At 63.0% G+C, this 45,085-nt stretch carries 59 protein-coding genes (1 of these 59 cut by a window edge); 8 read left to right on the top strand and 51 right to left on the bottom strand.

The window, feature by feature from the left end; all coding sequences use genetic code 11:
- The 33 genes from J2X09_RS18100 to J2X09_RS17940 form a co-directional block, all read right to left on the bottom strand.
- Nucleotides 1-202 (bottom strand): hypothetical protein (locus tag J2X09_RS18100; protein WP_204731962.1); only part of this gene is annotated, 202 nt, incomplete at its 3' end.
- The gene (drmD, locus tag J2X09_RS18095; protein ID WP_204731963.1) at nt 199-3,339 is read right to left on the bottom strand and encodes a DISARM system SNF2-like helicase DrmD; all 3,141 of its coding nucleotides are present in this window, start codon (nt 3,337-3,339) and stop codon (nt 199-201) included. The genes J2X09_RS18100 and drmD, both read right to left, overlap by 4 nt.
- Before the next feature lie 20 nt (nt 3,340-3,359).
- Complete coding sequence (locus tag J2X09_RS18090; RefSeq protein ID WP_310308944.1) at nt 3,360-3,776, bottom strand: very short patch repair endonuclease; 417 nt, start codon at nt 3,774-3,776, stop codon at nt 3,360-3,362.
- 60 nt (nt 3,777-3,836) lie between these two features.
- Complete coding sequence (locus J2X09_RS18085; protein WP_310308943.1) at nt 3,837-4,880, bottom strand: DNA cytosine methyltransferase; 1,044 nt, start codon at nt 4,878-4,880, stop codon at nt 3,837-3,839.
- A gap of 66 nt (nt 4,881-4,946) precedes the next feature.
- Entirely contained in the window at nt 4,947-5,144 is a 198-nt protein-coding gene (gene mads1 / locus J2X09_RS18080; RefSeq protein ID WP_204731966.1) for a methylation-associated defense system helix-turn-helix domain-containing protein MAD1, read from the bottom strand.
- A 165-nt stretch (nt 5,145-5,309) separates the two neighbouring features.
- On the bottom strand, nt 5,310-5,771 hold the full coding sequence (locus tag J2X09_RS18075; RefSeq protein WP_204731967.1) for a lysozyme: 462 nt from the start codon (nt 5,769-5,771) through the stop codon (nt 5,310-5,312).
- The gene (locus tag J2X09_RS18070) at nt 5,768-6,244 is read right to left on the bottom strand and encodes a hypothetical protein (RefSeq protein WP_204731968.1); all 477 of its coding nucleotides are present in this window, start codon (nt 6,242-6,244) and stop codon (nt 5,768-5,770) included. The genes J2X09_RS18075 and J2X09_RS18070 overlap by 4 nt, the downstream gene beginning before the upstream one ends.
- Nucleotides 6,241-6,546, bottom strand: a complete 306-nt coding sequence (locus J2X09_RS18065; protein WP_070527361.1) for a DUF6127 family protein — start codon at nt 6,544-6,546, stop codon at nt 6,241-6,243. Before J2X09_RS18065 ends, J2X09_RS18070 begins: the two co-directional genes overlap by 4 nt.
- Nucleotides 6,547-6,613: 67 nt before the next feature.
- Nucleotides 6,614-6,964, bottom strand: coding sequence for a DUF2793 domain-containing protein (locus tag J2X09_RS18060; RefSeq protein WP_204731969.1), 351 nt, complete (start codon nt 6,962-6,964; stop codon nt 6,614-6,616).
- Between the two features lie 3 nt (nt 6,965-6,967).
- Nucleotides 6,968-7,564 carry a glycosyltransferase family protein gene (locus tag J2X09_RS18055; protein ID WP_204731970.1) on the bottom strand — a complete coding sequence of 199 codons (597 nt, stop codon included), beginning with the start codon at nt 7,562-7,564 and terminating at the stop codon, nt 6,968-6,970.
- Nucleotides 7,565-7,575: 11 nt separating this feature from the next.
- Nucleotides 7,576-9,846, bottom strand: coding sequence for a phage tail protein (locus tag J2X09_RS18050; RefSeq protein ID WP_204731971.1), 2,271 nt, complete (start codon nt 9,844-9,846; stop codon nt 7,576-7,578).
- The gene (locus tag J2X09_RS18045) at nt 9,846-10,061 is read right to left on the bottom strand and encodes a hypothetical protein (RefSeq protein WP_204731972.1); all 216 of its coding nucleotides are present in this window, start codon (nt 10,059-10,061) and stop codon (nt 9,846-9,848) included. The genes J2X09_RS18050 and J2X09_RS18045 overlap by 1 nt, the downstream gene beginning before the upstream one ends.
- A complete protein-coding gene (locus tag J2X09_RS18040; RefSeq protein ID WP_009521704.1) occupies nt 10,058-10,285 on the bottom strand; it encodes a hypothetical protein in 228 nt (75 codons plus the stop codon). The genes J2X09_RS18045 and J2X09_RS18040 overlap by 4 nt, the downstream gene beginning before the upstream one ends.
- 18 nt (nt 10,286-10,303) lie before the next feature.
- Nucleotides 10,304-11,092 (bottom strand): phage BR0599 family protein, encoded by a 789-nt coding sequence (locus J2X09_RS18035; protein WP_204731973.1) that lies wholly within the window; start codon nt 11,090-11,092, stop codon nt 10,304-10,306.
- A 5-nt stretch (nt 11,093-11,097) separates the two neighbouring features.
- Complete coding sequence (locus J2X09_RS18030; RefSeq protein ID WP_204731974.1) at nt 11,098-12,660, bottom strand: hypothetical protein; 1,563 nt, start codon at nt 12,658-12,660, stop codon at nt 11,098-11,100.
- Complete coding sequence (locus J2X09_RS18025) at nt 12,657-13,715, bottom strand: hypothetical protein (protein WP_204731975.1); 1,059 nt, start codon at nt 13,713-13,715, stop codon at nt 12,657-12,659. Before J2X09_RS18025 ends, J2X09_RS18030 begins: the two co-directional genes overlap by 4 nt.
- 19 nt (nt 13,716-13,734) lie before the next feature.
- Nucleotides 13,735-16,452: a coiled-coil domain-containing protein gene (locus J2X09_RS18020; RefSeq protein ID WP_204731976.1), complete on the bottom strand. Its 2,718-nt coding sequence runs from the start codon at nt 16,450-16,452 to the stop codon at nt 13,735-13,737.
- Nucleotides 16,452-17,093, bottom strand: coding sequence for a DUF6441 family protein (locus tag J2X09_RS18015; protein WP_204731977.1), 642 nt, complete (start codon nt 17,091-17,093; stop codon nt 16,452-16,454). The genes J2X09_RS18020 and J2X09_RS18015 overlap by 1 nt, the downstream gene beginning before the upstream one ends.
- A gap of 5 nt (nt 17,094-17,098) precedes the next feature.
- Nucleotides 17,099-17,254 (bottom strand): hypothetical protein, encoded by a 156-nt coding sequence (locus tag J2X09_RS18010; protein WP_184038985.1) that lies wholly within the window; start codon nt 17,252-17,254, stop codon nt 17,099-17,101.
- Nucleotides 17,255-17,283: 29 nt separating this feature from the next.
- A complete protein-coding gene (locus J2X09_RS18005; protein ID WP_204731978.1) occupies nt 17,284-17,685 on the bottom strand; it encodes a DUF6631 family protein in 402 nt (133 codons plus the stop codon).
- On the bottom strand, nt 17,685-18,437 hold the full coding sequence (locus J2X09_RS18000; RefSeq protein WP_204731979.1) for a phage tail tube protein: 753 nt from the start codon (nt 18,435-18,437) through the stop codon (nt 17,685-17,687). The genes J2X09_RS18005 and J2X09_RS18000 overlap by 1 nt, the downstream gene beginning before the upstream one ends.
- A gap of 2 nt (nt 18,438-18,439) precedes the next feature.
- Nucleotides 18,440-18,655 (bottom strand): DUF7210 family protein, encoded by a 216-nt coding sequence (locus tag J2X09_RS17995; RefSeq protein ID WP_204731980.1) that lies wholly within the window; start codon nt 18,653-18,655, stop codon nt 18,440-18,442.
- 4 nt (nt 18,656-18,659) lie between these two features.
- Complete coding sequence (locus tag J2X09_RS17990; protein WP_204731981.1) at nt 18,660-19,085, bottom strand: hypothetical protein; 426 nt, start codon at nt 19,083-19,085, stop codon at nt 18,660-18,662.
- A 10-nt stretch (nt 19,086-19,095) separates the two neighbouring features.
- On the bottom strand, nt 19,096-19,374 hold the full coding sequence (locus J2X09_RS17985) for a head-tail joining protein (RefSeq protein WP_204731982.1): 279 nt from the start codon (nt 19,372-19,374) through the stop codon (nt 19,096-19,098).
- Nucleotides 19,374-20,378, bottom strand: a complete 1,005-nt coding sequence (locus J2X09_RS17980; protein ID WP_204731983.1) for a major capsid protein — start codon at nt 20,376-20,378, stop codon at nt 19,374-19,376. The genes J2X09_RS17985 and J2X09_RS17980 overlap by 1 nt, the downstream gene beginning before the upstream one ends.
- A 75-nt stretch (nt 20,379-20,453) precedes the next feature.
- Complete coding sequence (locus tag J2X09_RS17975) at nt 20,454-20,831, bottom strand: head decoration protein (RefSeq protein ID WP_204731984.1); 378 nt, start codon at nt 20,829-20,831, stop codon at nt 20,454-20,456.
- 3 nt (nt 20,832-20,834) lie between these two features.
- The gene (locus J2X09_RS17970) at nt 20,835-22,151 is read right to left on the bottom strand and encodes a S49 family peptidase (RefSeq protein WP_204731985.1); all 1,317 of its coding nucleotides are present in this window, start codon (nt 22,149-22,151) and stop codon (nt 20,835-20,837) included.
- Nucleotide 22,152: 1 nt separating this feature from the next.
- Nucleotides 22,153-23,640: a phage portal protein gene (locus tag J2X09_RS17965; RefSeq protein WP_374726516.1), complete on the bottom strand. Its 1,488-nt coding sequence runs from the start codon at nt 23,638-23,640 to the stop codon at nt 22,153-22,155.
- A gap of 8 nt (nt 23,641-23,648) precedes the next feature.
- Nucleotides 23,649-23,870, bottom strand: a complete 222-nt coding sequence (locus tag J2X09_RS17960; RefSeq protein ID WP_204731987.1) for a phage head-tail joining protein — start codon at nt 23,868-23,870, stop codon at nt 23,649-23,651.
- Nucleotides 23,870-24,262, bottom strand: coding sequence for a hypothetical protein (locus J2X09_RS17955; RefSeq protein WP_204731988.1), 393 nt, complete (start codon nt 24,260-24,262; stop codon nt 23,870-23,872). The genes J2X09_RS17960 and J2X09_RS17955 overlap by 1 nt, the downstream gene beginning before the upstream one ends.
- A complete protein-coding gene (locus J2X09_RS17950) occupies nt 24,262-24,753 on the bottom strand; it encodes a hypothetical protein (protein WP_204731989.1) in 492 nt (163 codons plus the stop codon). Before J2X09_RS17950 ends, J2X09_RS17955 begins: the two co-directional genes overlap by 1 nt.
- A gap of 17 nt (nt 24,754-24,770) precedes the next feature.
- Nucleotides 24,771-26,732, bottom strand: coding sequence for a phage terminase large subunit family protein (locus tag J2X09_RS17945; RefSeq protein ID WP_204731990.1), 1,962 nt, complete (start codon nt 26,730-26,732; stop codon nt 24,771-24,773).
- Entirely contained in the window at nt 26,732-27,268 is a 537-nt protein-coding gene (locus J2X09_RS17940; protein WP_204731991.1) for an elements of external origin, read from the bottom strand. The genes J2X09_RS17945 and J2X09_RS17940 overlap by 1 nt, the downstream gene beginning before the upstream one ends.
- Nucleotides 27,269-27,385: 117 nt before the next feature.
- On the opposite strand from J2X09_RS17940, the gene J2X09_RS17935 reads away from it, so the two are divergent.
- From J2X09_RS17935 to J2X09_RS17910, 6 genes are all read left to right on the top strand, one after another.
- Complete coding sequence (locus J2X09_RS17935; protein ID WP_204731992.1) at nt 27,386-27,592, top strand: DUF6900 domain-containing protein; 207 nt, start codon at nt 27,386-27,388, stop codon at nt 27,590-27,592.
- 94 nt (nt 27,593-27,686) lie between these two features.
- Nucleotides 27,687-28,208: a DUF3489 domain-containing protein gene (locus J2X09_RS17930; protein ID WP_204731993.1), complete on the top strand. Its 522-nt coding sequence runs from the start codon at nt 27,687-27,689 to the stop codon at nt 28,206-28,208.
- Between the two features lie 92 nt (nt 28,209-28,300).
- Nucleotides 28,301-28,519: a hypothetical protein gene (locus tag J2X09_RS17925; protein WP_204731994.1), complete on the top strand. Its 219-nt coding sequence runs from the start codon at nt 28,301-28,303 to the stop codon at nt 28,517-28,519.
- A 93-nt stretch (nt 28,520-28,612) separates the two neighbouring features.
- The gene (locus tag J2X09_RS17920) at nt 28,613-28,972 is read left to right on the top strand and encodes a hypothetical protein (protein ID WP_204731995.1); all 360 of its coding nucleotides are present in this window, start codon (nt 28,613-28,615) and stop codon (nt 28,970-28,972) included.
- 100 nt (nt 28,973-29,072) lie between these two features.
- Nucleotides 29,073-29,435 (top strand): hypothetical protein, encoded by a 363-nt coding sequence (locus J2X09_RS17915; RefSeq protein WP_204731996.1) that lies wholly within the window; start codon nt 29,073-29,075, stop codon nt 29,433-29,435.
- Nucleotides 29,435-29,659 (top strand): hypothetical protein, encoded by a 225-nt coding sequence (locus J2X09_RS17910; RefSeq protein WP_204731997.1) that lies wholly within the window; start codon nt 29,435-29,437, stop codon nt 29,657-29,659. The genes J2X09_RS17915 and J2X09_RS17910 overlap by 1 nt, the downstream gene beginning before the upstream one ends.
- Here the strand turns inward: J2X09_RS17910 and J2X09_RS17905 are convergent.
- The 18 genes from J2X09_RS17905 to J2X09_RS17820 all read right to left on the bottom strand — a co-directional run bounded on the left by J2X09_RS17905 (nt 29,619) and on the right by J2X09_RS17820 (nt 44,285).
- Nucleotides 29,619-30,860, bottom strand: coding sequence for a site-specific DNA-methyltransferase (locus tag J2X09_RS17905; protein ID WP_204731998.1), 1,242 nt, complete (start codon nt 30,858-30,860; stop codon nt 29,619-29,621). The two genes, J2X09_RS17910 and J2X09_RS17905, sit on opposite strands and share 41 nt — an antisense overlap.
- A complete protein-coding gene (locus tag J2X09_RS17900; RefSeq protein WP_204731999.1) occupies nt 30,857-32,275 on the bottom strand; it encodes a site-specific DNA-methyltransferase in 1,419 nt (472 codons plus the stop codon). The genes J2X09_RS17905 and J2X09_RS17900 overlap by 4 nt, the downstream gene beginning before the upstream one ends.
- A gap of 378 nt (nt 32,276-32,653) precedes the next feature.
- Nucleotides 32,654-33,067: a DUF6362 family protein gene (locus tag J2X09_RS17895; RefSeq protein WP_204732000.1), complete on the bottom strand. Its 414-nt coding sequence runs from the start codon at nt 33,065-33,067 to the stop codon at nt 32,654-32,656.
- Nucleotides 33,060-33,269: a hypothetical protein gene (locus tag J2X09_RS17890; protein WP_204732001.1), complete on the bottom strand. Its 210-nt coding sequence runs from the start codon at nt 33,267-33,269 to the stop codon at nt 33,060-33,062. The genes J2X09_RS17895 and J2X09_RS17890 overlap by 8 nt, the downstream gene beginning before the upstream one ends.
- A gap of 1 nt (nt 33,270) precedes the next feature.
- On the bottom strand, nt 33,271-33,735 hold the full coding sequence (locus J2X09_RS17885) for a crossover junction endodeoxyribonuclease RuvC (protein ID WP_204732002.1): 465 nt from the start codon (nt 33,733-33,735) through the stop codon (nt 33,271-33,273).
- A gap of 126 nt (nt 33,736-33,861) precedes the next feature.
- Nucleotides 33,862-36,153 (bottom strand): phage/plasmid primase, P4 family, encoded by a 2,292-nt coding sequence (locus J2X09_RS17880; RefSeq protein WP_204732003.1) that lies wholly within the window; start codon nt 36,151-36,153, stop codon nt 33,862-33,864.
- Nucleotides 36,150-36,404: a hypothetical protein gene (locus J2X09_RS17875; RefSeq protein WP_204732004.1), complete on the bottom strand. Its 255-nt coding sequence runs from the start codon at nt 36,402-36,404 to the stop codon at nt 36,150-36,152. Before J2X09_RS17875 ends, J2X09_RS17880 begins: the two co-directional genes overlap by 4 nt.
- On the bottom strand, nt 36,401-37,138 hold the full coding sequence (locus J2X09_RS17870; RefSeq protein WP_204732005.1) for a hypothetical protein: 738 nt from the start codon (nt 37,136-37,138) through the stop codon (nt 36,401-36,403). The genes J2X09_RS17875 and J2X09_RS17870 overlap by 4 nt, the downstream gene beginning before the upstream one ends.
- Nucleotides 37,135-37,635, bottom strand: coding sequence for a DUF6511 domain-containing protein (locus J2X09_RS17865; protein WP_204732006.1), 501 nt, complete (start codon nt 37,633-37,635; stop codon nt 37,135-37,137). The genes J2X09_RS17870 and J2X09_RS17865 overlap by 4 nt, the downstream gene beginning before the upstream one ends.
- A 9-nt stretch (nt 37,636-37,644) precedes the next feature.
- The gene (locus tag J2X09_RS17860) at nt 37,645-38,277 is read right to left on the bottom strand and encodes a hypothetical protein (protein WP_204732007.1); all 633 of its coding nucleotides are present in this window, start codon (nt 38,275-38,277) and stop codon (nt 37,645-37,647) included.
- Nucleotides 38,278-38,282: 5 nt separating this feature from the next.
- Nucleotides 38,283-39,122 (bottom strand): ATP-binding protein, encoded by an 840-nt coding sequence (locus J2X09_RS17855; protein WP_070527255.1) that lies wholly within the window; start codon nt 39,120-39,122, stop codon nt 38,283-38,285.
- A complete protein-coding gene (locus J2X09_RS17850; RefSeq protein WP_204732008.1) occupies nt 39,122-39,883 on the bottom strand; it encodes a BRO-N domain-containing protein in 762 nt (253 codons plus the stop codon). Before J2X09_RS17850 ends, J2X09_RS17855 begins: the two co-directional genes overlap by 1 nt.
- 5 nt (nt 39,884-39,888) lie before the next feature.
- A complete protein-coding gene (locus J2X09_RS17845) occupies nt 39,889-40,365 on the bottom strand; it encodes a hypothetical protein (protein ID WP_204732009.1) in 477 nt (158 codons plus the stop codon).
- Nucleotides 40,366-40,376: 11 nt separating this feature from the next.
- Nucleotides 40,377-40,640 (bottom strand): helix-turn-helix transcriptional regulator, encoded by a 264-nt coding sequence (locus J2X09_RS17840; protein ID WP_012479850.1) that lies wholly within the window; start codon nt 40,638-40,640, stop codon nt 40,377-40,379.
- An 85-nt stretch (nt 40,641-40,725) separates the two neighbouring features.
- Nucleotides 40,726-41,655, bottom strand: coding sequence for a hypothetical protein (locus J2X09_RS17835; RefSeq protein WP_204732010.1), 930 nt, complete (start codon nt 41,653-41,655; stop codon nt 40,726-40,728).
- 14 nt (nt 41,656-41,669) lie between these two features.
- Nucleotides 41,670-43,094, bottom strand: coding sequence for a hypothetical protein (locus J2X09_RS17830; protein WP_204732011.1), 1,425 nt, complete (start codon nt 43,092-43,094; stop codon nt 41,670-41,672).
- 99 nt (nt 43,095-43,193) lie between these two features.
- Nucleotides 43,194-44,006: a hypothetical protein gene (locus tag J2X09_RS17825; protein ID WP_204732012.1), complete on the bottom strand. Its 813-nt coding sequence runs from the start codon at nt 44,004-44,006 to the stop codon at nt 43,194-43,196.
- Nucleotides 44,007-44,285: a helix-turn-helix domain-containing protein gene (locus tag J2X09_RS17820; protein WP_204732013.1), complete on the bottom strand. Its 279-nt coding sequence runs from the start codon at nt 44,283-44,285 to the stop codon at nt 44,007-44,009. It abuts the gene before it with no gap.
- 166 nt (nt 44,286-44,451) lie between these two features.
- Between J2X09_RS17820 and J2X09_RS17815 the strand changes: the two genes are divergently transcribed.
- Both J2X09_RS17815 and J2X09_RS17810 read left to right on the top strand, forming a co-directional pair.
- On the top strand, nt 44,452-44,643 hold the full coding sequence (locus J2X09_RS17815; protein WP_204732014.1) for a hypothetical protein: 192 nt from the start codon (nt 44,452-44,454) through the stop codon (nt 44,641-44,643).
- Nucleotides 44,643-45,085, top strand: partial view of a DUF2924 domain-containing protein gene (locus J2X09_RS17810; protein WP_204732015.1) — the 5' portion only. 10 nt of this gene lie beyond the right edge of the window; only the first 443 of its 453 coding nucleotides appear in the window; the start codon lies at nt 44,643-44,645; its stop codon lies beyond the right edge, outside the window. Before J2X09_RS17815 ends, J2X09_RS17810 begins: the two co-directional genes overlap by 1 nt.

The raw sequence follows: 45,085 nt of genomic DNA, 5'->3' as shown, positions 1-45,085 counted from the left end.
TGCTCAATGGTGGCGAATTGTGCGGGTGTGATCTCCATGCCGGAGATTTTCCAACGCAATCTCCATGATCGCCATTAGTGTTAACACGCCCTAGTTCTTCCAGCCCTTGCGGAAAGGCCTCCTTCAGAACGGGAACGGCGAGGAAAGGGCCGGAGATCTCGATCAGCGACAGCCAATCATCATGCACGCTGGGAGCACTCATGCGGCACCTCCTTGAACGGCAGATGCAGGCACAAGAAAGATGACGGCGACCGGAAAGGTGCGGTCGTTGAGTTTGGCGTAGCGGGTTTCGATGGCCTCGGCCTCCTGCTGGCGCTCGGCTGGAAGGCGGGCGAGACGCGCCTCCAGTGCGGCGGTGTCGCGCCTGAGCTGTGTTCGTTCGTCTTCAGTGAAGAGCGATAACTGCGCCGGTTGTTGATCTTTCTTCAGCTCGAGTTGGATGGCTTTTTCCAGCTCATCGAGCACGGTGCCGATGTCGGCCACTTCCTGCTGCTTACGGGATTGAAGGGTGTTGGTCAGGAACTTGAGCCGGTCTTTCGAGCGGACGTCGACCGACTGCAGGATGGCGCTCTGCGCTCGGTCGAAACGCACGCGGATGGCATCGAACAGCGAATCTGTGGCCGTCAGTGGCTTGGCCTGATCCAGCCATTGCTGGACTTTGGTGACGCCGTCCTCACGGCGGAAGGATTTATCCCCCAGATAGCCCCCGGCCACCGTCAGCTCTTCATGGAGGCGGTGATGGTTGCCGCCAGTGACGACCAGCCGCGAGATGACGACCACGGCAGGGCCGTCGATCAGTGCATCAGGCACCGAACGCACGGTGACGCGATGCAGCTTCTTCACATCGTCTTGCGCCCAGACTTCGGCGCGCAGCAAGCGCAGGCACATCTGCACCAGTCGGTGGTTGAGGTGAACCAGCACCACGTCGTCACGCCCGGTTGCGACGGCGTGATCGAAGGTGATGGGTCGAATCTGCAGTGTGTGGGGGTGGCGCAAGCCTTCGAGGCAGCGCGCCCACGAGCCCGACAGCGCAGGCATCTTGAATACGGTGCCCACCGGAGCATCAGTCAAGTTGAAAGGCTCGAGCGGCGGGCGGCCTGCCAACTCGAGGCCGGTCTTGACCGCCATGAGGATGTGCTCTGGCGTGAGGTGGAAATCCTGCTGCGTGGTCAAGAGCCGTTCGTGCAGCTTGGTAACGCGGTCTTTGAGTTCGCGCTCGGCACGCACGAAGCGTCTGGCCTTGGCGATCTTGGCCTCAGCGAGGCGGGTGTCGAGGTCTTTGAGCGAGCCTTCGATCAGCCCCGACATCTGCGGCGCGATGACTGGGTTGACGCTGCCCATGTCCGCCCGCATGGATTCGAGCTTGCGCAATGCCCGAATGATGTCATCGCCGTGGCCACCGATGGTTGCTTTGCCCTGTTCGCCGCCGTCGACGGGGTGCCAGATCAATACTTCCTTCTGGCGCTGACCGTGCCGGTCGACACGGCCGTTGCGCTGCTCCATCACATTGGGGTTGTAAGGGATCTCCAGATGGATGAGGCAATTACAGTGGTTTTGCAAGTCGATACCTTCCGACGCCGCATCGGTGGCCAGCAGGATGCGCACCGCTGAGTCCTTTGGCGAAGTCTGGAAGGCCGCTTTGACTTTCTCACGTTCATCCTGCGCCATGCCGCCATGAAGGATGGCCAGTCGATCGCCACCGAAATCGTAGCTGGCGAGGATCTCGTGCATCCACTGGTGGGTGGTGCGGTATTCGGTGAACAAGATGACCCGGCGCTCGTTCCACTGACCGTCGGTCTTGAGGTTGGCCGTGAGCCAGTCGAGGATCGCTCTGGCTTTGGCGTCGACCTGGTTCTTGGCGGTCTGCGCCCACGATCGCAGTTCGTTCAGCATCTGTTGCTGGTCTGCTGTCAGCGGTTGTGCGCGACGTGAGGCTTCCTCGACGGCCTCGGACTGGGCGTTTTCGACCTCCTGGTCGTTGGCGTAGTCTTCTTCGACCCGCAGGATGGCTTTGCGCAAGATGCGGTCGGCCATCGCATCTTTGTCCTTGCGTTGGCTGCCATTGGTCAGACTGGCAATGTGCTTCTCGAGCGTGGATGCAAACGCAGCGGGAGAGGAGAAGAGCCGCTTCTTGAGCAGCTGATTGACGAATGACGTGCCGAACGCATTGCCGACCTTTTCGGCGTCCTGCTCGCGGCTCGCGCAGTAATCATTCAGCTTTTGGTGAATGGCGCGCTCTTGTGTGGAGTACGAGGCCAGCAGCGCTTGCAGCTTGCGCTGCGCATAGAGTGGCTTGCCTTCCGCATCGACCAGATCGCTCTTGAGGCGACGAATCATCACCTGACTCAGCTGCTTTTCATCTGGCAGGATGTTTCGAGCGAAGCGTTGGTCGTCGAGCAATTCGAGCAACGATGTGAAGGACTCGGTGTAACCGTTGTGCGGTGTGGCGGTCAGAAACAGCCGATGCTGGAAGTGTGGGCTGATGGAGCGAATGAGGCGCGTCCGCTGGCTCTCCAGCGCGTAGTTCGTACCAGCAGCGGGGGCGATGTTGTGTGCTTCGTCGACGACGAGCATGTCGAATTTGCGCGGGTAGCTGGTGTGCGCTGGAAGAACATCGCGCATGGCACGTAGCCCTTCGCCGCTCTTGACCCAGTCCATGGAGGCGATCAGGCGCGGATGCGACGTCCACGGGTTGGCGTGGATGCCGCGATCCCGTCGCAACTGCTTGATGTAGGCCGTGTCGACGATGCGGAAATCAAGGCCGAATTTTTCCAGCATCTCCACACGCCACTTTTCTTGCAGCGATGCGGGGCAGATGATCAGGACGGTGCGGGCACGGTGCCGCAGCAACATTTCCTGGATGACGAGACCGGCCTCGATGGTCTTGCCCAAGCCGACGTCGTCAGCGATGAGCAGATTGACGCGGGCCATGTCGATGGCACGCACCAGTGGGTCGAGCTGGAAGTCCTCGATGCTGACGCCACTGCGGAAAGGTGCTTGCAGAAAGCCCCTGTCAGCATTGGTCGCTGCCCCCCAACGAACAGCGTCGAGAAAGGCTTCAAGGGTGTCGGAGTCATCCTGTCCGGTGATCGATGGCAGGCCCGCACGTTCGATGACTTGCGCCCCGGGTTCGACCTCCCAGATGACTTCGAGCTCTTCACCCAGACCGTCTTCGTCGATGGATGAGAGAGTGACTGAATTCTGTTGTGCCGACATCGATGTCAGCTTGGATGAGACGACTTCGGCAACGACCCACTGGCGTCGCCTGACCTCGACCAGTTGCCCCGGCTCTGGACGAGTGCGATAGGTCTGATTCTGTTGCTCGGTTGCGATTTCCATGAGGTCTGCCGTCTTCCCGTTCAGTTTTTCTTGTGTGAGCTGGCTGACGAAGCACAGCGCTTCGATCTGCCCATGGCGACCGTCTGGACGACGATTTCGGCTGCCTCGGTCGGCGGCTCGTGTTCCCAGAATCGCAGTACCGTCCACCCGATACTCCGAAGCCGTTCGTTCGTGTCTGTATCCCTGGCACGGTTCGTTTCGATCTTTTGTCGCCAGAACTCCGCGTTCTGCTTCGGCCATGTGGCGTGTTCGGGGCACCCGTGCCAGAAGCAGCCATCGACGAATATGGCGATCCTCAGCCCCGGAAAAGCGATATCTGCGACCCGACGAGGTTTCCTCAGTACCTCGAAGTCGACTCGGTAGCGCAGACCTCTCCGGTACAGATCTCGACGCAATGCAATCTCAGCGCCGGTTCCCTTTTGCCGGACTTTCGCCATTCGGCGACTGGCTTCTGGAGATGAGGGCTGAACGCGTGGCATCGATCGAGTCTCGTCAGATCATCGGGACTTGGTCGATGCCAAGTGCTCGTTGATGCTGCGGGCGATCGCTCGACCCAAATCAACGGGAACGGCATTGCCGATGAGGCGCCCCAGTACCTTGAAGCTCACATCACCGTCATCAGGAATGAACGCGTAGTCACGCGGGAAGCTCTGAATGATTGCCGCTTCCCTCAATGTGATCGCGCGATCCTGTTCAGGGTGCCCGAACCGGCCATTCCCGAACCCATAGCACTGCGTGGTCATGGTGGGGGCAGGCTTGTCCCACTCCATGCGGCCATAGACGCCCGGGTAAGTCCTGCCGCTTTCTGCACGATGGCAATCGGCGACGAGATGCTCCGGCCAGTCGCGCCACGTACCACCAGGCTTCGATACTTTGATGCGCTTGAGATTCTTCTCCGACAGCGTGGATGAAACGTGCAGCTTGTCTCTAGGGGCTGCCTCGCCAGCGCTCAATGCACGTAGGCGGCCAATGGCTTGCCTCACGGTTTTTGGCTTTTCGAGCGTAGGTTTGATCATCGTGATCTCGCCATGCCGGGATGCCAGCAGCACCATGCGGCGGCGGGTCTGTGGCACGCCGTATTGAGAGCTATCGACGACATCGAACCACACGTTGTAACCGAGTCGCTTCAGCGTATCGACGAAGTCGTGAAACACCTCGTGCTTGGCAACGGTTGGGACGTTCTCCATCGTGATGACGTCTGGCCGGGAGCCCTTGGCTAGACGAGCGAACTCGTACAAGAGCCCCCATTTCCCATCCTTGCCGTCGAGCTCGTAGCGTTGTGCATAGGTGGAAAATGGCTGGCAAGGTGCGCACCCTGCAAGGATCTTCAAGTCGGCATCACCGAACAGTGCATTCAGCTCGGCGGTGGTGACCTTGCTGATGTCTCGCTCTACAAACTTGGCGCTGTTGTTCGCCTCATAGGGAAAGCGACAAGCGGGGTCCATGTCGATGCCAGCAACGACCGGTACGCCTTCGAGCACGAAGCCATGCGTCAGCCCGCCCGCCCCGCAGAACAAATCAACACAAGAAATTTTCGTCATTTCAACAATCCTCATTTCGTTTCGACCACAGGATGAGGCGATCGAAACCCATCGATAGCAAGTCAATCATTCTTTGCCTCGACCTTCGCTTTCTGCTGCGCCACCAGAGCGCACCCACTCATCGACTTCCTCTGACTTGAACTTCCAAAGTCGACCGATTCGGTGAGCAGGCATGTTCCGTTTGCTGATCCAGGCATAAACGGTGTCCTTGCTCACGCCGAGGTACTCGGCGATCTCTTCGACCGACAACCAGCGATCTGACATGACATGGGGTTCCATCAAAAGTCGTAATTAGGGCAGCTTGACAATGATCGCACGGATTATGCTCGTAGTAAATCTGAATAAGTCTGGTTTGGCATGATTTGGCGTGGTTTGATGCGATTGACTGCTAAGTCTTGGTGGCGATCCGACATCGCGCCAAGCCGAATGTCAGCCGAACAACGACGTGATCTCTGCTTCGCGCCGTGCCGCCAATCCCGGCAGCACCTTCCCGCCGCCATAGACCCAGCGCCGCAGCTCCGTTGCGGCGACAGCCCAGTCCCGCTGGTTGATCCGTCGCCGCAGCGTTGAGGTCTGCAACCGCCCAGCGCCAAGGTTGAAGGTGAAATCCACGATTGCGGCGAGCCGCCCTTCGGGCTCGGTGGCCAGCACCGGGCAGTAGCGCAGCGTGGCGGCAAGTGCCGATTGGAGATCGCGCGCCAGATAGACATCGGCTTCGGCCTCGGTGATCGGTGGGTGCTTGGGATCGCAGAGATGGCCGTACCCAATCGTCCAGAAGCCTGCTGGGCAGATGTAGGGAACGGCGGTGATCTCGACTCCGCGCTTGACCTTGCGTTCGAACCCCTCGAAGCGCTTGGCTAGCTCGATGGCTGTTTGCGGTACTGCGATCACGGTCGCACCCGGTCGAACACGCGCCCGAGGAACCAGAAGTTCAGCACCCCGGCCCAAAGGGCCTGATCAGCCTCCGTCCAGGCATACAGGATGGCAACGCCCCAGCCTGCACCACCTGTCACGGCGGCTGCGACTGTTGCCGTCTTGGTGGCGCAGTACAGAGCCATGAACCAGTAGGTGATGACCGGGCGGACGCTGGAGCTCAATGCGTCGACCCAGCGCACACCGGTCTTCTCACCCTGAGTGCGGACGGCTTCGCGCAGGGTTTCGATGGCCCCGACATTCCACGCGGCGTCGGCTCCCGCGCCGATTTCCGACATCCGTTGCGCGCCGCGAATCTTCTCGAACTCCAGCGCTTTGTCCTGCATTGCCAGTTCGTGGCCGCGTTCGCCCTTGCGGTCGAGCCATTTGAGGATTTCAGGCGCAAGACGGAAGGCCCCGCCAAGGAGGCCGCCAAGTAGTGTCTCGATCATTGCGGGCCTCCCATCAGTTTGAGCTTGATGGCAGCACCAACCAGCAGTGCGGCCAGGATGCCGGTGGTGATGACCTTGACGGTGGTCTGCCACGCGGTGCGCCGGGCGTCACGCCAGGCTTCCAGCAGGTCGCGCAGTTCGCGGATGTCACGGGCTGCGTGGCCGTTTTCCAGCCCGAGGTGGGCCAGAACCCGTTCGGCTCCACGCTCAGCGGCGTGGGCCAGCAGTTCGTCGAAATCCTCGCGGCGCAAGAGCAGCATGTTCTCCACGTGCGCGGGCTGTTGTTGTTCAGGTTCGGTCATTGGCGTTCTCCAGAAATGCGAAACCCGCCTCGGGGGCGGGTTTCTGGTGGGGGCGAAGGAAGGGAAATCAGATGGCGAGGCCTGCGCTCCAGCCGGTGGACTTGAAGGCCGAGAGCTTGGCCTCGTCCTCGATGTAGCAAAGCCAGCCGATCTTGGGCGTGTGGTACTCCCAGGCATCGGCGATGCGCACGGCGATCTGGTTGGTCTTGCCTGCCCACACGCCCGTGGCGGCGGCAGGAATGAGGTAGCGGTCGCCGTTGGCAGGGCTGGCCGGTGGCGTGGTCAGGTCACGGTCTTTCACGGACAGGCCGACCACCGCGCCGAGGCGTTTGAGGTTGGCATCCATGCCGGTGTCCCAGCCGCTCTCTCCGAGCGTCCAGCCATAGTTGAGTCCAAGGTTCGGGTCGATTGATGACATGGTCTATCTCCAGAGATTCGATGCTTGGCGAATGCGCAGGACTGCTTCCGGATCGCCGGTGCGGTGACTTTGCTGCGGGTGCTGCCGCCAGTGACGCCCAACGATGGGCAGGTACAGCACGCCACCACGCTTGGCCACGAGCAGGGTCAGCAGCCAGTCGGCAAAGTTGTTGAGGTCGGCGGTTTCCTTGAGTACGGCTTCCACGGCGGAGCGCCGCATCACGATCAGGCCGTGAACGTGGCTGGCGCTGTTGGCGTGCTGCCAGCGGCTGTAGGCCAGACGCCGCACGGCGATATCCCGGCCAGCCTCGTCCGTCAATGCCTCATCGGTGTAGGCCATCACTGCCTGCGGGCAGGCATTCAGCGCATCGGCCAGTTGCGTGAAGGCGCTCGCTTCGTACAGATCATCGGGATCGACGAAGGACACCAGCGGCAGCGTGCCTTGTGCGTAGCCAGCGGTGCGTGCTTCACCGATTCGCCCGGGGATACCGGGCAGAACGCGCAACTGGATCGGCGCGCCGTCGAGGCTGGCGATACAGGCCTCACGCCATTCGGCAGGTTCGTTCAGGGTGAGCAGATGAACATCGATGCGTGGTTCCATTGGTGCTTCCATCACACACCTCCCCAATACTGGCCCCAGCGCAGGCCGTAGCCCGTCCGATCCATGGCTCGCACCTGCGGTTGCCAGCTGCTCAGACCATCACGCTCGGCGCTGATCTCCACGGTAATTCGGTCGCCCAGCGCACCGGCCTCGGGCGCAGCGACTGCGGCGCTCCAGACAAATGTCGTTCCGGTCAGACCAGATGTGGTGTGCGCCAGAACGCCGTTGCGATTACGGATGCGCACCGTGTAGGTCACACCCAGTTCCGGCCCGATGTCGCCCTCGTCTTGCTGAACGAGGTAGGCGGTCTGCTGCGTGCGGTCGCGGTGTGCCCACGCGACGGTCAGGTCACCGGCCACCACGGCAGGTTCGGTCTGGCCATTGAGCCGGATACGACCGGGCGCATACGGCAGCGCCTGCCGACCGGCCAGCACGATTGGCTGGGCATTGATGGCCAGTGCCGGATCGCCTTGGTCGGTCGATGTGCGCGGAATTGCGCCAACGAACACTGATTCACCCGGTGCGCGCTCAGCGCCCTCCGAGGCCAGCCATTCACCCACGCCGATCAGCCGTGTGCCCAGAGCATGGGATTGCGGCGTGGTGTCGAGCACGCCGCGCGCAAGGTCGATGGTTGCATTGGCCGTGTCGACGGCCAGAATCGCGACCACTTCCCGAATGGCCCCTCCGGCGTCCACCAGATAGGCGTAATCGTCCACGGCCAATCTTTCCGGCTGACTGACGGCTGTCACCGACACCGCCAGCGCATCATGCTCGGTGACAGGCAAGGCGGCATCGAGCGTGAGCAGCGGCGCATAGTCCTCGCCGACGACGGAAGCGAGATCGCCGCTCGAAGTACCGGTGGCCAGTTGCCAGTTCAGTTGACCGGTACCGCCTGCGGCCGCCAGCGCGCCGAGATAGGTGTCCGTGTCGGTCAGGTACGCGAGATCGGCACGCGACAAGCGTCGGGCCAGTTCCCAATACGGCACCTCGACGGCCAGCACCAGTGATGGCGGTAGCGGCTCGATGGTCGGTTCATCGACGCGTGGCGGTGGGGGTGAGAGCACGGTATTGCTCATGCCGAATACATCCTCCATGGCTTCGATGCGCCATTCGGCTGCGCCCAAGGTTCCGGTATCGATGCCAGTGACGCGCACCACCATCTGATCGACACCCAAGCGCGGCCAGTTCAGCAGGAACACATCACCCGGCAGCGGCGCGCGTTCCAACGTGTCGCGTGCGACCGTCAGACTCATTCTCGCCAGCGGCGAACCCAAGGCTCGCAGATCACGCAGCGCCAGCCGGGCGGCTAGCGACCCATGGTTGACGCCGGGATAGTCACGACGCTGGTTGATCACGCCACCCTGCAACTGGATGGCGGCGAGGTTTTCTACGGTGACGGTGGTGTCGCCGCCGGTTTGCCAGTCGGTGTAGACCACGGTCAGTTCGTTGGGCAGTTCGCCCCACTGGGCTCGTTCGAAGCGTTCTAGCCGCACGATCTCGTCGGGGCCCAACTGCGGCAGGCTGTCGATCCAGTAGTCGTCGCGCAGCAGCTTGAGCTCGAAGGTACCTTGCTCGGGGTCGGTGTAGAGAATCCCGCCGATGTGGTCGATCACCTGACCGATGAAACTCTCGATGGGCTGCTGGCGCGTCCAGATCAGATTGAGGCCGAAGCCTTCGCTGGACAGCGCCCACGCGGCATTCCAGAAACTCCAGCCGATGGTGTCCTGCGGATAGCCCATGCCCCAGTGCGGATCGGTGAGGCATTGCACCAGGATGTGGGCCGGGTTCATGCCCACGCTGATCTCGCGACCCTCGTCGTTATCCCAAGTGCGGATTTCGGAATCTCCCATCCATGCGTGATCATGCCAACCGGCATTGAAGCGGCGAACACGCACCGCCCACGGCTTGATGTAAGGGTTGTTGGCCGCGAACAAGATCTTCCGGGCCACCAACGACAGCACGCCCCGGAAGGCCGGAATGGCGCTGCCGAGGCGGCTCATCAGATAGTCGTTACGGCCTTGACCGGCATGGCCAGACAGCACATCGATGGTGCCGACCACACCGCCTTCGCGCGAGTCGCCGCCGAACAAATCGGGCTTGTTGATGCTGATGCTGGTCAAACCATGCCCGGAGGACAGCGGCGCGCGGTCGGCATCGCCCCACGCGGTGCGGTCGCCCATCTGGATCTCCTGCACGGCATCGACGGGCCCTTGGCATAGAGCCAGATGCAGTCCCATCCGGTAGCGGTAGCCGACGGTTTGCTTCTTGCTGCTGCCACCCATCAGTTTTGCTCCGGCGTGGTGGATCGATTGCGGGCGTGTTCGACCACGCGCTGGGCCATTGCATCGCCCGTGGCCAGCAAGGTTTCGGCATCACAGCCATCGCGCAGGAAGGTGCGGAAATCCAGATCGTGACGGGCGAACCATGTGCGTGTGCCGTTCACGCACAGGCCAACGGCGCGCACATGATCGATGGTGATGACAGTCGATGTGCTCACTTCTTGCCACCTTTCTTCTTGATCGGATCGGCTTCGAGATCGCCGTACCAGACGACGTTGGAGCCGCGCAGCAGCACCGTGCCGAACACGACGGGAATCGGTCGGCCTTCTTCTGCGGTGGGTGCATCGACATCTGAGAGCGACGCAGGTTTGGGCTCGGGCGGTTTCGGGGCAAGCGCAACCGAAACCAGCGCCGCCACCACGATGACGACGAGGTACCACATGGCAATTTCTCCGGGGATTCAAAACACGCCCGTCGAAAACGGGTTCTTGCTCGGGATGGCGGGAAAGCCGCCGTAGTTATCGAGGTTGCCGAAGCGGGACGCGCACGTTTCCGTGCTGTGGTCGCAGCCGACCGTCAGTTGCACCTCTGTGCCGGGCTCGATGGCGACGGGATAGAGCAACTCCACGCCGCTGCCGTAGTCGCTGACGATCATGTGGCGAGCTCCTTCGGGTGTTTGCAGCCAGCCACCGGCAACGCCGCCACTCACGCTGCCTGGCACGCCGCCATCAAGCTCCACGTTGCGGCCGGAGCTGTTGCTCACGAAGGCGCTGGCGGTGATGGGTGATGCACCGCAGGCGCTCGAATACAGGACGTGCGAACACTTGCGGCTGTAGAGGCGACGCAGGCCGATACGCTTCAAACTGACTTGCGCGCTTTCGCAGCGAACGCGAGCTACGTCGTCGGCAATCTCGACGCCCAGCACCCGGCCCATCCAGCGCGTGCCCGACAGCCACCAGTAGTCGCCCCAGGTGTCGCGCCGCGCGATGCGCAGCGTGATCGCGGTGGTTTCCCCGGTGAGCGACGTGGCCAACAGATGGCGCACGAGATCGCCGTCGGGTGGCAGCTTGAGATCCAGCGCTGATTTGGCTGCCTCGGCACCCAGTGCCAGTTCGTTGCGCTCGATGGAAAGGCTTGTGTACAGATTGCCGTCGAGGTCGACGTCGAACTCGTGAGGCGTCAGCAGGAACTCTCCGCTGGCGCTAGTGAAGGCGTATAACTCGACTTCCATCAGAGGGTTTTGACTCATGGGCGTCACTCTCCCTCGTAGGTTTGGCGGTCGTTGCCACGCGGTTCGGGCAACTGCCGCGCCGTCAGCGTGATCTCAACCAGCGCTGGGCTGTGCCAGTACAGCTCGACAGCGTCGTGGTCGAGGCGGCAACGAGAGAGTCGGATCACCCGGCTACCTTCAGGCACCCATTCATCGAGGCCCGAGCGCAGCACCAGCACACCGCCCTGATCCAGATGGCAGGTCGCCGTCAGGACGTATTGCCGGGTGCCGTCCGGATGCACGATCAGGCACGCTGCGGGGCGATGCCAGAAAGCAGAGACGTCATCTCCCGTCACACGTAGGAAACCGTCCTCGGGATCGGCCTCGGCAGTCACCCACAGCACTGGAGCCAAACCATCCGGCAGCCAGAAGGCTTCCAGTCGCCCCTGTGTGCGCCACAGTCGCGCCCGCCAGATCTCGATTTCCTCGGGTGTGCTGGCCAGATAGCGGCGCTGGAAGGTGGTGGCAGGCCACGGATCGTCGCGGCGTACCCAAGGATCGGCAGGCGAGAAATCCTGGCGCGTGATGACCCCGGCCACCGCAGCGGCAGGATCGTCACGCCAGTTGCCATCGGGCCAGACCGGAATCTCGTCGAGCCACGGATCGTCGAGGACATCCATGTCCGGCGTTTGCGCGGGGGTGATGGTCGCCGTGGCACTGCCACCGACCATCCCCGGCACCCACTGGGTCAAATCCGCCGGATCGACTGCACAGCCCCACATCAATGGCATCACGCTGCTACCGGCTCCGGCAGCACGCGCCAAGGGCTCGGCCAGCCACAACAGATCGCTTTCCACGTCGCTGAGTTGGGCGACTTGCCAGCCATCAGCCGCGATGATCAGCACCCAGCGTTCATCGCTCTGCCAGCCTTGCACGCCATCGTTGGTCAGCCGCAGTGCGGCTGCTGGCGGGCCAAAATGCCGCCAGTCCGCATCCGACACATCGAGCGCCAGCGCGCCACGTTCGGCGGATTGGGTGAGGTGAACGGCGTACTGCGGCAGCGGCCACCATGCCGTTTTGCCCAGATGGTCGGCCAGCCAGTCGGCGACCAGCGCATCGGATTGGCGCGCGTTGCCGACCTTGTAGGTGAGCAAACGCCCGGGAACGCGTCGCCGGGCCTGTCGCGATTCGTTGCCGCTGGCCAGCCTCACCACACTGGTCTGCCACTCCAGCCGTTCGACGAGGGGCTCGGCCCAGTCGTGGCGGAAGGCAAACACGCCGCGTTGCGCATCCGGCCACGGCTGGTCGCCAAAGGCGTCCATACCTGTCGCAACGATGGCGCTGGATGCCGTGTCCCGGCGCAGCACTTCTATCAGGAACGCCGGAGCGTCGATGGGCGGCCACGGGTACGCCAGAGACTCGGCAAGCCAGTTCGCCGCCAAGTTGGGCGGAACCGGAGCAATGGCGGTTTCGGGAGTGAAGGTGGCCGCGCTGGCTCCGAACGATGCGCGCGACAGCACTTCGCCCTGAAATTCCGGCAGTTCACTTCCGGGCGTCGGCTTGCTGGAAGTCTCCGCGATGTCCTGAACGACGACGCGGTCGGTCATGCCGACTCAGCTCCGAACTCAGCGGCATTGAAGGCTGCTTCCGTCCACTGCACGTTGCCGTTCGGATTGCGCTCGAACAGCGTGCTCTGCCACGCCAGTTGCTCCTGCAGGATGATGTCGGTGCTGACGGCGCTCTGCGCACCACTGACCACGAGTCCTTTGACCTTGCCCAGCCCCGCGTCGGTCTTGCGCGCCAGCATGGTCAGTTGCACACCGTAGATGGCGGGCGTGGCCATTACAGGCAGCGGCTCGACATCGAAGGACTGGCGCAGCCCCACGTTGGGCGCACTGATCGCTGTGGCTTCGTCCTCGTCGCTGACGGCTTCCCAGGCAGCAGTGCCGACCGGACTGGGAGTCCACTGGTTCAAACTGCCATCGGCCTGAGCCTGCAAGGCATCGACGCGCACATCACCGAGGAGGGTGTTGTTGATCGTGCCGCTGGTATCGGCGATGTAGAAGTCGTCGACGTCGATGGTCAGCGGACAATTCTGGCCGGGCACCGCACCTGCGAATGCCGTGAGCAGTTGGCCGCCGCCCTGAATGGTGTTCTGCGCGGTCATCTGGATGGCCAGGATGCCGTTGATGCGCACTGACAGCACACCGTTGCTGGTGCCTTGCGTGACCTGCAACTCGATGTAGTGCCAGCCGCGCGCCGGAACGCTGGCGACTGAGACAGAGATCAACTGGTCATAGCCGTATTGCCAGCGGTAGAGCTTGAGCCGACCGTCCTCGCCGATTTTCACGAGATGCGCGACCTGCGAGTTGGCATCACGCACGCCCAGCAGCAAGGGCTCGGTGTAGGTGTTCTGGTACGGCACCACGCGAATAGCCGCCCCAACGATCAGGCTGGTCTTGGTGGCGTCGAGGTTCTTGACGTAGCCACCGCCAGAACCTTCCGGCAAACGCAGGGCATAGGAGGACGGACGACGGCCATTGATCCGGGTGGCCTGCGGTGACAGATACGCCGCCTTGCCACGCGCAAGCCACGGATCGCCAAAGCTGTCCACGGCCTGCGGGTCGTAGTGATCGAATCCGTCGATGAACAGTAGTGCCATTGGACTTTCCCCTCAAAATTCAGCCTTGGAGCGCCGAGCGGATGGCCCGTGCATTGCGCCCGATGATGTTGACGATGACTTTCTCTCCGGCAGGCGACTGCAGGTGGTCGTGGGTCACACCCGGATCGACCGCGTTGACGATGCGCACGGCCTGATTCATCTGCGGCTGCGCGGGCGGCACTTTCACCTCCGGTACCAGCCCGCCCGCTGCGAAGGCCAGTTCGCCACCCTTGAAACGTGGGCCGGCCGACAAGCCGTTGAGCGAGTCGAGGAAGGCCACGCCGACTTGGCGCACGGCGGTTGCACGCACGACGTATTCGCCTGCCGACAGGCGCGCCGGGATCGAATCCGACGTGGCGCTGCCCGGCCCGGAGACCAGACCACCACCCGCGAACTTCTTGATGCCACCCAAGAGCGCCATCACGGCGGCGACCATGGCTACCATCGCGGCCACCGCGAGCGCCGGGCCAACGTAGGGAATGGAAGCCTGCGACGCCGCCGCCCCGGCTCCCGCCTTGGCTGCATCCATCGACACCACGGCGGTGGTTTCGGTGGTCTTTTGGGCGACCTTGGCGGCGCTGGCCGCCGCATCGACGGTCTGCTCCTGCTGGATGAAACCGAGCTTGAGCGCCAGCATCCGCGCCTGCATGGCAATCCACTGCTGAAACGGCTGGATCACGATCTGCCGCAGGAAGGCATCGGCCACCTGCTGGAAGATGCTCGACAAGGCACTGCGCCAGGTCTGCGCACCAGTGATCATCCCGTTGAGCGCGCCGCCAAAACTCTCGCCGATGCGATTCCACAGCGGGGCCATTTCATCGACCGTGAGCCGGGTGCGATCCAGCTCGTTGCGCCACGCCTGCACGCGAATCACCGCATCCGGCCCGATGGCCTGCGCGGCTTGCTGCATGGTCGGCAACAAGCGCTCCATTTCTGTGGCTGATTGCTGTTGCAAGGCCACTATCTGCTGACGCGCCTGTGCTTCGGTTAGCAGCCCGGCCTGCTGCTGGGTCTGAAGGGCCTCCTGCGCATTGCGCAGACGCTCGGTGACCTGCCGCCATTGGGTTTCCAGTGCGGATAGGTTCGCTTGCGCCGCCTTCACGTTGATCAGTCGGTCAACGAGCGACACGCCGTCGGCATCACTTTCTGCAGCGAGACGTGCCCGCAGATCGCGGTAACTGCGCTCGATGGCAGCTTGCCGGTCGGCATCTGTAGCCGTGCCTGTGATCTGTGCCAGTTCCTCACGCGCCTGCGCCAAGGCATCGGCCAGATCACGCTCGGCTTGCGCTGCCTTGCGCGCATTGGCCTGCTCGATGTCCGTGCGCCGGTTGTTGAGCGTGATGAGGTCGGCTTCCGCCTTGGCGACCTCGGCCTTGGCTTTCAATCGGTCGTTTTCCGATTTGCCCGTGGCGGCGACTTGCTGACTGCGGGCCAGCTCCTGCTGCTTGCGAGCAATCTCGGCATCGACCTCGCGCTGCTCAATGGCTGTTTTCTGCGTGTAGTAGTCGCGCACCGAAACCAGACGGTCTTCGAGTGCAGCATCCAGCGCAGTTTGTTGCCGGGTCAGACCGTCCTTGAGCAGGGCGAACTCGGCGTCCAGCTGCGCTTTCATCAGCGTGCTCATTGCTGTACTGAGCGCGCCGGTCGTGTCCTGCGCTGGCTTGACGGCTTTGGGCTTGGTCAGGCGCTGAAGCAGTTCCGGATCGGCCTGGATCTTGGGTGCCTTGACCTCGATGGGCTTGGGGTCGAACAGGCTGTCACGAAAGGACGCCAGTTCATCCAGCCGTTTGACCAGATTGCCCTTGAGGTCGGCAATGATGGCCTTGGCCCCATCGGTGTTGCCCTTGAGCGCCTCGACCGCCGCCGCCACACCGGCACCAATGGCCTCGCCCAAGGCGACGAAGGCCTTGCCGACGGTGGCGGCACCGAGCGCCAGGGTCTTGAGCACCAGCACCACACCATCCAGGATCGCGCGCAGTGTGCCGCCTTGCTTGGCCGACTCGACCATGCCACCGGCCATATCGTTCAGGGCGGGCAGCAAGGACGCGATGATCTGGTTGCCGATGCTGGTGGTGGCCAGTTTCAGCTTGTCGAGCGCATCGTTAAAGTTGCCCGCCTGCGCCGCAGTCTCACTACTCATCTGCACGCCGAGCGCCTGCATCTCGGCGGCGAGCTCATTGATGCCGTCGCGCCCCTGATTCAGGAACGGGATCAGCTCGGCTCCCGACTTGCCGAACAGTTGCACGGCCAGGGCGGTTTTCTCCGCGCCATCGGGCATGGCCTTGAAGCGCTCGGCCAGATCGAGCAGCACCTGATCGGTGGCCCGCAGGGTGCCGTCCTGGTTCTTGAACTCGACACCCACGGCAGAGAATCCGCGCGCGGCATCTTCCGACCCAGTCGCGGCTTCCAGCATCGTGGTGGACAGCTTGCGCAGCCCCTTCTCGAACGATTCGCCGGACACACCGGACTGCTCGGCTGCCGGTTTCCATACCGACAGGGTCTCGACGCTGACACCGACACGTTGCGACATCTCGTCCAGCGCATCACCAGTGTCGATGGCCGATTTGACCATCGCGGTCAGACCGGCCACGGAGACAGCCACCCCGAGGTTGGCCAGCACGCCGTTGACGCTCTTGGCGGTGTCGGTGAGGCCGCCCAGCCCGCGCTTGATCGAGTCGAAAGCGGTCTTGGTCTGGTCGACGGCACTGATCAGGATTTGGGCACGATTGCTTGCCATCAGACTTTGTCCAGTTCTTGTTGAATCGCCCGCGCCAAGGCAGGCAGTGCGCGTTGCACGCCACCCGCCAGATTCAGTCGTCGTTTGAGATCGACGCGCTTGACCAGCACGGCGATGGGAATCTCCTGGCCACGCTTGATCTGCTTGGCCCCGGTACGACCACGCTCGGCACGTTTGAAGCGGCCCAGCTGCCCGGCGTTCTCTTTGATGTTCTCGGCCATCAGCAGCACGCGACCGTTTTTCTCGATGAAGAAGGCATTGCCCGAGCGCATCAGGCCGTCAATGACCGCCTTGAAGCGCTTGGGGCCGATGCGCCCGGGCAGCAGAGGTATCAGCAAATTGCCGCTCACCGTGCCGCCTTTCTCATGCAGACCGAGCCAAGGAATCTTGCTGCCCACCAGCAAGGCGGGCAGCTGTTCGGGCTTCTTGTCGAACACCTTCACACCCATCGAGGAGATGAAGCTGTTGCGCTTCACGGTGAAGGCGTTGCGCATCTCGGATCGCGCCGCGTCACGCACCTCACGCCCGCCCGATTGCATGCCCTTGGCGACGGCAGTGTGGATGGCGCGACGCCGCTCGGCGCTCCAAGCCGCCAACTGGCGTGGATCGAGCAGGCCGGTGGTGGTCAGTGACAGGCGCACGTTTTTCAGTCCTTGAGCAGATCGCGTTGCAATTGTTCGATGCCACGCTTCTCGCCCTGGGCTGCCACGGCATGAATGCCGAGCAGCTGGGCAAGCTGCTGCCGTTCGATCTGTCCGTCGACATCCAGAAAGGCTTGCGCCTGCGTGAGCGTGTAGGCCATCACGTCGCCAAGGCGGTGCCCGGCGCGGATCAGACGGGCGACGGCAGCGTCCCAGCCGAGTTCGTCAGCGAGCGCAGCGTCGGGGCGAGTCGCTGAGCCGCGCCCTGAACCGCCGGAACGACGTGCGCCACGAAAAAATCCGCGTTGACCTCGAACACGGCGGCGGCCAGAAGCACGGCGTCCTCCAACGACAGGTCGTTGATCCACGTGCGCTCACGCCGGGTGGTGATCGCCAGCAGATCGAGCACGGCATCGCCGTGCCGCGCGAACAGCGCCATCCAGTCCGGATCACTGCTGATCTCCTCGACCAGCGGACGCACCACGGCCAGCAGCCGTGGCAATTCGCCCAGCCTGATCGGCGTCAGTTCCAGCGCGGTGCCGGACAGCGTTACAACCACCGGTGCAGGTGGGAAGGTTTTGAAGTCATCCATCACAACAGCACCAGACGGCCGAATTGACCGAGATCACCACCGACCGGCTTGGTCAGATCCGCCAGCACTTGGCCCGACAGCTCGAACTTCAGCAGTTCGTCCGTGATGATCGAGAGTTCCTTGGCCGGGTTGATGGCCACGCGGTAGAGGTCGATCACCACCTCGCGGTTGCCGTCGGCGGTGTTGAGCCCCTCGAAGCGAATCCAGCGCTCGGGCAGCGGCTGGGTGAACATCGCCGTGCTCTGCGCTGCGCCATAGGCGTAATCGACCGTGAACGGCTCGGTGTACGGGCCACCCGACGTGGCATCCAGCACCACCAGCGAGCCGTGCTTGGCATTGACGCTGTACTGGCTGGCCGGGAGCGTCTGGGGCGTGGCATCCGAGTCTTGGATCTGCACGGCCGATACGTTTTGCATGGCCAGCGGATACAGACTGCCCGGCGTGACCGGGTTGGGCAGCAGCTCGCCGGTTACCGTGCCGGGCGTGATCGTGGTCGTGGTGCCGTAGAGCGCCAACGCCAGATTGGTGGCGATCAGTTCTTCCAGCGTGCAGGCGAACTCGCCTTTCTTGGTCTTGATGAGTTGCAGGTCGGTCAGGCGCTGGCCCGACTGCGCTTCTTGGTGCTCGATGGTGTCCACCGACAGCGACACCTTCAGTTCGGGCACGTTGCCGACGAAGGTCAGTCCGGCGGGGTTGCCGAGTTCATCGCGTGCGCCGATGTAGACGCGGCCTTGTCCAGAAAAGTAAGCCATGTTCAGTCTCCTTGGGTGGCTGCAGTTGTGGAAACACCGGACGTGGCATCACGGCGGGCGGGTTTGGAATCAGTGGTGGGTGTGGCGGACGCCGTAGCGGTCTTGGCCACGCCCTGCGCGACCAACCAGCGGGCACTGGCGTCATTCAGGTCGAAGCGATCACCAACGACGAGGCGCTTGCCTGCGTGGGTGTGGGGTTTCAGAAGTTCGATTTGCATGGGTTCATCCTGTTTGGGTGAGATCGGTGGCGTGGGTGCGGTAGCGGATTTCGTATCGGGCTGGGAGTGCAGTGGCAGCGGCGTCGGCGTCATCGAATTCCCATTCGCAATCGATCTCGCGCACGGCGATGGCCAGCCCACCGAGATTCGGGTCGGCCAGCAAGGCCGCGTGGGCAGCGACTAGTGCGAGATCGGCCACGTCGAAGGCATCCGCGCCGCGCGTCACCACGGCAAGCCGAACGATCAGCAGCCTGTCGACCAGGTGGTTGGCGTGGGCGGTGATGCTGTCGCCGTCGGCGAACAGCAACAGCGCGGGACTGGCCTCACGGGTGACCGGCACGGCGGGCATGCGCAGCACCGGAGTCGGTGCAATCGCAGATGACAGGCGCGCGACGACCTCCCGCAAGATGCGCTCGCGGACAGAGTTCATGGTGGTTTCCTCAGAGTTGGGAGAGCGAGGCGCGACGCTCGGTGCCGTCGCCGATGGCGCGCACGTCGCGCACCTGATAGGTCACGCCCGCGATCTCGACCGCGTTCCCGGCAACCAACGTCAGCCATGAAGCTGGGTAGTCGAGCTGGTAGTCCCGCGAGAGTGCGAAACCATCGAGCACGGTTTCGTCCGGAGCGCGGAAGGCGCAGTGCACCGTTCCGCCCGCAACCGTGACCGGCGTCAGCAGCCCGGCGTTGCGGGCTGCTTCGTAGAACGTCGCAACGTCCATCAGGCGGAGGTCAGCTTGATCAGCACGCCCGGGCGATGGCACATCGGCAGCGGGTTCGATTGCGTGTGCAGATCGGTGCCCCGGTCGAATTTGCGCGGCTCCTGCTTGGCATACAGCGACTGCCCCAGCGTGTTCACCGTTTCATTGAAATCGGCAGGCGCGAAGTAGGTGGCGAAGGTGTCCACCGTGCCCAGCGGGAACGCGTGGGCCTCACCGGCGGCGATGAAGCGGCGCGTATTGCCATTGGCATCGGTGGCTTGCCCTCGGTATTCCTCGAAGGTAATGCCGCCATAGGTGAATCCGGCGCGCACGTCGTTGATCAGGATCGCGCCGTTCTGCCAGTTCTCGAAGGCCTTCTCGACCTTGGCGTGGCCAGTCAGCGAGGCGAAGAATTCGGGCGAGCACAGGCAGTGCACGCCGTTCATGAATTCGCCCTTGAGGTTGTCCTCGATCTTGGCCAGCACAGCGGAGCATTTGGCCTTGACGTTGGTGCCTCCCGCGCCGAGTTCGAAGGAAACCGTCTCTGGGGTGATCTCGAACGCGTCGAACAGATCGATCAGTTCGCTGCCATCGGCATCGAGGATCTGCCCCTTGAGCGCCCCCATGCGCAGGTGCTCCAAGGTGATGGCGTGCTTGTTGCGCATGGTTTCCAGATGCCGGGCCATGACGCCACCAATGGCCTCCATCTCGGTTTCCGAACCAAAGGCGCGCAGACCTTGCACCTCCTCGGGCAGCACCACATCGTCGTGTGGGATGTGCGGAATCACGAAGGAGCGCAGCTTGCGCTGGCCGCGTTCACCTACCGTGCCGGGCGATCCCGGTGCGCGGGTGGGTAGCAGGTTCAGGCGACCGGCGTACTCTTCAACGATGATTTGTCGGGTGCGCACCGGCTTGGCCGGGAGCAGGTTCAAGGCCTCCAGCCGACCGTAGCGGTTGGGGATGAGATTGATGGCTGCCGTCAGGCTGGCCATCGAGAAGCCGGGGTTTTCAAAAGGGTTCTGCATTTTGGATCTCCAGAAATGACGAAACCCGCCAGTGGCGGGTTTTCAGGGGGAGTGAGGTGGATGTGTCGGGCTGGATCAGGCGCTATCGCGGGTCACGATGCCCAGTGCCTTGAGCTGCTCGATGGCCGCAGCCTTTTGCGCAGCGCTGATGCCGGTCGGCCAGACCAATTCGCCGCGCGCGACGATGGCGTGACGGGCGATCAGGATGGCGTCCTCGCGATCGATCAAGGTTGCATCGACGTCGTTGCCGAGCACGCCGACGGTGGTTTCAGAGCCGTCGGTGGCGGTCGGATCGATGGCCTTGAGTTTGGCAGTGGCCGTTTCGCGGCCCACCACGGTGCCCAGAGGCAAGTTCTGCGCGGCAGCGACGGTGTCCTGGTCGCGCGAGTACAGGTTCGGCGCTTCGTATTTCAGAAGATCCCCGAGATTCTTCGGTTGTGCGATGGCGGTCATGGCTTACTCCTTTGCGGTGAGTTTTTTGACGGCGGCCACCACCGGGCTGTCTTCAGGACGTGTGGTGATGCCGGTGTCGGCGGTGATGCGAGAGGCGATTTCGGGCTGGTCGGCCCGGGTTTCGAGCAAGGCACGGCGCACCTGCGCTTCGGAAAAGCCCGCAGCCAGGAACTCCGCCGTGCGTTGCGACTGACCTGCGATCAGGCACAGCTCCGCGATGGCCTGCGCCTGACCTCGCCCGCTGGCGAAGGACTGCGCCAGTGCCGCATGGGCCGCAGGCGTCGGTTGCGGATCACCGTCGGGCTGCGGCGGATCGCTCTGCGGGTCTGTGTCGGTCGGATCGCTCGGATTGTCGTGGCGGTCGTGGTCGTCTTGGGGTTCTTTCATGGTGTTCTCCAGAGTGAAAGGTCGGGGTCGGGGCGAGGTTGAGAGAGGCTTCGGGGACTGGCCTCGCGGCGAGGCGCGTGCAACGCCGGGCTGCGTCAGCCTCTGCTTGGCGGCCAGCGCATCGGTGAATTCAGTCATCACCTGTTCGAGCGGCATTACTGCGTCGGCGAGGCCCACTGCCACCGCCTGTTCGCCGTAAAACACACCTGCCTCGGTGGCACGCACGGCATCCGGGTCGAGGCCGCGCATTTGTCCGACCTGATTCACGAAGATGTCGTAGAGCCGATCCACCTCGCTCTGTAGCGCGGTGGTGGCCTGCGGACTGAGTGGCTCGTGCGGTGAGAAATCGTTCTTGTGGCTGCCCGCGAAGACGGCGGTGTAGTTCAGGCCGTCCTTGGCGTCCTTCACCGACTGGTCGACATGCAGCGCGATCACGCCAATCGACCCGACGCCTGCGGTTTGTGACAGCGTCAGGCGCTGGCATGCCGCCGCGATGGCAAAGGCCGCCGAGTAAGCGGCGTCGTTGGCGTGCGCCCAGATCGGCTTGATCTGACTGGCGGCGCGAATGCGCTCGGCCAGCTCGAACACGCCCGAGGCCTCACCGCCGGGCGAGTCGAGATCGAGCAGGATGCCCGTCACCTGCGGGTCGGCCAAGGCGGCATCCAGGCGGGCTTCGATCTCGCCGTAGGACATCAGGCCAGAGGCGGCTTCGATGCCCATCGAACGCTTGACCAGCGTGCCGACCACTGGGATGACCGCAATTCCGGCAGGGCTGGCTGCGGTGATCTGCCGGGGGACGGATAGCGGCATCGCCATGTCCAGATCGGGCAAGCCGATGCGGGAACCCAGCACCGAGAGGATCACGTCGAGTTTGGGGCGCGCAATGAGGAGCGGCGTCCCGTAGAGGCGGGACGCCAGATGAATGAGCTGCATGTCAGTTGTCCTGATGGTCTTGCGGCACTGCCACCGTGGCGGCCGCATTCATGGGAGCGCTCAGAGGAGCTTTGTCGTGGCGGGGGTCGGAGTCGAAGACCAGACCGAGCTCGTCCGCCCGCTGGTTGTCGGCGGCGATCTCGCGGTCGATGTCCTCGGCGTCGTAGCCGAAGGCGGATATGGCTTCCGAGCGAGACAGCAGCCCGGCGCGAATGGCGGTCAGCATCGCGTCGAATTCTTTCTTGGGATCGACCCATTGCCAGCCCTGTGGAATCCACTTGGCCGACAGGTACTCGCGCCTGCGACGATTGAAGTCGGGGAGCGGCAGCGCTGCCTCCAGCACAGCTTGTTCCATCCAGGCCCGCCAGATCGGGCGGCACAGCTGATGCACGATCACACCATGCTGGATGGCCTCGCAACGGCGGCGAAACTCAAGCAGACCGGCCCGGATCGATGAGTAGTTCACCTGCGTCAGATCGCCCGTCAGCATCTCGTAGGTGATGCCCATCGCCGCAGCCACCGCCCGAAACTGCATGCGCAGAAATTCGGCGTAGCTCGCGCCGACGTCGGCGGGCTGGCTGAACTTCACGTCCTCGCCGGGTTCCAGAATCTGCATCGTGCCCGGCTCCAGACCGGCCATCGCTGCGCCGCTGGCGTCGGGCAGCCCTTCGCCCATCAGGTTGTCCTCGGGCGACAGGCGTGTGATGAAGCCTGCAAACATCGCGGCGGTTTTTTTGCGCACGAGTTCCGCGTCGTCGTATTGGTCGAGTTCGTTGAGTTTGACCAGCGCGCGAGCGAGCCACGGTTCCCCCCGGATCTGTCCCGGCCGCAAGGGGCGAAACAGGTGGATGATCTCGCTGGCAAGAACACGAACCGTGTCGATGCCGCCGGTGCCGGACATGGGCGCGAGCGAACCGTCACCGGGATGCGAGCGGTAGAGGTGGTAGGCCACACGTCGCCCGAGTTTGTCGAACTCGATGCCTGCGCGGATCACGTTTCCCGAGGCCAATTCCTGATTCAGCGTGGCTGGCAGGTGTTCGGGTTCGAGCAACTGCAATTGCAGGCCCACCGGCAGACCATCCTCCGGGCGGCGGTAGCGCAGCCGAACCAGACATTCCCCGCCTTCGAGCATGGCGCGACAGGCCAGCGCCTGCAGTCCATAAAAATCCGTCAGACCAGCAGCATCGGCTTCTTCGCACCAATCTCGCCAAAGGCTGTGAATGGCTTCACGTGAGAGCTGATCGGTCAGCATGCTCTGTGGCTTGATGCCTGTACCGATGGCATTCGAGACGAAGGCCTCGACACCCGCAGCCGCCCAGGCATTGCGCCGCACCAGATCGCGGCTCTTGGCGCGCAGTTCGTTCTGAGTGAACGCGAGTACCGCGACCGCACCGGGATTGCCGACCTGCCATGCCAGCGCACGTCGACCACCGCCGATGCCGTCGTAGAACGGTGTGCCACCGAACAGGCGACGGCGAATCTGAGTCATCCAGCCCATCAGAATCCCTTGCCCGTAGTGACCCGGATCTGGCGAGGCGCACCGGGCCACAGTCCGGTGTCCACGGCCTGCTCGAAGAGGTCGCGCTTGACCGCCGCGATGGCGGCCTTGAGTTCATCGACGCTGCGGTATTCGACGGTCTTGTCGCCAAAGGTCACGCGCTTCTCGCCCTTGACCAGCGCCGCTTCCAATGCGTCGAGGTGTGCTTGTGTGTAGGCCATCAGCGGAACACCGTGAGGTTGATTTCAGAGGAGTCGTCGAACGATGCGGCCGTGGTGGCGCAACTGATGTCGACGTACTGGGCGGTCTTCTGGTCGGTGGTGGATCGCACGATGGCGATTCGCTGCGTGCCGCTGTTGGTGCTGCTGCGGACGAGCGCCGTCCAGCAGTAATTGGCATCCGGCATGGCAGTAGCGAAGGTCACGCGGTAGCGGCCAGCCGCCGTTCGGGTCACGCTGGCCACGTTGTGCGACGAGCGCACGACGATTTGCGTGCCGACATAGCCGAAGCACACCCACGCCCGGGCCAAGCCGGGGTGGGTGGCGTCGATCTTGGTCTTGACCTCGAGCCCGACACGACTGGCCAACGCACTGATGCGCGATGCGAGGCTCATCAGACCAGCGCAGCCACAAAGACCGCGACGAAGTCGGTGTCGGTGTTGCCGACATCACTGGCCGCGACGGCACCGATGTTGCTGCGCGCCTGGAGTTGTTCGGCGACGGTCAGCGACTGCGCAGCATCGAAGCGCACGCGGTTGTTGACGGCGGCGAGCAGCGCATCCAGACCACTGGTGCCGTTCTGCAGCAGTTGCTGGATTTCCACCAGCGTGTCGTAGGCGGCATCGGCACCGCCCAAGATCTCGGTCTTGAGCGCATCGAGCAGCGAGACGATCTTGTTGGACGAGTAAGTGCTGGTCGTTGCAATCTGCGCGTCATCAATTACCGCAGAAGACACCACGGCGGCCTGCAGTTCGTTGATGGCCGCGACCAGATTAGACTTGTCGGTGGTGGTGAGGTTGGCCAGGTTGCCTGCCTTGGCGCGGACGTCGTTGAATTCCTGCGCGACGCGGATGACCAGGCTTTCGATACGGGTAGCAAGACTCATGTTTTCTCCTTGGGGTGTCAGGACAGCCAGCGGCTTTTGATCACGCGCCGACCGGTGTTGCGGTTGCCAGAAACAGCGAGGCCACCGCGTTGGGTGGCCTCGTTGGTTGATTCGGTTGGTGTTTCAGGGGCAGGCGGACTGGCCAGCCCCAGTTGTCGCTCCAGTTCCCGCCAATGGCGTTCCTCGAAGCGATCCAGGCCCGCCGCCGATGCGGCCGCGCGGGCGTAGACGTAGCAGTCGAGCGCTTCATTGCGTTCGCGCATCTTTTGCCACTCGCGCACCGGGAAGCCGTTGCGGTCGCGGCGGGTGATCAGTTGCTCCGCGCAAAGCTGCTGGATGAATTCGGCGTCGATCTTCGGCAGGTGGACGAACCCGGCAGGAAACAACGTAGTCAATCCGTCCTCGCCAACATCGGCGCTCTTGCGCAGGTTGTTGTAGAACTCCAGCTTGGCGATGCCCACCGCCACCGAGTACACCTTGATGCCTCGGCGCAGCTTCTTGCCGCCCTGCGACATATCGACGGCAGTTGGCGTCCCGATCAGGGCTGCACCGCGTGGCACACCCTTGACCGCCATCACGCGCGGATCGCGGCAGGCCCGCACGAAGGCATAGGCCTCCTGCGTGGCAAAGCCGGTGTCCAGCGCGAAGCGGGCCAGCGGCATCGCCGCGCCAGAGGCGTGTGTCCACGATTCGGAGAGCATTTCAGCGAGGTGCTTCCATACCGTGTCGCGGGCGGTGTCGCCCATCAGCACACGGTGCTCGACCAGCCAGGACTCCTTGCCGCGCCCGAAGGCCCAGACGGAGGCCTCGATGCGATCCTTCTGCACGTCGGCTGCGCCCACCAGCAACAGACCGCCTTGTGGCACGCTGCCGACGCGATAGTCCTCGCGGCGCTCGACCAGCCGTTGCCAGTCCGGCGCTTCACCTTCTTCGACCCAGGTTTCGCCCAGCTCGGTGTTCTTGAAGGTCTTGATGGCGGCGGCCGATCCTGATTCCTTGCTGACCGCGCTCTCCCACGCAGCGGCGATCTCGCGCCAAGCACGCCAGCCCACCGGGCTGTACAGCGACGACAGGTGAAAGCCCGCCGTCTTGCCCGTGCCATCAGTGATCATCGCGCGCCACTCGCCGTGCTCCAGCATCCACGTCTTGTGGTGCTCGGCAATCGCGGTGTCACACGACTCGCAGATGTAGGCAGCGGTCTCCGGTTGCCCTTTGTCCCAGCACAGCTGCTCGAAACGCAGCCACTGCCGATGCGAACAGTGCGGGCACGGCACGAAGTAGCACCTCTGGTCACTGGCCTCGTACTCACGCTCGATGGCTGACGCCCCTGAGATCGTCGGTGTCGAGACGATGAAGATCTTGCGCCGCGCGAAGGTGCGCGTGCGCGCCTCGGCCAGCGAGATCGCATCGCCTTCACCCTCGACGTCCAGCGGGTAGCCGTCGACCTCGTCGAGAAATAGGTAGCGCACCGGCATCGAGCGCAGACCGACCGCGCTGTTCGCACCAGTCATCACCAGCACACCGCCCCTGAATTCCTTGGCCAGGATGGTGTTGCCCGAATCCCTGCTGCGCGCCGGTGCAATCAGTTCGGCCAATGCCGATGACTCTTCGATCAGCGGATCGATCCGCTGCTTGGAGTTGCGCTTGGCCATCTCTACTGTTGGCCACACCGCCATCATCGGGCCCGGCGCGTGGTGGATCACGTAGCCGATCCAGTTCGATCCCATCTCAGTCGCGCCAAGCTGGGCGGCTTTCATGAACACCACGCGCTCGACCGGGGAGGTCGGCGACAGGCAATCCATGATTGCTTTCAGGTACGGCGTGCGGCTGGTGCGCCAGCGCCCCGGTTCGGCAGATGCCTTACTGGAGAGCATCCGGTGGCGATCCGACCATTCGGACACGGTGAGCAGCGGGTCGGGCGTCAATCCTTCACGCCACGCACGCTCGATCTCTGCAGCACCTTCGTAGTCCATGTCCATCAATCCACCCTTGGGCGCATCTCGCCCAGTTCCTGCAGGTGCTCACGCACCGCCGCCTCCAGGGCGATGTGCATCGTGTGCGGATCGACGCCGAGCTTGGCCGCCATCTGCGCCGAGATGCGCGCGGGCCAGTTCAACCATGCATCGCGTTCGGAGCGCGCCAGCTTGAAAACGTGGGCGATGGCCTGCGGCCGATCTACCAGCTCGCCCTTGAGGCGGGCCAGACGCACCTTGTTGGTTTGCGCCTTGACCACTTCGTTGACCGTCCGCGCCTGCAGTAAGGACGTGCCACCTGCTGGCAACGCTGCGGGTCCATCTCCTGTGGCCCCGCTGGATTCCGGGACGGCGACATTGACGGCGCGGGTGGCAGTTCCATTGCGAGGTGCATCGGAGTTACGTGCCCATTCGCGGTCGACGCGCTCGGCATCAATCGTTCCGTCTGCCTCCGGCGTGACCCGCCCCGCAGCGATGGCCTTGCGCACCGCAGCATCGGACACCCCTCGGTGGCGTGCGTAGGCACGAATCGAAATACCCATATTTCCCCTTCGGGGCACCTTCAATCATTTGTTCGTCATTCCTGCGGATTGAGCTTGGCTTCCATCGGGAACAGCGCGTTCATACGTTCGTCATCAACACCATCAAAGGACACGGACATGAGCCAGATCGAAACCATCCTCTCCCTGATCGCGCAGAAGCACCTCGGCATCGAGACGCTGGAAACGCGCAGATCGGACAGTCTCGATTTCCACGACACGGCGGTCTGGTGCATCAAGGACGCACTGGAGGCGGCCTTCAAAGCGGGCGTCGAACTTGGCGCATCGATGCCCAAAGCGACAGCGTCGGAGATTGCCAACGACTGACCGAAAGATCGGCAAGCCAAGCAAGAAACGCTTGGCTTCACTCCTGAGCAGCGCGTTCATCACATCGTCATCAACCACCCCGAAGGAGCAGATCATGACCACCACCCAACTGACCCTGTCCCAGCATTCCGTCTTGGCCTACGCCATCCACAACACCAGCGGCAAGATCGATTGGTTCCCTGACAATCTCAAAGGCGGTGCGCGCAAGAAGGTGCTCGACGGCCTGTTCAACCGCGCACTGATCACAACGGACGGCACCGACTGGTTCGTTGCCGCCGAGGGTTACGACGCAATGGGGTGCGCTCGTCCCGCACTTGCGCCTCTGGAGGCCGACCCCGAGATTGAGGAAGCCGTGACGGCAGCCGAGGACTCGTGGGCCAAGGACAGCGCAGCGGAGCCAACCAAACCGCGCACCCGCGAGAACAGCAAACAGGCCGAAGTGATCCGGATGCTGCAACGCCCCGAGGGCGCGACCATTGGCCAGATCTGCCTGGCCACCGGCTGGCAGGCGCATACGGTACGCGGCACCTTCGCCGGGGCCTTCAAGAAAAAGCTCGGCCTGAGCATCGTCTCGGACAAGCCGCAGGGTGGCGAGCGGGTCTACCGCATCGCCTGAAACAAGATGGCGAGAGCAGCCACGAATAGCTTGGCTTCTCTTGCCGCCAGCGCGTTCATACGGGTGTTGCAACGATCAACCCGGAGAACACCATGAGCGCCATCGAGAGCATCCACCACACCCTCAAGAAAGGTGACTGCGTCGCTTACTACATCAACCGCAAGATCAGCACGGGCCATCACAGCACGCGCAGCGAGCCGGTTCGTCGCACCGGCATCGTCCAGGGTTGGCGCGACGGCAAGGTGATCGTGCTACACGCGGCCGGGTACACCGAGACCATTGCCGATGCGGATCTCTACCTTGTCGAATGATCTGAAAAGAAGCCAAGCCGCGCTTGGCTTCTCCATCTAACAGCGCGTTCATGCTGGTGTCGTGATTGACGACGCATCACAAGGAGAACCGCCATGAGCACCATGACCATCACCATCGAACGCACCCCGCGAACCCTGCAATTCAGCGGTCAGAGCATCCAGATCGAGGAGTTGAGCATCCGCCTGCCGTTTTCACGCAAGCCCGCCGACCTCGGAGAATTGGGCGGGAGCGATCAGCACAAGGTCTACATCACCGAAACAAAGGAGCTGACCACCGCCGAATTCGACACCTTCGCGCGCAGCCTTCTGGTGTCACGCGACTGGCTGCGCGGCAAGGGCGGTGGCACCGGCGACGGATACCTCTGTGTCGAGGTCACTGCACCCGGACGCCCCTATCTCTACATCAATCCCGAGGGCGGCGATTACGCCCGCTACGTGGCCCGTCTCGGGTGATCGAAATTGATCGGGAAAGAGGCCGGGTACAGCTTGGCTTCTCAATCGAACAGCGCGTTACTACGGGTATCGCAACGATCAACCCGAAGGAGAAAACGCCATGACCACCAACCCAATTCCCGCCACCCAGAACGATTCCTGGGGCTTTTGGGGCACGATGAATGAACATGCCAGTGCCGCATGGCCCTTGGCCATGACTGCCATCTCGGATGCCACAAGCCAGCCCCTCGAATCGGTTCGGATCTTCCTCGATAGCAGCCACGGACGCCACTTTGCCGACGACGTCCAGAACGGTTTGCACCAAGGCCAAGCCTTGCAGGATGCGATCAACGCCGCCACCCAACGCTGGATGGGTTGGAGGATTGGCCGCCAGACCAGCAAGCAGTACGGCATCCCGCGCGGCCTGCCTTACCTGACGGGCTTTGTGATCCACTGCGAAATCTGGGACGAGATGGCCGCCTGATGAAAACGCCCGCCACCGAACGGGAGCAGGCGCTGCGTTGGCTGATTGCCAACCGGCGTCCGGACGTCTCCATCGAGCAGGCCGTGCGCGTGATGTGCACGGCACTGCCCCGCGATCTCGCTACGATGCAACTGCTGCGGCGCATCGCCGAGGAAGAAGAGGCCAAGCAGCCCGGTCAGCCATTCAACTGGCGCACACTTCCTGGTCTGCTGCCTCGCGGATAGCCGTCTGGCCGGTGAAGTCCTCCCACCGGCGCACGATCACATCCACGTACTTCGGATCGAGTTCGATCAGCCGCGCGACGCGACCTGACTTCTCGGCCGCAATCAGCGCCGTGCCGGAACCGCCGAACGGATCAAGCACCACGTTACCCGGGCGGCTCGAATTGCGGATGGCCCGCTCGACCAGCTCCACCGGCTTCATCGTCGGATGCAGGTCATTCTTCTGCGGCTTCTTGATGTTCCAGACGTCACCCTGGTCGCGGTCGCCACACCAGTGGCGTTGCGCACCCTCGGGCCATCCGTACAGGATCGGTTCGTACTGGCGCTGGTAGTCGGCGCGGCCGAGCGTGAAGGTGTTCTTGGCCCAAATGATGAACGTCGACCACTTGCCTCCGGCGGCGCGGAATGCGGCCTGCAGCACATCCAGTTCGCTGGACGACATCGCCACGTAAATCCCGCCCCGGCAATGCGTAACGGTCGGCGTTAACGCCGCCAGCAGGAAATCGTAGAAGCCATCGCCCAAGTTGTCGTTGAGGATCGCGCGATCCCTGCCGCGCATCTTGTCCTTCGCGCTGTTGGCATAGTTCACGTTGTACGGCGGGTCGGTGAACACCATGTCCGCCACTTCGCCTTGCATCAGGCGGTCGTAGCTCTCGGCCACGGTCGAATCGCCGCACAGCAGCCGGTGCGAGCCCATGATCCAGATATCGCCCGGGCGCGAGATCGGCGTTTCGCCAACCTCTGGCACTGCGTCTTCATCAGTCTGCCCCTCGTTGTTGGGCTCGTCGCCCGCCAGCAATTCGGCCAACGCGTCGGCATCGAAGCCGGTCAGGTCGATGTCAAAGCCTTCGAGTTGCAGGGATTCCAGTTCGATGCACAGCATCGCGTCATCCCAGCCTGCGTTCTCGGCAATCCGGTTGTCCGCGATGACCAAGGCGCGGCGCTGGGTCGGGCTCAAGTGATCGAGTACCACCACGGGCACGATCTCCAGCCCGAGTTTCTGCGCAGCCGCCAAGCGCCCATGCCCGGCGACGATGATGCCGTCGCTTCCGGCCAGGATTGGATTGGTGAATCCAAACTCGGCAATCGATGCGGCGATCTGCGCCACCTGATCATCCGAGTGCGTCCGCGCGTTGCGGGCATAGGGCAGCAGTTTGGCGGTCGGCCACTGCTTGATCTTGTCTGCCAACCAGGACGCGCTCATTGTTCTGCCTCCGTGGTGGCCAGACGTTCTTTGGCCACGTCATCGAATGACTGGCCAGTAGTGATCAGCGTGACCGGCACGCCGTGGTGGTTTTGCTGAAAGCGCTTGATGGCCACGTCCACATACTCCGGCGCGATTTCGACGCTGCGGCAAATGCGGCCAGTGCGCTGCGCGGCCAGCATCGTGGTACCACTGCCGCCGAAGGGCTCGAACACGATGTCACCCGCATCCGTGTAGGCCTTGATCACGAACTCCGGCAGCGCCACTGGGAACACGGCGGGGTGATCGATGTCCTGTCCGATCTTGCCTTTGTGGCGCATCACGCGGATCACGCTATCGGGGATGCGGTTGTCCTGCGTTGGCTGGCCTTTGTGCGTCCAGCCGCTGACTTCGCCGTCCTTGCTGCGCATTGCCGTGGACGATCCATCGGCGCGCAGGTGCGATTCCTGCCCCGCGTGCTTGCAGGGCACGATCTTGTTGGGTTTGCGGGTGCTGCGATTGAAGTGGAAAACGAACTCGAAGCTGGGAGCCAGTCGCCCCTGCCAGTCGCCGGGCATGCCCGGACCCTGATCCCAGACGTACCAGGCAAAACGCCGCCATCCCGACTGACGCATCCATCCGAGCCACGCATCCCAATACGGAATGACTTCGTTGTCGCGATGGATCAATCCGAGATTGACCAGCACCTGGCCTTCGTCCGCCATCGGCAGATGGCCGAACACGCCGCGCATCAGGGCATCCCAATCGCCGATGCCGCCGGAGGTGTAGTCGCGCTGGTTGCCATAAGGCGGTGAGGTGAAGCACAGCCGAGCGGCGTCACCCTGCATCAGCGCGGCAACCACTGTCCGGTCGGTCGCGTCGCCACAGATCAGTCGGTGTGATCCGATGGCCCAGACATCCCCGACACACGATACCGGCACCACCGGCGCGTCAGGCACGTCGTCTGCCGCATCGGGTTCGCCGCTGTTCGCATCGTCCTGCGCCGCCGGTTCCTCTTCAGGGGGCGCGGCATCCGCCAGCAGTGCGTCGATCTCGATGTTCTCGAAGCCGGTCAGCGCCAGCTCGTAACCGGCTTCCGAGAGTTCCGTCAGTTCGAGCGCCAGCATCTCTTCGTCCCAGCCCGCATCCAGCGCCAGCCGGTTGTCGGCAATGACGAGAGCGCGTTTTTGCGCAGTGGAGAGGTGGGCCAGTTCGATCACCGGCACCTGATCCAGCCCCAGCTTGCGCGCAGCGGCCAGACGACCGTGGCCCGCGATGATGCCGTTGTCGCCATCGACCAAGACCGGGTTCGTCCAGCCGTATTCGACGATGCTGGCGGCGATCTTGGCAATCTGCGCCTCGGAATGCGTGCGTGGATTGCGGGCGTAGGGAATCAGCGCCTCGACCTTGCGGTACTCGACGTTGAGCGTGTTCAAAGATGATGTCCTGAAAATAGAAAACCCGCCGACGAAAACCGTGGGCGGGCTTTGGGGTTGGTGCGAACTGGCGGGGTGCGAACTGCGAACCGTGCGAACCTTGGTTCGCACCCTGACGCTAAAAAAGCGCCGCGCTGTCGCCCCCCGCATTGGCTTTTGGCCGGGAAGGACCCGTTGATTTTCGGGCGGCTCCCTCTGCCGTCACCTCTGTCCAGAAGATAGCTGAAATACTACCCCCGACCGGCCCGTTTTGTTGCAGGGCTGCAGGGCCTCGAAACGGACAAACAAGGCAAGGCGAGGACAAACACGGCAGGCATTACCCTAAATTGCCCACGTTTTTGGAACATCCCTTGTCAAGTCTCGCTGCATGGAGCGTGATCACTGTGCGCGCAGCGTGACACTGCCGTGCGCTGCATTGAGGTGTTCGGCAACCGTCTGCAATGCCCGCTGCCAATGCCGCCATGCCGTGGTGCGGTCGCAGGCGAAGCGAATCGTGATGTCTCGCCACCCGTAGCGCTTGGCCCGCATCCAGACCAAGTGCCTGTGTTCCTCCTCCAGACATTGAACCCAGCGCATGACCTCCAGCATCCGCTCGATGGCAGCAGGGTCGGGAGGGAAGCGATAGACCGTCGGTTCTGCCCCGAGGTTTTCCCAGGACATGCGTTTGATCGCAGGCCAGCAGTTGAAGTAGCCCTGCACCCGCACGGGTGGCAGACGACGTGCAGTGCTGACCGCCTCTTCGAAGCGAGCGGCTACGTCCTCGATTGTCCAAGCATTGCGATGGTCAGCCATGACGTCGTCCTCCTGCACCGTAGAGGCGCTCGCCGATCTGGCGCACCAGTTCGCGTTCCATCCAGTCGAGACGTTCGTCGTCAGCGGAGACGACCAGGATGCGCTGGTCATGCCAGCCACGTTCCTTGATCGCATCCATATCCGTGGCTTGAGGTTGCAGCCGCCCGAGGGGGCAGCGGTATTGGGGTGTCGGAACCTTCACGTCACACCTCCTGCGTCTCGATGGCCCAGTGCAGCAAGGCCAGCGCGTCGGCTTCGTTGTCGTCGGCAGGAGAGTGCCCACGCTTACGGACGGACGCGATCATTCCGTCCTTGCCCGCATTGCCCTTGCCGGTCGCGTGCTTCTTGATCGTGCCGACCGGAACGCCTTGGTATGGAATGTTGTGATGCTCACACCACGCAGTCAGGTGCCCCATGAAACCGCCATAGGCGTGCGCCGCGTCCACGCCCGCGTGCCGTCGAACTTCCTCGAAGAACACAGCGTTGATGTGGTTGCTGGTCGAGAGCAGTTCGTTGAGCCAGCGCTTGAAACGAAGGAAGCGCATTCCGCCACCCTCGAATCTCTGCGGTTTGAAGTGCTCCGTGCCACTGGTGATGGTGCCGTCCAGGTGCTGCAGAGCCCACCCGGTGTGTGTGCCCAGATCAAGGGCCAGGATCGTTGTGTTCATCGTCGTGCTCCAGTTCGGGGGGCGAGTGACGGATGCGACGGGTTCTTGGGATAACAGCCTTTACGTGCGCGCACGCGTAGCGCGTCAATCAGGAAACCCGTCAAATCCGTCACTCGCCCGGATTGCTCAGTCATCTCGGTAGGGGAAGCCATGGCCGCTTTGTGGGTGATAGGGCTTGGGCCTGAGGGCGATGCCCGCGATGCCGCGTGCGCCCCCGGTCAGCCGACATTTCTCGAACTTGCGGGTCGCCATCAGTTCGGAGAAACGCTTGACCGAGCCCACGTACTCGCCTGCGCGCTCAGCCCATTCACGCCAGTCGGCAAACAGTTCGGAAACGCCTTCGCGGTGGGACTTGGCCAGCAGACAGCGCTCTTCGATCCACTGCCCGAGCGCGTCCTCTGCTTCGAAATACTCCTCGGTTGCCGACACCACGCTGGCGGGCGGCTTCAGACCCTGGCGTTGCCAAAGACTGCAGCCCTCGACTGCCCACGCCAGAATGCCGTCCCGTTCCTTGAGCAGTTTCTCGGTCAGCCCACCGTCGCGGCGTTCGGGAGGGATAGTCACCGTGAACGGAATCAGGTGCAGTCGCCGCTTCATCGCCTCGTCGACGTTACGGATCGAGGGCTTGTGGTTGCCCGCGATCACCAACTTGAACTGCGGCACGTACTCGAAGAAGTCCTGGCGCATGAAGCGCGCAGACACCTTGTCGCCACCGGTGATGGCCTTGACCTTGGACTCGTTCCAGCGCCGACCCTGCTCGGTTTCGATGGATGACACGAAGCGTGCGCCACGCAACCCGGCGAGATCGGTCGGGTGCCGGTCGGTGCGCGCCTCCATGAACGTGTCCATCGGTGCGTTGGCCGCGTAGTCGCCCAAGATGGTGGTCAGCACGTTGACGAACACCGACTTGCCGTTCGCGCCAGTGCCGTACAGAAAGAACAGCGCGTGCTCGCTGGTCACGCCCGTCAGGCAGTAGCCGACCATCAGTTGCAGGTAGGCCATCAGCTCGGCATCACCGCCAGTGACGTCGGCCAGGAATGTGCGCCACGTCGGGCTGTCGCCCTGCGGCGTGGCGGTGGCCACCTTGGTCATCCGGTCGTTGCGCCGGTGTGGGCGCATCCGGCCCGTGCGCAGGTCGACCACGCCGCCCGGGGTGTTGAGTGCCCAGACATCGGCATCCCATTCCTCGGCGGTGGATGCGTGCTTCGGATCGGAGCGCGCGATCTTCTCGACCGAGGAGATCGTGGCCGAGCTGGCCAACTTGCCCTTGAGCCGAGGGCTGTCCGCTTTGAGCGATGCCATCCGGCAGATGCCGCGCGCGAGGTGAGACACGTAGAGCACCTGATCGGGATTCCAGCGCACGCCCGTCCAGACCAGCCACTTGCCCCACAACGCGCAGTAGCGCCAGTCCTCACCGTAGCGGCGCGTGAAGGTCGAGGACAGACCGTCTTCCGTCGTCCAGTCGACACCAGTCAGAAGATCTGGCGGCGGCGTCTCTTCGACCGAGCGCATCACCGGCATCCGTTCGCCGACGGCGAGAAAGCCGCCCACGTCGAAGCTCTCGGGGATGGCATCGGCTGCGTCCCAGCCATCCGGCTTGTCGTCGGGCGGCACCAGGATGGCGACCGTGGTCGCGCCTGCGTTCAGGATCGCCTGCGATGCACGGTCGGCGTAATCCCAGCCCGGCGCATCCCGGTCGGGCCAGATCAGCACCGACTTTCCCGCCAGCGGTGACCAGTCGGTCTTGTCGACTGGGGCATTTGCACCGTGCATTGCCGTGGTCGCCTCCACGCCGATGGCGATCAAGGCCTGCGCGCACTTTTCGCCCTCGACCAACACGACGTGGCCAGCAGCGACCAGCCCCGGCTGGTTGTACAGCGGGCGCGGATCGGGTGGAGCCATCTTGCGCCGCTTGGCATCCCACGGCCGGAATTCCTTCTTGCGGCCCGGAGGGTCATAGCGATAGACGACCGCGATCAACTTGCCCGTGGCATCGAAATAGTCCCACTTGGCCGTGGCCGGGCCGAGATCGTCGACCGGGACTTCCATCTTGGCTTTGCGCACCGGCACCGACCGAGCGCGACCGAGCAGATCGGCAGCCTCGTCGAGCACACGGGGAAAGTCGGTGTGGATGTTGGCCCCGAGATAGGCCGCAATCAGCGCGAAGATATCGCCGCCGTCGCCCGTGGCGCGATCCGTCCACAGACCCGCTTTCTCGCCTTCGAGCACGACCTCGAGGCTGTCACCCGGGCTGCCGAGAATGTCGCCAATGAGGAACTTGCCCCGGCGCTTCTTGCCTGCCGGAAACATCGTGGTCAGCACCGAGTCCAGACGTGCGATCAGTTCGGCGCGGATCTCGTCGCGCTGAAATTCCCGGTCGTGCTCCGCAGTTTGAGAGGTGTCGTTGAAGTCGATCATTCGGCCCCCTCGACAGGTGCGTCCACATCCTGAGCATCACGGCCTTGGACGGCAGTGCTGCGCGTGGCCCACGCTGAGAGTTCAGACAAGCGGTAGCGCACCAGACCTCCCATCAAGTAGTGCGGAATCCGGTACTTGCTGCGCATGGCGTGGTCGGCGAACCAGTAGTACGGCAGGCGCAGTGCGGCGGCGGCCTGCTTGGCGTCGATCATCGGTTCGATGGCATTCGCCAGAGTGTTGGTTTCGGTCATGCTGGTGTCCTCCAGCAGCGGTCTTGCCACGCGCACATCCGGCATTCGAAATGGGTCGGGTCATTGAAGGCGCGCGGCAGGAGTTCTCCCGCCTCGGTCGCCGTGATGACCTTCACCGCCCGATCCGACATGCGCTGGGCGAGAGCTGCGTCAAAGGGCACGGCCTCGGTGTGGATCTCCATCGTGTCGGCGTTGAGCGCCGTGAAGATCGCCGGGTGCTCGTGCAGTTCGAGATAGGCTTGGTAGATCGCCACTTGCGCGGCGTAGACGGGCTTGGCCACGGCGAGTCGGTTTTTCTCCAGCTCGCGCCAGGACTTCATGCCCAGACACTTGTTCTCCCAGAGTGCGGGATAGGCGAAGCCCTCCGGGCCATCGACGATGACGCCGTCGATGTGGCCCTGCAGGCGACCATCAGCCACCGAGAAACCAAACTGCTCGCCGTCGGCCTTGCGGGTGCGCAGGTCGAAGCCCGCGTCCCGCAGCCACGCGACCATGCAATCCTCCATGACATGGCCGCGCTCGAAGATGCGCAGCATCCGACCCGGGGTATCACGCCCGTGGTCGACGGGTGCCTTGGCGTACTCGAACTGCAGCGCGCGCTCACAGGCCACGCCGAGGCGCGAGGCCCCGAGGTACTGGCGTTCGGACTGGCGGGCGCGGGCCTGCTGCATGCCCGTGTCCACCAAGCTGGTGACCTGACCCGAGATGCTCGATGAGGAGTTGAAGTCGATCATGGCTTCTTCCCCTTCGGTTCATCCCAAGGCAGGTCGTCCTCCAGATCGGCGAACGGGTTGGCAGCACTCGCGGTCATGGTATCGGGCATGGGCGTCATGCCGCGCACTGGCGGGTACTTGCTCTCCTCGTGGTGCTCGATCATTGCTTCGGTGTAGCAAGTGACGATGGCGTCGATGACCTGCAGCGCCTCGGCTTCGGAGTAGTCACCCAGCGGTTTTGTAAAGCCGATCTCGCCCGCTGCCTCGCCGAAGGCCTTGAGGCACTGCTTCATCGCGGCCAGTTCGACATCAGATGGATCGATCATGGCGACCTCCTTGATGCCGGTGCTGCCTTCCTTGACTCGCAGCCAGTTGCCGTACAGCGCGTGAAACGCGTTCTGGCAACGCTGCGAGCAAAACACCCAGTCGATGGGATAGCGCCGGGGATTGCCGACACCGTGACGGTTGTCGGTGTGGCCGAATCCCCGGGCCTGTCGTTTGCAGACCCAGCATTTCATCGGCCTCCCTCACTGCGCCCACGACGGTTTGCCCGTCACGGGTGCGCGTTGCGGAGCCGGTGCCTGATACGAGGGGGCCGCTGCCTGCGCCGGAGCGCCGGAAGTACCACCGCCCGTGATCTTGGGCGGCACGCCCATCAACTTGGCGTAGTCGGGGTGATCGGGTTCGACCGCGATCTTGACCACGTTGCGATCCTGACCCTTACCGTCTTTCTCGATGTCCACGCGGGCGAGGAATTCCAAGCCATCCAGTTCGTGGAAGCCTTGGATGCGACGCGCGGCGGTGGCCTGCCGGCTGTTGTCTTGCGGGGAGACGTTGCGGGCGCTGTTGAGTGCGGCGCGGATAAAGCTGCGCCCCATTTGACCCCAGGTCGGACCCTTCTGGGAGTGCAGGCCGATGTTGCTCCACATCTTGCGTTTGGCATGATCGCCAGCGGTGACCACGAATTCGGCGGCGAGATAGATGGAGCCGGTGTCAAAGGACTCTGTAGCGTAGCCGCCACCCCAGCCTTGCGACGGGTCGTCATAACCACCGGGCTTGATGGTCATGCGCACCGGGACGGCGGTGCCCTTGGGGATCAGCTCGAAGCCGGACTGCTGTGATTCGGCGTCGTTGAAGTCATTCCAGTTGTTGGTGGTCATGGCGATTACTCCTGAGATTCGATGTGTGCGGCGGCGCTGGCGGGCGTGGTGGATGTACCCGCGCACTTGGCGATCAGCGCGCCGAGATGCGGCGGCTCCAGCAGGTCGAGACGACCGCTGCGGTCTTTGGCCGGGAAGCCGTAGGGGTTGACGGTGTGCGTGATGAAGGCTCGGTAAGAACTGCCGTCGTCGGCCTTGATCTCGGCCAGCGTCACGACCTCATCGACGATGCCGGGCAGCTCCAGACTGGTCTTGCTGCCTTCGATCTGTGGCACGAACACCTTGCGGTTGTAGTCATCAAGCCGTTCGTCGAGGATGGCGACGAACACCACGTTCTTGCCCCGGGCGTGCTGCAAGTGGGTCAGTGCGCCGATCATTTCCTGGCCGAGCAGGCCATAGGCGGCGCGCAGATCCGGCTTGCCGGAGCGGTCGCTGGTGGCACCGGGCTGCGTCTTGCACCACGCGAAGCACTGCCGGGACAGCTGCGTGATCGAGTCGAGAAAGAAGGTCTGATAGCGGTCGAGCTGCGTCGGGTCGCCGAATTTCTCGATGACGTGGTCGTAGTGCGCCTGAGAGAACGCACTCTCCGGCGGCAGCGACTTGTCCGGGCCCGCAAGGAACACGAAGAAGTCGCGGCTTTCTGGCCACGATGCCGGACGGATGGTGTCGCCCGGCCAGTCGGCCACGGCGAGATCGCCCGCCTCGATGTCGAGGAACAGCGTGGTGGCTGGATCGAGATCCTTGAGACGGGTGGTCTTGCCGATGCCGGATTTGCCCAGCATGAGCAGCTTCACACCCTTGCGTTCAGCAAGGCGCTGTTGAGCAGAGATGATCGGGAGGGACATCACGCCACCTCCTTCAACTGCTCGGCGACGGCGGGATTCCATAGGATCTGGTAGCCGCTGTGGCCATTGCGCGAGTACGGCATGGCCTCGGCCCACGCTTCACCGGCCTCGGTCAGTTCCCATTCATCGCGGTCGTTGCGGAACTGCAGGCCAGCCGCTGCCAGCATCTGGTTCGTGGCCTTGGCCGAACGGTTCAGCAGCTTGCCGAGTTGGGTGGGATTGAGCGCGCAGATGGGCTCATTGGCCGACGGCAGCGCGCGGCGCAGTACCTCGGTAGTGATGCCCGTGTTCTCCTGAATGCAGGTCAGGGTTGCTGCTGCCGCGATGCCAGGCTTCACACCCGGCACCTTCGCCACGGCCTCGCCGATCAGCAGAATCGCGGATACGCGGTCGTGAGTCGGTGTTGGCAAAGCTGCCAGCGCACTGGGGGCAGCGTAGCTGCCGGTCTTGCGGATCGCAGGCAAGACCTCGCTGGTGACCCAACGCTTGAAACGCTTGGCGGCATCCTTGGTACTGCCGAGGATCAGGGCGTAGAGGCCCGACTCGTTGACATGGTTGGCGCGCTGCGTGCGTCCGAGGTTGTCGATGACCTCCAATTTCTGGAGGTCATCGCCATCGACGTGGGATTTGATCGCCTGAGACGGATTGCCCATCTCCAACGCATCGCAGACGTCGCTGGCGTTGAACCACGGCAGGCCAGCACTATCGACCTGGACGCGCACTGCGTGCGCTTCGAACTGGAAGGGAATGATTGCACTCATGGCCATTACTCCGAATCGAGGGAAAGGGTGAAAGACGGCTTGCCGGAATCCACGGTGCGAGCGGCGGCGAACTGCTGTTGCAGTGCCGGAGGCCAGTTCGTGAAGCGGGATTCGGAGACGGACAACTTGATGTCGAGGTAGCCCTCGACCTTCTCGCCCGAAGTCACAATGCGCTCGGCGATTTCGGCCAGTTGCTGCTGGTTCCAGCTGACTTTCTTGGGCAGCTCGAACTTCAGGTGCAGCAGGCCATCGCTGATGTGTGCGGTGCCGAAGTCACGGCCGGATTCGCGCAGCGCGGTGCGGGCCTGCTCGCCGTAGCACTGATCCAGCGCCGCATCGAACTTGGTGCGGGCCTTCTTGAGCCAGTCGATGGCCGCGTCGAGGTTCTTGTCGATCTCTGCTTTCTGCTCGGGCGGCAGTGCAGCCAGTTGGCTGACGGACATTTCTGCGATGTCGGCGGGGAAGATGGTCAGATCGTTCATGGCCATCCTCCTCACTGGTACGCACGAGTGAAGCTGGAGTAACGCGAGACGCGTCGCTCGAAGGCTTCGATTTCGTGCAGGAGGTAGGTGACCCGGCGGCCGAGCTTGCAGTAGATCGGGCCGAGCTGTTCCTGACGCCAGCGGCGCAGGGTCTTGACGGAGAGCCCCCAGCGGATGGCGAGCTCGTTTTCGTCGAGGGCGATGCACACGGCACCGCCGGGGTTGGGCCGGAATGAATCCCGGCCGGTTTGGGTTGCTGGAACTTGAGTTTGCATTTCGATGTGCCTCCTAGATGAAATGGGCACATCGAAGTCTCCGCACGGGTTTATGGCCCGTGTCTGGTTCGATTTATGGGCGGATTTATGGGTTGCGTCGTATCCGGTATTTGCCGCGCTTGACCAGGTCGATGACGTCCTCGCGCTCGGCCTTGCTACCGAAGGCATCGTCGAAGGACTGATAGCCTGTGTTGGCGATCCTGTTGACCTCGACCCAGGACACCTCAGGTGCGGCCTTCCCGTCGGCACTCCACATCTGTTTGACGATCTTGGCCCGTTCCGCCGAAAGCTCGCGCGATTCGGGGAAGTGCGGCAACTTCAGTCGATTGCCCTGGAAGAACTCCACTGGCTCCGGCGCACCACTGGGTGTCACATAGCCGTGCAGCACCCTGTCGAATGCGCTCGCGTCGAAAACGTCCTGCCCGCCGTCCACGCGAACGAACTCGTCGAGCGCCCGGATCACATGGTCACGCGGCAACACGGAATGCGTTCGGCATGCCTGTAAAACCACGCCACTGCGTGGCCACACCGAGTCGGCCAGAACGGAAGATGTATCGTCGGCTGGTGCATGTGCCCACGCCCGCCCGACAAACACCGGAGCAAAATCATGTGTCCCGGCGACGCGCAAGTCGCCCAGATGCCAGAGATGATTCGGCGTACGACACGGACGACTGGCGCGCCGCCGATCCTCGATGTCGATCAGTAATGCCAGATCGGCCAGCCATGGTTCGATCTGGATACCGCACAGCGCGATCTCGCTCAGCGGCTGCACGACAGTGCGACCATTCAGCGGACTGCGATAGCGATAGCAACCCGCATCCGGATCGGCCTCGATTTCGACCTCGCATTCGGAGTCGAGGAATGGGGCCATCACATGCGTGAGATGCCCCTCGTCGGTGACCCAGCCCCGTTGCAGGAACTGAGACCATTCACGTCCGAGCGCGGTGGCCAGCACTGGGGTATTCAGGCTCGGCAGCTTGTCGATGGCTGCGAAGAAGCGCAGATAGAGTGACATCGTCGGCTTCTCTCTCAGAATTCGCTCAGTACGCCGATGCGGATCAGTTGCTCCAGCACGCGTTTGCGGTCGTCCTCCGTTTTGCTCTTGTCATTCAGACCGTTGGGGGCGGTGATCTGGACGGCGACGTTGTGTGCCTTGCGGTGAGGCTGCTTGGCCATGCGCATCACCAGCTTCACCTGCACCAGCGCGTACTGGCTCAGATCCTCGGCGCTGTAATCCTCATAGGCGACCTGATAGATGTTGCGGCCGTCGCGCCGGTCGCGGGAGATCTCCATCTTGCTCGCCAGTTGCCGGGCAACGGGTTTTCCACCCAGTTCTAGCTGCTGCTCAAAGGGCTTGGCCACCTTGATCTGCAGGATAGAGATGCTTTCGATATCGGCGATGCGATCATGTTCCAGCCGTTTGAGCATTGCAGAGGTTGAGAACCCGAACAAATCGAACTGGCGAATCGGCATGTCATCAATCGTGCCTTCATGCGCCAGCACCACATCACGGAAGATGGTGGCAAGTTCGCGCCGCGCTTCTCGGTTTTCGCAGAACACGGTCAGCGCCCCGGTGGCCGGTTCCCAGGAAAAGCGCGCCGACATGGCTGCAGGCTCCTCGTGATCGACCACTTGGCCATCTTCCACCTGCCGGTAATGCGCGGTGGAACCATTGAAGGTGGCGCACAGGGTATGCAGCTGTGTCAGAGATTCGCCGTCTGCATCGGCGTCCTCGTCATGCTGTGCATGTGACAGGCCGTGCCGCACAAATTGCTCGATCAGGATTTGTTCTTTCGGCACATGTGGGAACAGCTCGGCAATCCGTGTGCGCAGCGTTTCCTGGACGTCGTCGACTTTCTGCGGTTCCACGCCTTTGGGGCCAAGGTAGTGGCTGGAGAAGTGGTCGCTTTTCCACTGGCGGTGCATCACCTGTTCATGCTCGGCCTGATCGAACCGGGCTTCGCGGCGAACACCGGCTTCGGGGAATTCCTGCTGGATGCACAGGTGAAGTGCGCGGCTGTGACGATCGCTGGGCGCTTCGAGCACGGCAGCGTCATCTTCGCGCCGCTCGTCGAGCACCGACTGAACTGCCTGCGCGCCGTAGTCATCGCCGAGCAGCAGCACCCGCTCGACGACATCCTCGAGGCGCTGGCGGATGGCAGCATCCAGCTTAGCCACGCAATGGAAGAACGCCTGACGGGATTCGACCGGCAATTTGCCCTTGGCGGCATCAGCCAATGCCTGCAGTTCCGGCAGTGCATCGCCACTGGCCCGTTCGAGCAGGCGCACCACCAGCGCCGGATGCTTTACCTTGCGCAGCAGATCGATGAAATGTTCCATTCCGGGCAGGATGGCGGGGCCGTCATCCGACCGCTGCTCGCGCACGCGTTTCGAGGATAGTTGCTGATTGACCACTTTCTCCTGCTGAGCGGTGGTGGTGTGACCGGTAGGCATAGGCAAGCTCCTTCAACAAAGTGCGCGATTGCGCGAGCAGTTAACTGCGAGGCTCAAAAAATGCCGACGCAAGGTCGGCGTGGCGGGGTGGAGGAATGATCAGCGCAAGACGGCCTCCTGTCGGATCAAGCCATAGCGTTGCAGGCGCACCTGCACAAAACGTGGATTGACGCCAAAGCGCATCGCGAGGGCTTTCTCCAGGAATTCCATATCGACCACGTCGGTGGCGGTGAGATGCAGACTGATGCCGGGGATCTCCGGATCAAGTGAAGGGCCACGGTGGAGGCTGACGTTGTATTCCGGGGCGAGCTCCGCTGCGGCGGCACTCAAAAGTTGGCGTGGCACCAGCAGCGAACCCATGAATTCATTGGCGCGCAGTTCTGCGAAATGAACGTCCGAGGCCAGGGCGGCCTTGCCGGTAGTCGGTGACTTCGCCAAATGTTCGCTGTCGGGCGTCGTGGTGCGGTAGGCGCGCTGCCCACATGGTTCAAAGGCATCGAACAGCCCTGGCCCTTTGCTGCCATCCATGATCCAGCCCGGCGCATCGAATACCGCATGGCCCAGTTCGTGGGCCAGGGTGCTGAGAGCCAGCAGTTCGCTGAGTTTTTCGCCAATGGGTGAGACGCACACCATTGCGGTGTCCGGGACACCGGGGTCGTACTCGCAAATACCGAAGACGTGGTTGCCTTGCTCGTCATGCACCTCGCTCTCGGTACTGACTTCGAGTGAGAAGTCGATGCCGTTGATCTTCAGGCGGTCGATCTGGCGCAGCATGTCGAAGGCAATGGCATCAACACCGCTCGCCACCAGTTGTTGGCGAGCCTGCGCGGCGAGGCCTTCGATTTCAACGTGCTTGATGAATTTGGGGCGCTTGCGGTCGCAATGCCGGTAGTCGAGGGTCAAAACCGGCATTCACTTCTTCTCCGTTGCTTCCCGGCGGTACATCCGCACAACGTTACCCACATCCTCGCGCATGTCGGGCGGCAGACGGCTGGCCTCAACGAATGCGTCGTCCGGATCGATACCCAGAATCTCAGCCGCCTTGCGTATCAGTTCATCCTTGGGCGGTTTTTCCATATCGCGCTCGATGCGTGACCAGTAGGCAGGCGAAATCTCGAGCTGACGCGCGAACTCGTTCATCTGGATGTTCTTCTCTTCGCGCTGTTTGCGAATGAAGGCTCCGAAAGGCATTGGTGTTTCCTAATTGCGTGATTGGTTAATGGAGTGATCGTACTGCTCCACCTTAATTTCGTCAACTGTTTAGTTAACGCGAAACCGGTTCGATTGCCCGGAATTGCCATCCGCTTTGGAAGATCAGGCTCACTATTCCTGACAGTTGCAATTCCTCGGAGCTGTCATGAACAACATCAAACTTGCATCTCCCTCGGAGATGAGCGCCAGCGCCCGTGCTGGTGAAATTACCGCCATCCTTGCGGCCGTCATCGTTCGCACACTTGTTGGAAACGAGCCAAAACAGAGAGAAGTTGACCTTGGCTTCCTGCCCGACCAGCGCGTTCATACAACCCCCTATCAACAGGAGAAGTTGTGATGAACGAGAAACAAGCATCCGTCGCTGCTCGGATCGCGGAGCTGTCCAGCCTGCCCATCGCCGAGCTGTGGCCGGTGTGGGATCGGTATTTCAGCAGCCGCCCCATCAACCCCAACCGTGCCTTCATCGAGTCGCGCATCGCCTACAAGATGCAGGAGGAGGCATTCGGCGGTCTGTCGAACAACACCCGCCAGCGGCTGGAAGCCATCGGTGCCAAGCATTCCAAGATCAAACTGCGGGCGCGGCCACGCGACATCAACTTCGCGCCCGGCACTGTCCTGCTGCGCGAATGGGGTGAGCGTGAGCACAAGGTGGTGGTCACCGCCGATGGCCTGTTCGAGTACGAGGGCAGCACCTTCAAGAGCCTGACGGCCGTGGCCCGGCAGATCACCGGCACGCACTGGTCGGGGCCGCTGTTCTTCGGCCTGAGCGGCAAGGGAGG

The organism is Hydrogenophaga laconesensis (assembly GCF_031457235.1).
GTDB lineage: Bacteria > Pseudomonadota > Gammaproteobacteria > Burkholderiales > Burkholderiaceae_C > Hydrogenophaga > Hydrogenophaga laconesensis.
This window is presented reverse-complemented; position numbering and strand designations above follow the sequence as displayed.

Bases quoted from the DNA above. Each gene is read 5' to 3' on its own strand.
- drmD (WP_204731963.1), bottom strand. From the start codon at position 3,339: ATGGAAATCGCAACCGAGCAACAGAATCAGACCTATCGCACTCGTCCA.
- J2X09_RS18090 (WP_310308944.1), bottom strand. From the start codon at position 3,776: ATGGCGAAAGTCCGGCAAAAGGGAACCGGCGCTGAGATTGCATTGCGT.
- J2X09_RS18085 (WP_310308943.1), bottom strand. From the start codon at position 4,880: ATGACGAAAATTTCTTGTGTTGATTTGTTCTGCGGGGCGGGCGGGCTG.
- mads1 (WP_204731966.1), bottom strand. From the start codon at position 5,144: ATGTCAGATCGCTGGTTGTCGGTCGAAGAGATCGCCGAGTACCTCGGC.
- J2X09_RS18070 (WP_204731968.1), bottom strand. From the start codon at position 6,244: ATGATCGAGACACTACTTGGCGGCCTCCTTGGCGGGGCCTTCCGTCTT.
- J2X09_RS18065 (WP_070527361.1), bottom strand. From the start codon at position 6,546: ATGACCGAACCTGAACAACAACAGCCCGCGCACGTGGAGAACATGCTG.
- J2X09_RS18060 (WP_204731969.1), bottom strand. From the start codon at position 6,964: ATGTCATCAATCGACCCGAACCTTGGACTCAACTATGGCTGGACGCTC.
- J2X09_RS18055 (WP_204731970.1), bottom strand. From the start codon at position 7,564: ATGGAACCACGCATCGATGTTCATCTGCTCACCCTGAACGAACCTGCC.
- J2X09_RS18050 (WP_204731971.1), bottom strand. From the start codon at position 9,846: ATGGGTGGCAGCAGCAAGAAGCAAACCGTCGGCTACCGCTACCGGATG.
- J2X09_RS18040 (WP_009521704.1), bottom strand. From the start codon at position 10,285: ATGTGGTACCTCGTCGTCATCGTGGTGGCGGCGCTGGTTTCGGTTGCG.
- J2X09_RS18035 (WP_204731973.1), bottom strand. From the start codon at position 11,092: ATGAGTCAAAACCCTCTGATGGAAGTCGAGTTATACGCCTTCACTAGC.
- J2X09_RS18030 (WP_204731974.1), bottom strand. From the start codon at position 12,660: ATGACCGACCGCGTCGTCGTTCAGGACATCGCGGAGACTTCCAGCAAG.
- J2X09_RS18025 (WP_204731975.1), bottom strand. From the start codon at position 13,715: ATGGCACTACTGTTCATCGACGGATTCGATCACTACGACCCGCAGGCC.
- J2X09_RS18020 (WP_204731976.1), bottom strand. From the start codon at position 16,452: ATGGCAAGCAATCGTGCCCAAATCCTGATCAGTGCCGTCGACCAGACC.
- J2X09_RS18010 (WP_184038985.1), bottom strand. From the start codon at position 17,254: ATGGCCTACACGCTCACGCAGGCGCAAGCCTTTCTGGATGTCGACGGA.
- J2X09_RS18005 (WP_204731978.1), bottom strand. From the start codon at position 17,685: ATGGATGACTTCAAAACCTTCCCACCTGCACCGGTGGTTGTAACGCTG.
- J2X09_RS18000 (WP_204731979.1), bottom strand. From the start codon at position 18,437: ATGGCTTACTTTTCTGGACAAGGCCGCGTCTACATCGGCGCACGCGAT.
- J2X09_RS17995 (WP_204731980.1), bottom strand. From the start codon at position 18,655: ATGCAAATCGAACTTCTGAAACCCCACACCCACGCAGGCAAGCGCCTC.
- J2X09_RS17990 (WP_204731981.1), bottom strand. From the start codon at position 19,085: ATGAACTCTGTCCGCGAGCGCATCTTGCGGGAGGTCGTCGCGCGCCTG.
- J2X09_RS17985 (WP_204731982.1), bottom strand. From the start codon at position 19,374: ATGGACGTTGCGACGTTCTACGAAGCAGCCCGCAACGCCGGGCTGCTG.
- J2X09_RS17980 (WP_204731983.1), bottom strand. From the start codon at position 20,378: ATGCAGAACCCTTTTGAAAACCCCGGCTTCTCGATGGCCAGCCTGACG.
- J2X09_RS17975 (WP_204731984.1), bottom strand. From the start codon at position 20,831: ATGACCGCCATCGCACAACCGAAGAATCTCGGGGATCTTCTGAAATAC.
- J2X09_RS17970 (WP_204731985.1), bottom strand. From the start codon at position 22,151: ATGCAGCTCATTCATCTGGCGTCCCGCCTCTACGGGACGCCGCTCCTC.
- J2X09_RS17965 (WP_374726516.1), bottom strand. From the start codon at position 23,640: ATGACTCAGATTCGCCGTCGCCTGTTCGGTGGCACACCGTTCTACGAC.
- J2X09_RS17960 (WP_204731987.1), bottom strand. From the start codon at position 23,870: ATGGCCTACACACAAGCACACCTCGACGCATTGGAAGCGGCGCTGGTC.
- J2X09_RS17955 (WP_204731988.1), bottom strand. From the start codon at position 24,262: ATGAGCCTCGCATCGCGCATCAGTGCGTTGGCCAGTCGTGTCGGGCTC.
- J2X09_RS17950 (WP_204731989.1), bottom strand. From the start codon at position 24,753: ATGAGTCTTGCTACCCGTATCGAAAGCCTGGTCATCCGCGTCGCGCAG.
- J2X09_RS17945 (WP_204731990.1), bottom strand. From the start codon at position 26,732: ATGGACATGGACTACGAAGGTGCTGCAGAGATCGAGCGTGCGTGGCGT.
- J2X09_RS17940 (WP_204731991.1), bottom strand. From the start codon at position 27,268: ATGGGTATTTCGATTCGTGCCTACGCACGCCACCGAGGGGTGTCCGAT.
- J2X09_RS17935 (WP_204731992.1), top strand. From the start codon at position 27,386: ATGAGCCAGATCGAAACCATCCTCTCCCTGATCGCGCAGAAGCACCTC.
- J2X09_RS17930 (WP_204731993.1), top strand. From the start codon at position 27,687: ATGACCACCACCCAACTGACCCTGTCCCAGCATTCCGTCTTGGCCTAC.
- J2X09_RS17925 (WP_204731994.1), top strand. From the start codon at position 28,301: ATGAGCGCCATCGAGAGCATCCACCACACCCTCAAGAAAGGTGACTGC.
- J2X09_RS17920 (WP_204731995.1), top strand. From the start codon at position 28,613: ATGAGCACCATGACCATCACCATCGAACGCACCCCGCGAACCCTGCAA.
- J2X09_RS17915 (WP_204731996.1), top strand. From the start codon at position 29,073: ATGACCACCAACCCAATTCCCGCCACCCAGAACGATTCCTGGGGCTTT.
- J2X09_RS17910 (WP_204731997.1), top strand. From the start codon at position 29,435: ATGAAAACGCCCGCCACCGAACGGGAGCAGGCGCTGCGTTGGCTGATT.
- J2X09_RS17905 (WP_204731998.1), bottom strand. From the start codon at position 30,860: ATGAGCGCGTCCTGGTTGGCAGACAAGATCAAGCAGTGGCCGACCGCC.
- J2X09_RS17895 (WP_204732000.1), bottom strand. From the start codon at position 33,067: ATGGCTGACCATCGCAATGCTTGGACAATCGAGGACGTAGCCGCTCGC.
- J2X09_RS17885 (WP_204732002.1), bottom strand. From the start codon at position 33,735: ATGAACACAACGATCCTGGCCCTTGATCTGGGCACACACACCGGGTGG.
- J2X09_RS17880 (WP_204732003.1), bottom strand. From the start codon at position 36,153: ATGATCGACTTCAACGACACCTCTCAAACTGCGGAGCACGACCGGGAA.
- J2X09_RS17875 (WP_204732004.1), bottom strand. From the start codon at position 36,404: ATGACCGAAACCAACACTCTGGCGAATGCCATCGAACCGATGATCGAC.
- J2X09_RS17870 (WP_204732005.1), bottom strand. From the start codon at position 37,138: ATGATCGACTTCAACTCCTCATCGAGCATCTCGGGTCAGGTCACCAGC.
- J2X09_RS17865 (WP_204732006.1), bottom strand. From the start codon at position 37,635: ATGAAATGCTGGGTCTGCAAACGACAGGCCCGGGGATTCGGCCACACC.
- J2X09_RS17860 (WP_204732007.1), bottom strand. From the start codon at position 38,277: ATGACCACCAACAACTGGAATGACTTCAACGACGCCGAATCACAGCAG.
- J2X09_RS17855 (WP_070527255.1), bottom strand. From the start codon at position 39,122: ATGTCCCTCCCGATCATCTCTGCTCAACAGCGCCTTGCTGAACGCAAG.
- J2X09_RS17850 (WP_204732008.1), bottom strand. From the start codon at position 39,883: ATGAGTGCAATCATTCCCTTCCAGTTCGAAGCGCACGCAGTGCGCGTC.
- J2X09_RS17845 (WP_204732009.1), bottom strand. From the start codon at position 40,365: ATGAACGATCTGACCATCTTCCCCGCCGACATCGCAGAAATGTCCGTC.
- J2X09_RS17840 (WP_012479850.1), bottom strand. From the start codon at position 40,640: ATGCAAACTCAAGTTCCAGCAACCCAAACCGGCCGGGATTCATTCCGG.
- J2X09_RS17835 (WP_204732010.1), bottom strand. From the start codon at position 41,655: ATGTCACTCTATCTGCGCTTCTTCGCAGCCATCGACAAGCTGCCGAGC.
- J2X09_RS17830 (WP_204732011.1), bottom strand. From the start codon at position 43,094: ATGCCTACCGGTCACACCACCACCGCTCAGCAGGAGAAAGTGGTCAAT.
- J2X09_RS17825 (WP_204732012.1), bottom strand. From the start codon at position 44,006: ATGCCGGTTTTGACCCTCGACTACCGGCATTGCGACCGCAAGCGCCCC.
- J2X09_RS17820 (WP_204732013.1), bottom strand. From the start codon at position 44,285: ATGCCTTTCGGAGCCTTCATTCGCAAACAGCGCGAAGAGAAGAACATC.
- J2X09_RS17815 (WP_204732014.1), top strand. From the start codon at position 44,452: ATGAACAACATCAAACTTGCATCTCCCTCGGAGATGAGCGCCAGCGCC.